50 protein-coding genes and 1 other annotated feature (1 of these 51 running past the window's edge) are annotated in these 57,671 nt (G+C 38.2%); of the genes, 7 read left to right on the top strand and 43 right to left on the bottom strand.

The window, feature by feature from the left end:
• The 16 genes from IGL37_RS00250 to IGL37_RS00175 all read right to left on the bottom strand — a co-directional run.
• Positions 1-602: the 5' portion of a metal ABC transporter permease gene (locus IGL37_RS00250; RefSeq protein ID WP_002383493.1), read on the bottom strand. 238 nt of this gene lie to the left of the window's left edge; the window shows 602 of its 840 coding nt (coding positions 1-602); its start codon is at positions 600-602; the stop codon falls past the left edge of the window.
• Between the two features lie 161 nt (positions 603-763).
• A complete protein-coding gene (locus IGL37_RS00245; protein ID WP_002356064.1) occupies positions 764-1,456 on the bottom strand; it encodes a metal ABC transporter ATP-binding protein in 693 nt (230 codons plus the stop codon).
• A 25-nt stretch (positions 1,457-1,481) separates the two neighbouring features.
• Positions 1,482-2,435, bottom strand: coding sequence for a metal ABC transporter substrate-binding protein (locus IGL37_RS00240; RefSeq protein ID WP_002367576.1), 954 nt, complete (start codon positions 2,433-2,435; stop codon positions 1,482-1,484).
• A gap of 166 nt (positions 2,436-2,601) precedes the next feature.
• Positions 2,602-3,453 carry a 4-(cytidine 5'-diphospho)-2-C-methyl-D-erythritol kinase gene (ispE, locus tag IGL37_RS00235; RefSeq protein WP_002356061.1) on the bottom strand — a complete coding sequence of 284 codons (852 nt, stop codon included), beginning with the start codon at positions 3,451-3,453 and terminating at the stop codon, positions 2,602-2,604.
• 180 nt (positions 3,454-3,633) lie between these two features.
• Positions 3,634-3,936 carry a Veg family protein gene (locus IGL37_RS00230; protein ID WP_002383497.1) on the bottom strand — a complete coding sequence of 101 codons (303 nt, stop codon included), beginning with the start codon at positions 3,934-3,936 and terminating at the stop codon, positions 3,634-3,636.
• Between the two features lie 57 nt (positions 3,937-3,993).
• Entirely contained in the window at positions 3,994-4,560 is a 567-nt protein-coding gene (locus IGL37_RS00225; protein ID WP_002356059.1) for a sigma-70 family RNA polymerase sigma factor, read from the bottom strand.
• 85 nt (positions 4,561-4,645) lie between these two features.
• The gene (locus IGL37_RS00220) at positions 4,646-5,176 is read right to left on the bottom strand and encodes an NYN domain-containing protein (protein ID WP_002356058.1); all 531 of its coding nucleotides are present in this window, start codon (positions 5,174-5,176) and stop codon (positions 4,646-4,648) included.
• Positions 5,177-5,190: 14 nt separating this feature from the next.
• Positions 5,191-6,048: a 23S rRNA (guanosine(2251)-2'-O)-methyltransferase RlmB gene (gene rlmB / locus IGL37_RS00215; RefSeq protein WP_033918159.1), complete on the bottom strand. Its 858-nt coding sequence runs from the start codon at positions 6,046-6,048 to the stop codon at positions 5,191-5,193.
• Positions 6,038-6,436 carry a Mini-ribonuclease 3 gene (locus IGL37_RS00210; RefSeq protein ID WP_002356056.1) on the bottom strand — a complete coding sequence of 133 codons (399 nt, stop codon included), beginning with the start codon at positions 6,434-6,436 and terminating at the stop codon, positions 6,038-6,040. Before IGL37_RS00210 ends, rlmB begins: the two co-directional genes overlap by 11 nt.
• Positions 6,433-7,845: a cysteine--tRNA ligase gene (gene cysS / locus IGL37_RS00205; RefSeq protein WP_002413970.1), complete on the bottom strand. Its 1,413-nt coding sequence runs from the start codon at positions 7,843-7,845 to the stop codon at positions 6,433-6,435. The genes IGL37_RS00210 and cysS overlap by 4 nt, the downstream gene beginning before the upstream one ends.
• Entirely contained in the window at positions 7,838-8,377 is a 540-nt protein-coding gene (epsC, locus tag IGL37_RS00200) for a serine O-acetyltransferase EpsC (RefSeq protein WP_002356054.1), read from the bottom strand. The genes cysS and epsC overlap by 8 nt, the downstream gene beginning before the upstream one ends.
• 64 nt (positions 8,378-8,441) lie before the next feature.
• Positions 8,442-8,648, bottom strand: a binding site (T-box leader).
• A complete protein-coding gene (gltX, locus tag IGL37_RS00195) occupies positions 8,647-10,104 on the bottom strand; it encodes a glutamate--tRNA ligase (RefSeq protein WP_002381335.1) in 1,458 nt (485 codons plus the stop codon). Its footprint overlaps the feature before it by 2 nt.
• A 52-nt stretch (positions 10,105-10,156) precedes the next feature.
• Positions 10,157-10,630, bottom strand: a complete 474-nt coding sequence (gene ispF, locus IGL37_RS00190) for a 2-C-methyl-D-erythritol 2,4-cyclodiphosphate synthase (protein ID WP_002359233.1) — start codon at positions 10,628-10,630, stop codon at positions 10,157-10,159.
• A gap of 18 nt (positions 10,631-10,648) precedes the next feature.
• Complete coding sequence (locus IGL37_RS00185) at positions 10,649-11,794, bottom strand: PIN/TRAM domain-containing protein (RefSeq protein WP_002368622.1); 1,146 nt, start codon at positions 11,792-11,794, stop codon at positions 10,649-10,651.
• A 100-nt stretch (positions 11,795-11,894) separates the two neighbouring features.
• Positions 11,895-13,265: a DNA repair protein RadA gene (gene radA, locus IGL37_RS00180; protein ID WP_002356050.1), complete on the bottom strand. Its 1,371-nt coding sequence runs from the start codon at positions 13,263-13,265 to the stop codon at positions 11,895-11,897.
• 78 nt (positions 13,266-13,343) lie between these two features.
• The gene (locus IGL37_RS00175) at positions 13,344-13,829 is read right to left on the bottom strand and encodes a dUTP diphosphatase (protein WP_002361472.1); all 486 of its coding nucleotides are present in this window, start codon (positions 13,827-13,829) and stop codon (positions 13,344-13,346) included.
• A 319-nt stretch (positions 13,830-14,148) separates the two neighbouring features.
• Here IGL37_RS00175 and proB point away from each other — a divergent pair, with 319 nt between their 5' ends.
• Complete coding sequence (gene proB, locus IGL37_RS00170; RefSeq protein ID WP_002389550.1) at positions 14,149-14,964, top strand: glutamate 5-kinase; 816 nt, start codon at positions 14,149-14,151, stop codon at positions 14,962-14,964.
• The gene (locus IGL37_RS00165) at positions 14,951-16,204 is read left to right on the top strand and encodes a glutamate-5-semialdehyde dehydrogenase (RefSeq protein WP_025186428.1); all 1,254 of its coding nucleotides are present in this window, start codon (positions 14,951-14,953) and stop codon (positions 16,202-16,204) included. The genes proB and IGL37_RS00165 overlap by 14 nt, the downstream gene beginning before the upstream one ends.
• Positions 16,205-16,295: 91 nt before the next feature.
• On the opposite strand, the gene IGL37_RS00160 is transcribed toward IGL37_RS00165, so the two are convergent.
• On the bottom strand, positions 16,296-17,243 hold the full coding sequence (locus IGL37_RS00160) for a helix-turn-helix transcriptional regulator (RefSeq protein WP_033918170.1): 948 nt from the start codon (positions 17,241-17,243) through the stop codon (positions 16,296-16,298).
• A 64-nt stretch (positions 17,244-17,307) separates the two neighbouring features.
• Between IGL37_RS00160 and IGL37_RS00155 the strand changes: the two genes are divergently transcribed.
• The 3 genes from IGL37_RS00155 (at position 17,308) to IGL37_RS00145 (ending at position 21,452) form a co-directional block, all read left to right on the top strand.
• Complete coding sequence (locus tag IGL37_RS00155; protein WP_002364587.1) at positions 17,308-17,775, top strand: VOC family protein; 468 nt, start codon at positions 17,308-17,310, stop codon at positions 17,773-17,775.
• A 7-nt stretch (positions 17,776-17,782) separates the two neighbouring features.
• Positions 17,783-18,292: a ClbS/DfsB family four-helix bundle protein gene (locus IGL37_RS00150; RefSeq protein ID WP_002405038.1), complete on the top strand. Its 510-nt coding sequence runs from the start codon at positions 17,783-17,785 to the stop codon at positions 18,290-18,292.
• A 544-nt stretch (positions 18,293-18,836) separates the two neighbouring features.
• Positions 18,837-21,452 carry a YfhO family protein gene (locus IGL37_RS00145; RefSeq protein ID WP_002370603.1) on the top strand — a complete coding sequence of 872 codons (2,616 nt, stop codon included), beginning with the start codon at positions 18,837-18,839 and terminating at the stop codon, positions 21,450-21,452.
• A gap of 1,325 nt (positions 21,453-22,777) precedes the next feature.
• On the opposite strand, the gene mprF is transcribed toward IGL37_RS00145, so the two are convergent.
• The 5 genes from mprF to IGL37_RS00120 all read right to left on the bottom strand — a co-directional run bounded on the left by mprF (position 22,778) and on the right by IGL37_RS00120 (position 29,757).
• Positions 22,778-25,369: a bifunctional lysylphosphatidylglycerol flippase/synthetase MprF gene (gene mprF / locus IGL37_RS00140; protein ID WP_002414160.1), complete on the bottom strand. Its 2,592-nt coding sequence runs from the start codon at positions 25,367-25,369 to the stop codon at positions 22,778-22,780.
• Positions 25,370-25,560: 191 nt separating this feature from the next.
• Positions 25,561-25,941: a RidA family protein gene (locus IGL37_RS00135; protein WP_033591767.1), complete on the bottom strand. Its 381-nt coding sequence runs from the start codon at positions 25,939-25,941 to the stop codon at positions 25,561-25,563.
• A 99-nt stretch (positions 25,942-26,040) separates the two neighbouring features.
• Positions 26,041-27,255 carry a MalY/PatB family protein gene (locus IGL37_RS00130; protein WP_033918161.1) on the bottom strand — a complete coding sequence of 405 codons (1,215 nt, stop codon included), beginning with the start codon at positions 27,253-27,255 and terminating at the stop codon, positions 26,041-26,043.
• A gap of 14 nt (positions 27,256-27,269) precedes the next feature.
• Complete coding sequence (gene malX, locus IGL37_RS00125) at positions 27,270-28,838, bottom strand: maltose/glucose-specific PTS transporter subunit IIBC (RefSeq protein ID WP_002378674.1); 1,569 nt, start codon at positions 28,836-28,838, stop codon at positions 27,270-27,272.
• A 148-nt stretch (positions 28,839-28,986) separates the two neighbouring features.
• On the bottom strand, positions 28,987-29,757 hold the full coding sequence (locus IGL37_RS00120) for a MurR/RpiR family transcriptional regulator (protein ID WP_033918162.1): 771 nt from the start codon (positions 29,755-29,757) through the stop codon (positions 28,987-28,989).
• Positions 29,758-29,954: 197 nt separating this feature from the next.
• Here IGL37_RS00120 and IGL37_RS00115 point away from each other — a divergent pair, with 197 nt between their 5' ends.
• Positions 29,955-30,158, top strand: coding sequence for a hypothetical protein (locus IGL37_RS00115; RefSeq protein WP_002381332.1), 204 nt, complete (start codon positions 29,955-29,957; stop codon positions 30,156-30,158).
• Between the two features lie 46 nt (positions 30,159-30,204).
• On the opposite strand, the gene IGL37_RS00110 is transcribed toward IGL37_RS00115, so the two are convergent.
• The 7 genes from IGL37_RS00110 to IGL37_RS00080 all read right to left on the bottom strand — a co-directional run bounded on the left by IGL37_RS00110 (position 30,205) and on the right by IGL37_RS00080 (position 38,119).
• Positions 30,205-30,732, bottom strand: coding sequence for an HdeD family acid-resistance protein (locus IGL37_RS00110; RefSeq protein WP_002356034.1), 528 nt, complete (start codon positions 30,730-30,732; stop codon positions 30,205-30,207).
• 247 nt (positions 30,733-30,979) lie between these two features.
• Entirely contained in the window at positions 30,980-31,357 is a 378-nt protein-coding gene (locus tag IGL37_RS00105) for a DUF956 family protein (RefSeq protein ID WP_002356033.1), read from the bottom strand.
• A 161-nt stretch (positions 31,358-31,518) separates the two neighbouring features.
• Positions 31,519-32,430: a PTS system mannose/fructose/sorbose family transporter subunit IID gene (locus tag IGL37_RS00100; protein ID WP_002356032.1), complete on the bottom strand. Its 912-nt coding sequence runs from the start codon at positions 32,428-32,430 to the stop codon at positions 31,519-31,521.
• 22 nt (positions 32,431-32,452) lie between these two features.
• Positions 32,453-33,256: a PTS mannose/fructose/sorbose transporter subunit IIC gene (locus tag IGL37_RS00095; RefSeq protein WP_002356031.1), complete on the bottom strand. Its 804-nt coding sequence runs from the start codon at positions 33,254-33,256 to the stop codon at positions 32,453-32,455.
• Between the two features lie 34 nt (positions 33,257-33,290).
• Positions 33,291-34,283 carry a mannose/fructose/sorbose PTS transporter subunit IIA gene (locus IGL37_RS00090; protein ID WP_002356030.1) on the bottom strand — a complete coding sequence of 331 codons (993 nt, stop codon included), beginning with the start codon at positions 34,281-34,283 and terminating at the stop codon, positions 33,291-33,293.
• A gap of 234 nt (positions 34,284-34,517) precedes the next feature.
• Positions 34,518-35,030 (bottom strand): mannose/fructose/sorbose PTS transporter subunit IIB, encoded by a 513-nt coding sequence (locus tag IGL37_RS00085; protein ID WP_002385473.1) that lies wholly within the window; start codon positions 35,028-35,030, stop codon positions 34,518-34,520.
• A gap of 203 nt (positions 35,031-35,233) precedes the next feature.
• Positions 35,234-38,119 (bottom strand): sigma 54-interacting transcriptional regulator, encoded by a 2,886-nt coding sequence (locus IGL37_RS00080; RefSeq protein WP_033918163.1) that lies wholly within the window; start codon positions 38,117-38,119, stop codon positions 35,234-35,236.
• Between the two features lie 253 nt (positions 38,120-38,372).
• Between IGL37_RS00080 and IGL37_RS00075 the strand changes: the two genes are divergently transcribed.
• Complete coding sequence (locus IGL37_RS00075) at positions 38,373-40,004, top strand: ABC-F family ATP-binding cassette domain-containing protein (protein WP_002359215.1); 1,632 nt, start codon at positions 38,373-38,375, stop codon at positions 40,002-40,004.
• 395 nt (positions 40,005-40,399) lie between these two features.
• Here the strand turns inward: IGL37_RS00075 and IGL37_RS00070 are convergent, their stop codons facing one another.
• The 14 genes from IGL37_RS00070 to dnaA all read right to left on the bottom strand — a co-directional run bounded on the left by IGL37_RS00070 (position 40,400) and on the right by dnaA (position 57,671).
• On the bottom strand, positions 40,400-41,269 hold the full coding sequence (locus IGL37_RS00070; protein ID WP_002359214.1) for a DegV family protein: 870 nt from the start codon (positions 41,267-41,269) through the stop codon (positions 40,400-40,402).
• 124 nt (positions 41,270-41,393) lie between these two features.
• Positions 41,394-42,686, bottom strand: a complete 1,293-nt coding sequence (locus IGL37_RS00065; RefSeq protein WP_002359213.1) for an adenylosuccinate synthase — start codon at positions 42,684-42,686, stop codon at positions 41,394-41,396.
• Positions 42,687-42,922: 236 nt separating this feature from the next.
• Complete coding sequence (gene dnaB / locus IGL37_RS00060; protein WP_002381331.1) at positions 42,923-44,290, bottom strand: replicative DNA helicase; 1,368 nt, start codon at positions 44,288-44,290, stop codon at positions 42,923-42,925.
• Positions 44,291-44,562: 272 nt separating this feature from the next.
• Positions 44,563-45,015 (bottom strand): 50S ribosomal protein L9, encoded by a 453-nt coding sequence (rplI, locus tag IGL37_RS00055; RefSeq protein WP_002356023.1) that lies wholly within the window; start codon positions 45,013-45,015, stop codon positions 44,563-44,565.
• 5 nt (positions 45,016-45,020) lie between these two features.
• Positions 45,021-47,045: a DHH family phosphoesterase gene (locus IGL37_RS00050; RefSeq protein ID WP_002363542.1), complete on the bottom strand. Its 2,025-nt coding sequence runs from the start codon at positions 47,043-47,045 to the stop codon at positions 45,021-45,023.
• Between the two features lie 156 nt (positions 47,046-47,201).
• Positions 47,202-47,441 carry a 30S ribosomal protein S18 gene (rpsR, locus tag IGL37_RS00045; protein WP_002356021.1) on the bottom strand — a complete coding sequence of 80 codons (240 nt, stop codon included), beginning with the start codon at positions 47,439-47,441 and terminating at the stop codon, positions 47,202-47,204.
• 25 nt (positions 47,442-47,466) lie between these two features.
• Positions 47,467-48,033, bottom strand: coding sequence for a single-stranded DNA-binding protein (gene ssb / locus IGL37_RS00040; protein WP_002364599.1), 567 nt, complete (start codon positions 48,031-48,033; stop codon positions 47,467-47,469).
• Between the two features lie 44 nt (positions 48,034-48,077).
• Complete coding sequence (gene rpsF, locus IGL37_RS00035) at positions 48,078-48,380, bottom strand: 30S ribosomal protein S6 (protein WP_002356019.1); 303 nt, start codon at positions 48,378-48,380, stop codon at positions 48,078-48,080.
• Between the two features lie 174 nt (positions 48,381-48,554).
• Positions 48,555-51,056, bottom strand: a complete 2,502-nt coding sequence (gyrA, locus tag IGL37_RS00030) for a DNA gyrase subunit A (RefSeq protein WP_002379833.1) — start codon at positions 51,054-51,056, stop codon at positions 48,555-48,557.
• A 55-nt stretch (positions 51,057-51,111) separates the two neighbouring features.
• On the bottom strand, positions 51,112-53,061 hold the full coding sequence (gene gyrB / locus IGL37_RS00025) for a DNA topoisomerase (ATP-hydrolyzing) subunit B (RefSeq protein WP_002359210.1): 1,950 nt from the start codon (positions 53,059-53,061) through the stop codon (positions 51,112-51,114).
• Positions 53,058-54,185 (bottom strand): DNA replication/repair protein RecF, encoded by a 1,128-nt coding sequence (gene recF / locus IGL37_RS00020; protein WP_002356016.1) that lies wholly within the window; start codon positions 54,183-54,185, stop codon positions 53,058-53,060. The genes gyrB and recF overlap by 4 nt, the downstream gene beginning before the upstream one ends.
• Positions 54,172-54,417, bottom strand: a complete 246-nt coding sequence (gene yaaA / locus IGL37_RS00015; RefSeq protein ID WP_002356015.1) for a S4 domain-containing protein YaaA — start codon at positions 54,415-54,417, stop codon at positions 54,172-54,174. The genes recF and yaaA overlap by 14 nt, the downstream gene beginning before the upstream one ends.
• Positions 54,418-54,995: 578 nt before the next feature.
• Complete coding sequence (dnaN, locus tag IGL37_RS00010; protein ID WP_002414124.1) at positions 54,996-56,126, bottom strand: DNA polymerase III subunit beta; 1,131 nt, start codon at positions 56,124-56,126, stop codon at positions 54,996-54,998.
• Positions 56,127-56,327: 201 nt separating this feature from the next.
• On the bottom strand, positions 56,328-57,671 hold the full coding sequence (dnaA, locus tag IGL37_RS00005; protein WP_002356013.1) for a chromosomal replication initiator protein DnaA: 1,344 nt from the start codon (positions 57,669-57,671) through the stop codon (positions 56,328-56,330).

The following is a 57,671-nucleotide window of genomic DNA, read 5'->3' as shown; positions in this document are numbered from 1 at the left end:
ATTGCTGAAATTAACAAGGCTCCCGCGATCGGAATCATCACAGCAATCGCCACACCAGTAATTACATTAAAAAGCATCGACATCCAATGAATAGGTAGCCCATCAACATGAGCAGTATCTTCATCAAATGTTAAAACATACATTGGACGTTTAAATAACATAAACAATAGAACTAAAACTACGAATAAAATTGCCAACATAACCACTTGATCCCACGTAATCGTGACGATGGAACCAAATAAATACGATTGAATACTAGCAGCTGAATTGCCTCCTGTTAAATTCATTAAAACTAACGCCAAAGCCAAACCGCCTGACATTAAAATAGCAATCGAAATTTCTGAATAGGTGCTATAAATCATTCGTAAATATTCTAGAATGATTGCAGCCACAATCACGACAATTAAGGTCATTAAATTAGGATTCCAATTAAAAAAGAAGCCTAGAGCCACACCGGCTAATGACACATGTGAAAGGGTATCTGCCATTAAAGATTGTCGGCGAATAACTAGAAAGACGCCGAGCATTGGAGCAATCACTGAGATAAACAGTGCTGCTAAAAAGGCCTTTTGCATAAATGCATAAGAAAGCATTTCTGCCATACGATTCACTCCTTACCGCTAAAATGAACACTACCATTGTAGCGACGTTTAAGCGAATTAATTTTTTAATTCCTGCTTATTTTTTAAATTTTTCCAACATTTCTTTAAGCTGTTCCTTGGCTTTCGTTATTATCGAGCCAGATAACGTTTTATTGGAAAATTTACGTATACGATTCTTCACTCATATGGAAACAACGCCATTTCGAATCTTCTTTGCGGACAAGACGAATTTGACGATCCACATAGGTTTTGATATCTTCATGATCATGCGTAATCATCAAAATAGCTTTTCCATGTTCATGCGCACTGTGTTGCAACAATTGATAAAATTCGTTGCGCGATTGTTCATCCATACCTGTTGTTGGCTCATCTAAAATAAACAAATCTGGATCGGTCGCAAACACTCGTGCTAAACTAATTCGTTGCTTTTGCCCTCCAGAAAGCTCGCCAATTCGTTTGTGGCGCATTTCCCACATGTCCACTGATTTCAAAGCTTTTTCCACATGAAGATGATCTTTTTTCGTCAACGGTTTGAACCAACGATTTCTGGGAAAGCGACCTGAACGTACTAATTCAATGACGGTGCTAGGAAAGCCCGCATTGAAAGAAGCGACTTGTTGTGGAATGTAGCCAATGCTGATTTTTTCACCAGCACTATTTTTTTTAGCGACCGTAATTTTGCCACTTGTTGGTTTTAATAACCCTAAGGTACTTTTGATCAGCGTTGACTTGGCAGCGCCATTTTCTCCTGTTAAAATAACGAATTCCCCTGGATCAACATAATAAGAAACATCTTCTAAAACAGGTTCATCATCATAATAGAAGGTTAAATTTTCGACTTCAATATAATGCATAAGTTGGCTCCTTTCTGTTGCCAGATTAATGAATGCTTTTTTGTAAAGCAGCGAGGTTTTCTTTCATGACAGACACGTAGTTCTCGCCTGCTTCTTGTTCTTTTTGAGTTAAACTCTCTAAAGGATTCAATACGGCTAATTCGACGCCTGTCTCGTCTGCCAATGTTTTGGCTACTTTTGTAGAAGCCGATGCTTCAAAATAGATCACAGAAACATTGTTTGTTTTAATATATTTTTTTAATTCGGCTAAACGACTTGGCGAAGGTTCTTGGTCTGGAGAAATCCCAGCAATCGGTTCTTGGGTCAAACCATATTGTTTTGCCAAATAGCCAAATGCAGCATGTTGCGTCACAAAGGTCCGATTTTTAGCTCCTGCAAACGCAGCTTGGTATTCCTTATCTAACGCAGTCAACTTTTCCAAATAAGCAGCGGTATTTTTTTCAAATACGGCTTTTTTCTCAGGATATTTTTTGATAAGCGCATCCCGAATCGCTGTCACTTCTTTTTGCGCTAACACGGGATCTAACCAGACATGCGGATCCAATTCGTGGGAATGGTTATGGCCTTCATGACCTTCTTCGCCAGATTCTTCCTCTTCTGTTCCTTGCATCAATTGAATGGATTGACTGGCTTCCACGATTGAAACTTTTTTCGTGTCCAAGTTTTCAATAACATTCGGAACCCAAGTTTCTAGCTCTTTACTATTATAAACAAAGACATCCGCATCAGTAATTTTCGCTAGGTCTTTTGCGCTTGGTTCATAATCGTGTGGTTCCGTTCCAGCTGGAATCAACAGCTCAACCTCTCCCTCATCACCAACGACTTGTTTTGCGAAGTCGTACATCGGATAAAAAGTAGTCATTACCGTGAGCTCTTTCTTCTCTTTTGGCGATTGTGTGGTTTGCCCACAACTAGCTAAAAGAAAAGCGCTGATTGCTAAAGTAACGCCGATTATCAAACGGCGGTAGATTTTCGTCATGTTCTGTCCTCTTTTCGATTTACCTATTATAAACCGTAATATTTACGATTTGCCAGGAATAATGTACCAAATGGATCACGGGACGTCAAGGAATAAATTTAAAAAAACAACAGAGCGTGGGACAAAAATCACTTTGGGTTTTTGCTCCACGCTCTGTTGTTTTTATTTATTTCAATGTCCGAACCAAATAAACTTCTTCGCAAAAGCCTTTAAGTCCATTATAAATCCGTTGTGCTCGTGTTTTCTTTTCACATAAAGCAAAGACTGTCGGTCCACTGCCGCTCATCAACGCTGCATCAGCGCCGTACTTCAGCATGCGATCCTTGATTTGTTGCACGATCGGATGTCTGGCAATCGTGACACTTTCCAACGCATTGCCGACCGTTTGGGTCATCCCAGTATAATCACCATTTTCAATAGCTATTCTTAGTCCAGCAATATCTGGATGGTGCAATTCATCTACCGCTAAATCATTAAAAACGGTACTAGTGGATACACTAATTCTTGGTTTAACTAACACAATCCAACATTGAGGCATGGTCGGTAATGCTTCAATTTTCTCCCCACGTCCGTTTGCAAAGGCTGTTCCGCCCCTTAAACAATAAGGAACATCCATACCAATTTGGCTGCCAATTTCACAGAGTTCGTCCATCGTCAACCCCAGATTCCACAGCTTGTTCAAGCCTCGTAATGCTGCGGCACAGTCACTGCTACCACCTGCTAAACCAGCTGCCACGGGGATACGTTTTTCAATATATATTTTAATTCCTTTATGAATATTATAGGTACGCTTTAATAAGTCAACTGCTTGATAGACATGATTCCGTCGATCCACGGGTAAAAAAGAGCTGTCCGTTTCAATACGAATGATGTCTTCTTCTAGATTTTCAAAAGTTAAATGATCGGCTAAATCTACACTTGCAAAAATAGATTCAACTTCATGATAGCCATCCACACGTTTATGCAGAACATCTAACCCAAGATTAATTTTCGCAGGAGCTCGTTCGATTATTTCCATCGGTTCCCTGATTCACCTTCCTTAATCTTTTGTCTACCAACATTTTAATCTTTTAGATTCTATCATATGTCCATGAAGAAGTACACCGAAGATTGCTCTTTCTCTGACGACAGATGGCTGAAATTAAAAAGAGCTTAGGAACGAAGGGCTCTTCCTTCACTCCTAAGCGGACTTTCTAAATTATACGGCTTGACCGATGAATTCGATTTCAACGGTGCGTGTTAAAACATCTGAATAGCTATAAGATACACGTTCAAATGAGTTCTCGTCTGGATCCAAGTCAACAACAAAAACAGATGGATAAGTCTCCGTTAAGATTCCTTTACGTTCTGTTTGGCGCTTTCTTCCAGTCTGAGCAACTAACATAATTTCACTGCCGATACGGCCTTCCAAATCTTTCTTAATTGACGATAACGTTGTTGGCATTGCATTCACCTCGAGAAACATTATATCACTTTTTTTAAAAAATTTCAAGTTTATCATACTAGAAGTCTGTTTGCAACTACTTTTGCTCGACAAACCGGCTGTTTTGTCGAATTTTTATTCATTTTCTAATGTATATTTCATTTTTGCTTTGGCACGATCATAGGCACTTCGGACAGCTGAAAAAGTTCCCCCACGTACTTTAGCAATTTCTTCTAACGTGTAGCCTTTTAAGTATGCATTTAAAATTTGTTGTTCCAACGAGGAAAGACGTGTCGGAAAAGCTGCCAATTTTTCTTGAATCATTAATTGACCTAATGGGTCGGTAGCCGCTGTCCCTAAATAGTCCACTAACTCTTCACCAGCGCTTTCTAATCGTTGTTCCAGAGAAATAGACAAGGTATCTGTTCGCCGCTTATAGGCGCATTGATGGCGAATTAAGCTATGTACGTGATTTTCAAAATTTCGTTTAAAAAACTTTCCTAATGATGCTTGTTTTTCTGAATCAAATCGTTCTAACGTCCGAAAGAAGACAATTCGTCCTTCTTGAAGCCAGTCTTCAGTATCATAATCTTTTAAATAGTATTTTTTCATGCACTTATAAATCACTGGCTGATATTGCCCATATAAGGCTTGAAATTGTTCTTGGTCTCCTGCTAATGCTTGTTGAATCTGTTCTAACATAAAAAGCCCTCCTTTTCGATAAACGTATCGAATGATTTAGGAGAGCATAGCATGTTAGAAATTTATGACTTAAGCGAACATTTGTTTAATCTTTTTTTTGAGACAATTCTTCTAGCTTCTCAGAAAGTTTTGATAACTGCTCCACGTTCCATGGAGAATTTCGACGAAATTGCTGGAAATGGATATCCGTTGCATGAATGGCAATCGTCTTTTCTGTTTTCTGGACAGCTTTGTAAAGTTCATTGGCCGAAGTCCGCAATGCACCTTGTGAAAAGACCACCCATTGTTCAGCCAAATCACTCGTTGCGACTGTTACTTGCGTTAAACGATCATTTTTTTCACCAGCTAGACGTTCAATATAACTATCTGCTGTTTCATCTTCTTTGGTGAAAACCACGGTCAAAAGGTACTTTTTGTACGTTTGCTGAATACCTGGGACTAATTGGGCATCAAAGACCACAATGATTTCCAACCCTTCATATTTGGCATAATTGGACAGACGACTAAGAAGCAGTTCACGCGCATCCTCTAAACGCTCTTGCTTTTTCAACTGGACCAATTCTGGCCAAGCACCAATCATATTATAGCCATCAACGATTAACAATTGTTTTTTCATACAATCGCCTTCTTCTATAATGGGTTGCGGCCACGATAGACTTCATACATTAGCAAGCCTGCAGCCACACCAGCGTTTAAGCTTTGAACGTGTCCAGTCATTGGAATCGTTAATAATTCATCCACTTCTTTATGAAGACCTTGACTCATGCCACGACCTTCATTTCCGATGATTAAGGCAATTGCGCCTTGTGTATTCCAGCGACGATAATCCGTCCCAAACATATCTGTACCAAAAATCCAAAATTGATTCTCTTTTAGCGTTGCAATACTTTGCGCTAGATTCGTTACACGAGCCACTGGAATATGTTCCACGGCCCCTGTTGACGCTTTGGTTACGGTTGGTGTAATTCCCACTGCACGATGTTTCGGAATGATAATACCGTCCACGCCTGTCGCATCAGCTGTTCGCAAAATTGAGCCAAAGTTATGTGGGTCCTCTAGACTGTCTAAAATTAGGAAAAATGGTGTTTCTGTCTTTTCTTTTGTTTGTTCCAATAATTCTTCTAAAGTTAAATATTGATACGCCGTGATTGCTAAAACCATGCCTTGATGCACGCCGTGATCACTCATCGTATCTAATTTTGCTTTAGGCACCCATTTAACTGGAACAGCCTGTTCTTTCGCTGCTTGTTTTAATTGCTCAATTTTCTCGCCACGAGCATCTTCTTGTAAAAACAATTTATTCCCGCGTCCTTGCTGCAACGCCTCAACAGTGGCATGGAAACCAAAGACAAAGTTATCTGCTAGCTCTTCTGAGGTTCCATCAGCACCTGCTGTCGCTGGTCGTGGGTTCCGTTCTTTTGAACGCTTATCTGAACGTTCTGGACGTTTCTTACCTTTTTTAAAAGGACGAGATTTTTCATTTTTCATTGGTTTCACCTACTTTCTTGATACACCAGTTAATTAATTCTTCTAAACGTTCTTTTTGTTGTGTTAAATGTAAATAACCCATCAAGGATTCGAAACCGGTCGCTACCCGATAGGTCGTCACATCAGCATTTTTGGCAAAGGTGTGACTTTTAGCATTCCGACCGCGTTTGTACATCACTTCTTCTTCCTCCGTTAGCATTTCTCCCGCTAACATCGCTTGCATTAAGCTTGCTTGGGCTTTTGCTGACACGTAGTGTGTCGCCATGCGATGCAAAACATTCGGTTTCGTTTGTCCTAAGGAAACTAAATAATCACGAATGTAAATTTCATAAATCGCATCGCCAACATAGGCCAAAGCTAAACCGTTTAATTGCTTATAATCTCTCATTCACTTCTTCTCCATCTCGTTCCTTGCGGAGTATCTTCTAAAACAATGCCTTGTTCTTTTAATAAATCGCGGATTTCATCACTTCGGGCAAAATCACGGTCTTTCCGTGCTTGATTCCGTTCTTCAATTAACGCATCGACTTGTGCATCCACTAATTCTTCGTTTTTAAAGAATAAACCAAAAATAGCTAACCAGCCACTGAAAAGCTTATCCATCGCCACTAGAACTGGTTCCGAAACTGTCGCTTGTTCACTGTACTGATTCATCATCTTCGCTAATTCATAAACGACCGTAATCCCGTTAGCTGCATTGAAATCATCGTCCATTTCCGTAATAAAACGTTGTTCTAATTCGTTTAATTGAGCCAAATAGTGTTCATCCTCTGGCAAACTTGCGACCGCATCTGCTTGTCTAAAACGTAAATTTTCAAACGCATTTTTCAATTTTTGATAATTGGCTGCTGCCTCTTTTAGAGTGCTTTCGCTATAACGAATCGGGCGACGGTACTGGGTGGTGGACATAAAGAAACGTAAAATTTGCGGATCCACTTTTTGAATCATTTCATGAACAGTAATGAAGTTACCTAGGGATTTGCTCATTTTTTCATCGTCTTCACCAATTGTGACATAGCCGTTATGCATCCAGTAATTGGCAAAGGTATGGCCTGTTTTGGCTTCGCTCTGTGCAATTTCATTCTCATGATGTGGAAATTCTAAATCTTGTCCACCGCCATGAATATCAATCGTCTCTCCCAAGTGTTTGGTCGCCATGACAGAGCATTCAATATGCCAGCCGGGACGTCCTTTACCCCAAGGAGAATCCCAAGAAATTTCATCTTCTTTGGCACTTTTCCAAAGAGCAAAATCCAATGGGTCTTCTTTTAATTGTTGTTCAACGCCAGTTCGTTGACTTGCCCCCACTTCTAATTCATCAATCGATTGATGGCTTAATTTACCATAATTAGGGAATTTACGGGTGCGATAATACACATCACCTGCGACCTCATAAGCAAAACCTTTTTCAATTAAAACGTCGATAAAAGTTAAGATATCAGGCATGTGATCCATCACCCGGGGATGTAGCGTTGCTGGCTGGACATTCAATGCTTGCGTGTCTTCTTCAAAGGCTTTGATAAAACGCTCCGCCACTTCCGGCGCAGTAATTTTCAATTCTTTAGCTGCCTTGATAATTTTATCATCGACATCTGTAAAGTTCGAGACATAATTCACTTCATACCCACGATATTCAAAATAACGACGAATTGTATCAAAGGCGATCGCACTGCGCGCATTACCGATATGGATATAGTTATACACGGTTGGTCCGCAGACATACATCCGAACTTTATGCGCCTCAATTGGCGTAAATACTTCTTTTTCTCTGGTCAATGTATTATAAATTTTAATCATGTCCTTTTTCCACCTTTCTTCCATTTAGACGAACGACTTTCGCAGGAACACCCACAGCTGTGGCATCTGCTGGGATGTCTGAAATAACAACAGCACCCGCACCAATTTTTGAACGTTCACCAATCACAACTGGCCCTAAAATTTGAGCTCGTGCCGAAATCATCGCTCCTTTTTTCACTGTTGGATGGCGTTTACCCGTATCACGACCGGTCCCACCTAACGTCACTCCGTGAAACAAAACAACATCTTCTTCTATTTCCGCGGTTTCCCCAATCACAATGCCCATGCCGTGATCGATAAAAACTCCCGCTCCAATTGTGGCTCCGGGATGAATTTCTACGCCCGTTATGAAACGCCAAAATTGTGCATGAATCTTCGCCAACAAAAACAACTGATGCCTATATAAGAAATGAGACAAGCGATGCCAAAACAGGGCGTGCAAGCCAGGATACGTTAAAAGAACTTCTAGTGTGGTCCGCGCTGCAGGATCGTTTCTTTTAACAGCTGCGACGCTACGTTTCAACCAACTCATAGGGTGAACTCCTTTCTATTATACAAAAATAAAAAACGTCTTTTAAGCAACAAAAAAACGTTGCTTAAAAGACGCCCATGCGTGGTTCCACTTTTCTTCACAAGAACTAGCTCTTGCCTCGATACAGTTAACGCCTGCCGACGTCTTCGGTTACTTTTTTCACCAAAGCCACTCATAGATGCATTTCGACAAAAGATGCTCGCTGTTCTCACCACCCACAGCGTCTCTGAAATCCATCTGATTGTCTACTTCTTCTATTCTTTGTGTTTTTATAACACTTTATTTAAATGATCTAATGCTTTTTCTTTGCCTAATAATTCGATGGTTTCGCCTAATTCAGGACCATGCATTTGTCCAGAAACAGCAATTCGAATTGGCATAAACAAGTTTTTGCCTTTAACGCCGGTTTCTTTTTGGACGGCTTTAATCGCTGCTTTAATACTTGGGACATCGAAAACGTCCAAGGCTTCTAATTGTTCTTTAAACGCATGTAACACAGTTGGCACTGTTTCTCCTTGCAAGAATTCTTTCGCAGCATCATCTAAAACTGGATGTTCATTAAAGAACAAGTTTGATAGTTCCACAATTTCAGCTGCATAACTCATTTGTGGTTGATACAAGCTAACTAATTGTTTTAACCATTCGATTTTTTCAGGAGATGGATTTTCTTCAACACGACCGTCAGCGACTAAATAAGGAATACACATATCTGTTAGTTCACCTAAGTCCATTTGTTTCATGTATTGATTGTTAATCCATTCTAATTTTTTCGCATCAAAGGCCGCTGGTGACTTGCTTAAGCGTTGTTCATCAAACAATTTAATCAAGTCTTCTTGTGAGAAGATTTCTTCTTCGCCAACAGGAGACCATCCTAGTAAAGCAATAAAGTTGAACATGGCTTCTGGTAAGTAACCTAATTCACGGTATTGTTCAATAAATTGTAAAATTGTTTCATCACGTTTGCTCAATTTTTTGCCAGTTTCTGAATTAATGATTAAGGTCATATGGCCAAAGACAGGTGGTGTCCATTCAAACGCTTCGTAAATCATTAATTGTTTTGGTGTGTTCGCAATGTGATCATCGCCACGTAAAACATGAGAAATTTTCATTAAGTGATCATCTACTGCAACGGCAAAGTTATACGTTGGCATCCCATCGCGTTTTTGGATGACAAAATCGCCACCAATGTTATCTGACTCAAAAGTAATTTCACCTTTCACGATGTCATCAAATTTGTATTCTGTGTTACGTGGCACACGGAAGCGAATCACTGGTTCTAGACCAGCCGCTTCTTTGGCTGCTTGTTCAGAAGGTGTTAAATTCGCACAAGTGCCTGCGTAGTGAGGCATTTCCCCACGAGCTTGTTGTGCTTCACGTTCTGCTTCTAATTCTTCTGGCGTACAATAACACTTATACGCACGATTGCTACTTAATAATTGATCAATCAATGGTTGGTAAATTTCTTTACGTTCTGATTGACGATATGGACCATATTCTCCCGGATGAGCAGGTGATTCATCCCATTCCATCCCTAACCATGCTAAGTTTTCCAACTGACTTTTCTCGCCGTCTTCGATGTTCCGTTTTTGGTCGGTATCCTCGATACGAATGATAAATTCTCCGTCATTGTGGCGGGCAAATAAGTAGTTAAATAATGCTGTTCTTGCATTCCCAATGTGCAAGTGTCCAGTTGGACTTGGTGCGTAACGCACACGAACTTTCGTCATGTTCATTCCTCTTTCCATTTTTTAAAAACAGACGGTTTAACGTCGTTTTCAGTTATTTTTCCAATAAAGCAACGGCAATTGCGCCGATTCCTTCTTTTTTACCAACAAAGCCCATCGTTTCCATGGTCGTTGCCTTAATGTTCACTTGTGTGACCGCTAAGTGGCAACTCGCGGCTAGATTCTTTTTCATCTCTGCCAAGTATGGGCTCATCTTTGGCTCTTCCGCTAAAATTGTACAATCAATATTGCCAATAGTAAAGCCCGACCGCCCAACTTTTTCATTTACTTTTGTTAATAAGTTTACAGAATTCGCATTTTTGAACTGTGGATCGGTTTCGGGAAACAGTTGCCCAATATCACCCAGACCAGCGGCACCAAGGATTGCATCAATAATTGCATGTGTTAAAACATCGGCATCTGAGTGACCTAACAGACCTTTTTCATAAGGAAGAGTAACCCCACCAATAATTAAAGGTCGTTGCGGAACTAATTGATGAACATCAAAACCTTGGCCGATTCGAATCATACTAAGTCCTCACTTTGCTTAATTTTTATCGTTTTTAGGATGGTTGTCCTTGCGATCATTAATCCCGCGACCCGCGTGCGCCGGTTTGGCAAAAATCATACGCCCAGCTGCGGTTTGTAAAGCACTTGTAACAACCACTTCGATTTGCTCATTCATGTAATGCTGGCCATCTTCTACCACAACCATTGTGCCATCATCTAAGTAAGCGACCCCTTGTTGACGCTCTGTTCCGGCTTTTACAACCATCACATTCATCGTTTCACCTGGAATCACCACTGGTTTCACAGCATTAGCTAAGGCATTAATGTTTAAAACAGGCACATTTTGAAATTCAGAGACTTTGTTTAAGTTGTAGTCATTGGTCACAACCACGCCATCTAATAATTTTGCTAATTTGATTAATTTACTGTCTACTTCAGAGATATCCTCGAAATCTCCGTCATACATCTCAACGGAGATACCTTCTTCTTTTTGTAAAGCATTTAAAATATCTAAGCCACGACGACCTCTCACCCGTTTTAAACTGTCTCCAGAATCAGCAATGTATTGTAATTCATATAAAACAAAGTTAGGGATGAGCAAAACACCTTCTAAAAAGCCCGTTTTAGCGATATCGTAGATTCTGCCATCAATGATGACACTGGTGTCTAAAATTTTGTATTTATGGAAGTTGTCTTCCACTTTACGTTCCAACATTTGTCCTTCGGTGTCTTCCGTATTTGCTTTCTTTTGGCGAGGTGTAAAAACTTTTTTCCACTCCTCAATCCGTGTTGTTCCCATTCGGAAACCTAAGTAACCCAGAATAATCATAACTAGAATTGGCAGTAAACTATTCACGACAGGAATTTGTAAGTTGTACATTGGAATGGAAATAATGACACCAATTGTTAAACCAATGATGGCACCAATACTTCCAAATAATAAATAGGTTAAACTCATTTCATTTAAAGCTGCTTCGATTTTTTTGACAGCGGAAACAATATACTTTGCTAACCCTAAAGATAAAATAAAGAAAATAATTGCACCGATTAATCCGTTCGTAAAGTTATTGTTTAACCAACTGTTATTGCCTTGCTTAGCCATTTCCCAAGCCATTGGGAAAAGAGAAATTCCTAAACTTGCACCAGCAATGATCATCAGCAACGTGATGATTCGTTTTTGCATATAGCCATCCTCCTCGTTTATTTAATAAAGACGTCTAGTGTTGTGGGGCGTACAAAAATCATACGCCACCAAAAACCTAAACGGATTATTTCTACTTTCATTATTTAAAAACTTTTCTTAATGTTTCACCAATTGTTGAAACGCCAATAATTTCAATCCCTTCAGGCGCTTCCCAGCCACCAAGGTTATTTTTAGGGACATAGACTTTTGTAAAGCCTAGTTTTTGCGCTTCACGCACTCGTTGTTCAATACTATTCACGCGGCGAATTTCACCAGTTAAACCAATCTCACCAATGAAACATTCCGAAGATGAGGTTCCTTTTTCTTTATAGCTAGAAGCAATACTGATTGCTAACGCTAAATCAATAGCTGGTTCATTAATTTTGACTCCACCAGCCGCTTTTAGATACGCATCCTGGTTTTGTAACAAAAGGCCTGCCCGTTTTTCTAAAACCGCCATGATTAAAGAAACGCGATTAAAGTCCAACCCGGTGGTCGTTCGCTTGGCATTGCCAAACATCGTTGGGGTAACTAACGCTTGGATTTCCACCAAAATAGGGCGTGAACCTTCCATTGCTACCACAATTGAAGATCCGGTGGCTCCTTCTAAACGTTCTTCTAAAAAGACCTGAGAAGGATTCATAACTTCAACCAATCCATGTGTCTGCATTTCAAAAATACCAATCTCATTCGTTGAGCCAAACCGATTTTTGACAGCCCGTAAAATTCTAAAGGTGTGATGCTTATCTCCTTCAAAATAAAGAACCGTATCTACCATATGTTCCAACATCCGTGGCCCTGCGATAGACCCTTCCTTCGTTACGTGTCCGACAATAAAAATGGCAATCCCATTCGTTTTTGCCAGTTTCAATAATTCGGCAGTTGTTTCTCGGACTTGACTGACACTACCAGCAACGCTGGTAACATCTGGCTGCGTCATTGTTTGAATCGAGTCAATAATGACATAGTCTGGTTCTAATTTTTCAATGGCTCGTGATATTTCGTGCATATCTGTTTCTGCGTATAAGTAAAATGTCTCGTTGACGGTGCCTAGACGCTCCGCTCGTAATTTAATTTGCTCAGCACTTTCTTCACCAGAAACATATAAAACCGTGCCACCTGTGGCTGCTAATTGTTGCGATACTTGTAAGAGCAATGTTGACTTACCTATTCCGGGATCGCCACCGATTAAAACTAACGAACCTGGAACAACGCCACCACCCAAAACCCGATTCAGCTCCACTAATTCAGTTTTTACACGCGGCTCTTTTTTAGGTACGACTTCAGATAGCCGTTGTGGTTGTGTCTTTTTACCAGTCAAACTTACTCTAGCACGACGATCAGAAGTATCTTGAATAACCTCTTCCACCATCGAATTCCATTGTCCGCAATTAGGACAGCGGCCGAGATATTTTGGAGACACATACCCACAGCTTTGACATTCAAATTGAACTTTTGCTTTTTTTGCCATGTAGAATCTCCTTATCTGTTGTTTATTTTAACATTTATTAAATGGTTTGAATAACGTTGCCTACTGAAAAAATGGGCTTTATTTTTGTCCAGACGAACCAAAACCGCCCGTTCTTTCTGCCTCGACTTGGTCATCATCCGCTAATAAAAACGGCTTAAAAATCCCTTGGCCAATTCGTTCACCTTTTTCAATGACAACATCTTCATATCCAAAGTTTAAAAATTGGAACATGATATGTCCTTCGTTATTCTCGTTATTATAATAATCACTGTCAATGACTCCGACACCATTCGCTAAAAGTAGGAACCGTTTTAGCGGGTTCGAAGAACGACTCACCAATTCTAAATATTCAGAATCAGGCATATACGCCTTAATTCCTGTTTTAACTAAAATTGGTTTGGGATTTTCTCCAGCTTGTTGTAACTTCCAAAGACTTGGTACAACGACCGTTTCGGCTGCTTGAAAATCATACCCCGCGGCACCTTTTGTTGCTCGTTGTGGGACACTCAAGCCCTCTTCTTGATACTTAGAAATAATCTCAAAACCACGTTGTTTCATATTCATTCTCCCCTACTGTCTAAACTACTCCTATTTTACCATAATCTCTGATACTCTGGTTGTTTTTAGTAAGTTTCTCATTTCTAAAAGCCCAGTTAATCTAGACTACGCAAAAAAGAGGAGAATTTTTGTTTATTTTCCTTCTTTTAGTCTATCATCTTCTCTTAAAATAAACAGACCAAATCCCAAAAAGTCCCAAGATTCCCTCAAAAAGTTCACACTTTCATTAAACTTTCTTTACTATTCATTATTTAGCACTTTCTAGTAGCCGCTGATTTTGTTATAATGAGTGTCAAATTTTACTGTAAAAAGAAACGAGGCACTTATGAGAAACAAACTCCAACAGGCCAAACGAATTGTGATCAAAGTCGGAACCAGTTCTCTGATTTATCCCAATGGCAATATTAACTTAAAAGCAATTGATCAATTAGCCTTTACTTTGAGTGATTTAAGCAACCAAGGCAAAGAAATTATTTTAGTTTCTTCTGGCGCAATTGGTGTCGGACTGAATAAATTAAATCTATCTGTACGCCCAACGACAATTCCCGAACAACAGGCAGTCGCTGCAGTCGGCCAAGCAGAATTAATGAACATTTATAATCAGCGGTTTTCAACCTATAGCCAACAAATGGCACAAGTTTTATTAACTCGTGATGTTATTGAATATCCTGAAAGTCGCAATAATGTTACCAATACTTTTGAACAACTGTTAAAAATGAATATTATTCCTATCGTCAATGAAAATGATACTGTCGCAATTGAAGAATTGGATCACTTAACCAAGTTCGGGGATAACGATCAATTGTCTGCCATTGTCTGCCAAATTGTTCAAGCTGACTTGTTAGTTATGTTATCAGATATTGATGGTTTCTTTTCAGACAACCCTACTGTCAACAAAGAAGCCACGTTATTTTCTGAAATCAATGAAATTAATGAAGACTTGTTCCAATTAGCCGGTGGTAAGGGAAGCCGCTTTGGCACTGGTGGGATGTCTAGTAAATTAAAAGCTGCTGAACGTGTGTTAGCTAATCAACAGGCGATGATTTTAGCAAACGGAAAGCAGCCAAAAATCATTTTTGAAATTTTAGAAGGAAAAGATATCGGTACGTTATTTATTAAAGGAGGGCATGAAAGTGACTGATTTAAAGCAACTAGGGCAACAAGCTAAAGAAGCCTCTTATACGCTAGGCTTGATGGATACTCGTCAAAAAAATACTTTGTTAAACAAAATGGCCGCAGCCATTGAAGCCAATGCGCCCCGCATTTTACAAGCAAACGCATTAGATTTAGAGCAAGCCGCTACCCACGGAATTTCTGAAACAATGCAAGACCGCTTACGTTTAACAGAAGAACGGATCACAGCGATGGCCGAGGGCATACGCCAAGTCGCTACTTTACCCGATCCAATTGGGGAAGTAGATAAAATGTGGCGCAATGAAGCGGGGCTGTTAATTGGGCAACAACGCGTGCCTTTAGGTGTTATTGGAATCATTTATGAATCGCGGCCAAACGTGACAACAGATGCCGCTAGCCTTTGTTTCAAATCAGGAAATGCTGTTATTCTTCGAGGCGGAAAAGAAGCGTTTCACTCCAATCAGATATTGGTGACAATTTTACAAGAAGCGCTAATACAACAAGCCGTTTCTCCCCATCTCATTCAATTTGTTGATGATACTTCTAGAGAAACAGCCCAACAACTTATGCGCTTAAATGACTACTTGGATGTCCTCATTCCGCGTGGCGGCGCCAACTTAATCAAAACTGTTTTGACAACAGCCACTGTTCCTGTTATTGAAACGGGCACAGGCAATTGTCATATTTACGTGGACAAAGACGCCCAGTTAACAATGGCAACTGAAATTATTGTCAATGCTAAATGTCAACGTCCTTCTGTCTGTAACGCCGCCGAAACGTTATTAATTCATCAAGAGGTGGCTGAAGCCTTTTTACCAACAATTGAAAAAGCCTTGAAGGAGTTTCACGTGGAACTTCGGGCAGATGAACGTGCGTTAGCAATTTTTGAAGAAGCCATTCCAGCGACTGAACAAGATTGGGAAACGGAATTTCTCGACTTTATCTTAGCAGTGAAAGTCGTTGATTCTTTAGACGAAGCCATCCAGCATATTAATCGCTATAATACAAAACATTCTGAAAGTATTATTAGTGATAATTACTTTGCCACACAACAATTTTTACAACAAGTGGATGCAGCCGCTGTTTATGCGAATGCTTCAACTCGTTTCACGGACGGTTTTGAATTTGGATTTGGCGCCGAAATCGGTATTAGTACGCAAAAATTACATGCCCGTGGACCTATGGGCTTAGCAGAGCTTACTTCGACAAAATACGTTATTTATGGAAATGGGCAAGCACGTTCTTAGAAAGAAAAACCCTTGATTTTTAAATCAAGGGTTTTTCTTTCTCCTCTCCAATGTGCATTTTTACACATGAGATTGTTCACAGTTCCACAATCTATTCTTGATATTTTTTTTGAATCCTCATTATACTTTCTACATACGCTTGTTTCACTTGGACTGGCTCTAAAATTGTCACTTCTTCACCAAAGCCCATAAAATAGTTGGCTAAAAATTGTGTTTCTGTTGGATGAATCTGTCCAACTAAAAAACACTGCGTGGGCGTTTCTTCCAACTGAATATTGTCAAAGCGATGTTTATAAAAAAATTCTTTGCCTTTTTCTGTAATGATTACTTTAAATGGAATCGTACGTGCCGTCGTTTGTTGATGGCGATACGATTCTTTCAGTTCTTCAGTCGTAAAATCCAGTGTTTGGTTTAACTGCTGAATAGCCTCCATAAAATCACAGCGGTAAGTACGCCAAGCCTTTTTAGTCACATCATAGCCTGAACAATACCAATATCCTTCTAAAATAGTTAACCGGGTTGGTAAGATTTTTTTCGTTGTTGCTTCATATCTGGTATAGTTAAACTGAATTACTTGTTGCGCCAAAATACAATGAAACAGCTGCTCTAAATTGCCTGGTGCTTCTACTTGTTCAATTCCTTCGTAATAGACGACCTTACTCATTTGACTGATTTTAAATTGGGTTGGTTCATCTAAAGAATGCAATAATTTTTGCTGAATTTGCTGATAGGAATGACCAAACGGTGACTCTGCGACTAATTTCAGTAATTGTAACGAAAAAAAGATCGCTAACACTTCATTTTCGTTAAAATAAATCGGCGGCAACAACGGTTTGTTTAAAACTCGATAGCCACCATAACGACCATTCTCCACATATAGCGGCACGCCTAAATTTTCCAAAGCTTCAATATCCCGCAAAGCTGTGCTTTTAGAAATCCCAAAAGTTTTCATTAACTGATTTAAATTAAACTGAGGATGGGTTCTCAAGAAAAAAAGTTCCTGATTTAAACGTTCTGATTTTTTCATTTTCCCCTCCATCGGTGTCACTTTTTGACACCTTTTATTGTTATGCTTATCTTATCAATCTTAGGAGGTTCAAACAATGAAAAACACACAATTTGCCCTTTTTATGGTCTTAAATGGACGAGCAACGGAAGCCTTGACGTTTTACCAAGAAGCCTTTGCTGGTGATATTCTTTTTAAAATTACTAATCAAGAATTTAAAGAGCGCTTAAATCCTTCTTTGACCATTCCCGCTGGCGAAGAACACTGGCTTTCTCACTCGATTTTACAAATGGACACTTTTCAATTACAACTAGCTGATAATCCTTTGTTTGCAGGAATGAATACCACGCCCACAGAACAATTGACCCTCAGCTTAACCGTCAATAGCCGTCACTCTGCCAAAACAATTTTTGAAAAACTCACGCGCCATCCCGAATCCTGTATTATCCAAGAACCAATTGAAAATGAATTTGCAACATTTTATGCGATTGTGAAAGATCCTTTTGGTTTAGTCACTCAAATTACTCAAGAAAAACAAGCAGATCCTACCAAGAAAGGACGTTAGCCGAAGAATGCGAACCTATGAATCAAAAGAAGCCTTGATTGAGGCCATTCAAATAGCTTCACAAAAATATTTAGCTGAATTTGCAGAAATTCCTGAAACACTTAAAGATCACCGAATTGAAACAGTAGCTAAAACACCTTCAGAGAACTTAGCCTATCAATTAGGTTGGCTCAACTTGCTGCTTTCTTGGGAAGAACAAGAACAACGTGGTCTGACCGTTCAAACGCCAGCTGAAGGTTATAAATGGAATCAACTGGGTGCTCTCTATCAATCATTTTATCAAACCTATGGACAAATGAGTTTAGAAAGTCAGCTGATTGCGTTGCAAGACACCTTAGAAAAATTACTTCATTGGATTGACTCGCTTTCCGAAGACGAATTATTTTTACCTCAACAACGGGCTTGGGCGACTACCAAAGCACAATGGCCTCTTTGGAAATGGATTCACATTAATAGCGTTGCCCCTTTTACTAGTTTCCGAACGCAAATTCGCAAATGGAAAAAAGTGTGTCTTTAAAAAGTTATCCACATTTTTTCAAAAAAAGCTTGACAAGCATTTTTAAATTCTCCACAGAAAACTTTGTGGATGAAATTTCTTGTTTTTTCCAAAAAACTTTTCCACAGTGCTTATTTGTTCGACATTAAATCTTTGTAAATTCTAGAAAAAAGAAGATGAAAACGTTGTTTTAATAACGTTTTCATCTTCTTTCAACTTTAGGGATTCCTTTACTTTTAGCAAGCAGGCCTTCTGAACTTGCGTCTATTTTTTTTAGCAACTCGAAAACATATCCTTGTGGATAAACCGAGATAAAAAGCTTTTTTGTGGTTTTCAACAGAGTTATGCACAAAGTTATCCACAGGGTGTTTTCAGCAATTTTTCGGAGAATATTCGTTGTTTTAATCTGGTGATTTAGCATTTGAATGTCAATCCCTTACTCCTAATTCTTCTTCACTCCACCCTTAGGATCCTAATAAAATTTTAAAGTTTTTCTTCTATTGGTACATCAAATAAAGAGTATGATAAACTATAGGTACTTTCGAAAAATCAGGTGAGGTTATTTATGAAAAATAAAAGTAGGCAGTTTTTAAAAAACAACTGGCCTTATATGTTAGCCAGTTTCTTCATTCCATTTTTAATTATGGCAATTATCTATTTGAGTATTGGGATTTATCCAGGAAGTAGTCGCAGTGTTTTAGCCAGCGATGCCTTTTCTCAATTTTCAAATTTTCACGCAAGCTTTAACAATGTTCTTCATGGAAAACAAAGTCTTTTCTATACGTGGAATGCTTCTTTGGGACTAAACTACTTGTCCTTAATTTCCTATTATCTTGGTGGCTTATTTACGCCGCTCGTCTTTTTCTTTAACAATCAAAACATGCCTGATGCGCTCTATTTCCTAACGTTGTTGAAAATTGGGAGTGCCGGCTTGAGTTTTTGGTTCTTGGCAAAACAAACCTTTAAGATTCCTAAATGGTCCCATGTGACTTTAAGTGTGTCTTATGCGCTAATGTCCTTCATTGTGGCCCATTCAGAATTAATTATGTGGCTGGATGCCTTTATTTATCTGCCACTCGTAATTTTAGGAATTCATCGTTTAATGGACCAACGAAAACCGACATTATTGTTTGTCAGTTATTTCTTGCTTTTCATTACAAATTATTATTTTGGCTTTATGATTGGGTTGTTTTCCTTCCTGTACTATTTTGCACGAACGTTTACAGACTGGCAACGATATAAATCTCGAATCGTTGCGTATTTTACTACTTCTCTTTTAGCTGGTGGAGCATCCATGATTATGGTCTTACCTGCTGTCTTAGATTTACGAACCAATGGTGAAACTCTTTCTGAAATTACAACCTTTAAAACAGAAGCGACTGCCTTTTTAGATATTATTATGAAAAATATGATTGGCGTTTACGATACAACCAAATATGGGTCCATTCCTTTTATTTACATTGGGTTGTTGCCTTTGATTTTTTGTCTCTTCTATTTCGTTACGAAAGAAATTCCATTGAAAAACAAACTACTTTTTGGCAGTTTGTTTGTCCTATTGATTGCTAGCTTTTACATCACGCCCTTAAATTTATTCTGGCACGGTATGCATGCGCCGAACATGTTTCTTTTCCGCTATAGTTTCCTCTTTTCATTCCTAGTTATTTTGCTTGCTGGTTATGGTTGGGAAAAATTTGAAAAGGATGATCTCGGCGTCTTAAGCGGCTTGATTTTGATTCTTTTAGCAATTTTTGCTCTTGCAATGGGCACAAAAGGTGCTACTAGTTATACGTATGTGACTTTAACCTCTTTCGTATTAACGGCAACTTTTTTACTATTATACTTTTTCGGGATTGCTTTTTATCAATTGAAAAAAGCGCCTATGCAATACTTAGTGATTTTGTTGTTGCTGCTCGTTTCTGGTGAAGCAATCATTAATACACGAGCGATGGTCACTGGTATTTTAGATGATTGGAACTACGCATCACGCAGCTTGTATTCTGAACCTTATCCTGACTTAAAAAATCTAGTCGATCAAACAAAAAAAGAAAATGATACCTTTTACCGCTTGGAAAATTTAAATGGTGTTTCGGCCAATGACGGCATTAACTATGGCTACAGTGGCATTAGCATGTTTTCTTCCGTACGGAACCGACATTCTTCAACATACCTAAACGCCTTAGGTTTCCGCTCGCGAGGCACGAATTTAAATATTCGTTACCAAAATAATACCTTGTTAATGGATGCTTTGATGGGCATTAAATACAATATTGCTGAAAACAATCCAATGAAATTCGGCTTTGAGCGACAAGCAGCTGCTGGTAAATATCAGCTTTATCGTAACGAAAATGCTTTGCCGTTAGGATTTTTAGCAGACAAAGAGATTTACAATGTCCGGCAACCTCTCAATGATAATTTAGGTAGTCAAACAAATTTACTAAATGCTTTAGCCAATACCAATGAACGGTATTTTACCTTTTATCAACCAACGATGACGCTTCAAAATAACGTGACAATTACGCAAAATACAGCTGGCGTAACTTTTACGGAGAAACAACATAACGTAGCCAAAGAGATTTCTTATACAGTCAATGTGCCCGCCAATACGCAAGCTTATTTGAGTTTATTCCCAACGGATTTTGCTCAATTGGAAAGTTCCACTGCGACGGTCACCGTGAACGGCTCGAGTCAGCAATCACAAATTGGCATTACTGGCCAATATTATAATTTAGGCTACTATCCAAAAGATACAACTGTTAACTTCAAAGTAAGTTTTTATGGAACCAAAGCAGTAAGTTTTGTTCAGCCGCAAGTAGTTGGCTTAAATACCAATGCATTTGAAAAAGCCATTTCCGCCGTGCAAGAAAAAGGCGTTGATTTAACCACTGGCAAACGCTCTGCTTCAGGTACCTTTACCGCCGACAAAGATCAAGTACTCGTCACTACAATTCCTTATGACAAAGGTTGGCGTGTCAAAATTGATGGCAAAAAAGTTACCCCAAAAGCCTTTAAAGATGCCTTTCTAAGCGTTCCTGTCAGCGCTGGAACCCATACTATTCAGTTCTCTTATTTACCAGAAGGATTGATTCCTGGCATCGTGTTATTCGTTCTATGTACTGGTGGTTTCGTTGCCTACGTAACCTTGATTCCTGCTAGACGAAACCGTAAAAAAGAAGACAAATAAAAAATCTTTCACAAAAAACTAAGGGTTATTATTAAAATGACTCTTTATCAATAAGGTCTGATGAGTTGTGAAAAACAAAATCTGAGACAGAATGGGATTCATTCTGTCTCAGATTTTTTTGTTATAAATGATTTAGGCAGTTAAAATAGATATTCGTTTATTCTATGAAATATCTATGCTTCCTCAACCTTTTAATTTCAAATTGCTAATTTTATCCAACAAGACAAACATTAATTTGATTTTTTTATGTAATTCCTATGATTTCCATTTAAACTACTAATGACACTATATTAAATAAAAGCAACCATAATTTACCAAAAAACAACAATTTAGTTGCTTTTACATCTTTGGTATTACTGTAAAATAGCAATAAAAAGATTATCACTTCAATAGAAGAAGTACTAATTGATAACGGTAATCTATCAATTGTTACTATTTCAGATATAAAAAGAACAAGAAGATTAACTACGCTTACTGACAATAGCAGACTTATAAATATATCTTGATTATAATTTTTTTTAAACCCAAAAATAAGTAAAACAATTTTCAAAATTATGAACGTAACAAAAAAGATACACAAATTAGCGATTATAACAATAACTATCATAAAAAAATTAAATTCTCCGTTTGAAATATTTAATAGTTTTGACGACTCTTCAATCATTTTTAATAGCTTATTATCTTTTTCTGTAAGAGTAAAAAATAAAAAAATATTTGAAACAAGGTACGGTATAAAAAATGCAAGTATCGACCAGTTCCACTTCTTCGTTTTCAATTGGCTCACCTACCTCATCTAAGTTTATAGCAAAATAGTTATATTCTGATTCGTTATGTAAAACTAAAATAATTAAATGCACCTACTGCTTCCAATCGCATTCCTAGTGAGGCATTTTCTACCAAAATGGCTAATTATTTATCCTCATTGTAAAACATCTTGATTAATTCTAATTTTGATTTAGTTCACCCTAGTCCATGAATTTGAATAAAACAGCTCGACATTTTTACATTACAGGCCATTATGATAGTGTTCTAAACAATATTCAATTACATACTTAGCCAAATTATTCACTTGAATACTTAACTTCTGGTCTTATAAAATTATGTTCTTTCTGTTTATCGGCCTTACTAATCTCAAAATTTTACGTTAAATATCGACATAACGAGATTCCATATTAAAAGATAAACAACCGCCACTCTAATTAAATTCTAATAAGACGCAAACTTAATGTCAACCATTCTTTAATAAAAAAATATATTCTTTGATTAATAATTTGTGATAAATAAAAAAGTTAGACCAAAGTCTAACTTTTTTATTTATATTAGAGTTAAATTTCAGTCATTGCTTCTTCCACAAGCGAAACACTTTGATGTCTTCCTTTCGTAATCAACAAGGAAAGTTGCACAAAAGCAAAGAGTACACTGGTCCGCTTAGGATAAGCAAAATAACGTGGTTGCCAACTAGTGACATATTGTTCTTTGCGCTTGCGTGTATCTTGAAACGCATAAATTTGATAACTATACTTGTAAAAAATATTAACAAAGCGTTCTTTTAAGAAAGAGTACTTGCTCTCCCCTACGTTAGCCAACGGCGCCATCCCAATATCAATTAATTGATAGCCCTGCTGTTGATAGGTTTCAATAAAATGAGTGAACAAATATTCTCTAGTAAAAGCAGGTGCTTCTGAACGAATACGTAACAAATCATACGAAATACTTTTGCCTTTTTCCATTTCTTTTCCAGTAATGAAACCGATGACCGTTTGTTTCTGTCTCACCAAGCCCACGCTACTGCATTTCAAGTACTCGGGATCCAACCGTCCACCAATAAAGTAGCGCTCTTTTTGATTCCGTGACCAGTCCGCAGAAACTCGTTCTAACTCTTGATATAAGGCATCACTAATCGTTTCGGGATAAAATTCAAACTGAAAATCCGCTGCTTCTGCTGCTATTTTTTCAGTCACTGTTTCCGTCCAGGCTGTTTGATTCACTGTTGACGGCTCATCAAATTGAATCAAGCCTTCTTCCCCAACTTTCATAAATTCAAAGCCGCAATCGTGAAGATTCATAACATATTCTTCCGAAATACGATAAAAAACTAATTGATAGCCTAACAAATCAGCTTGATCCATAAACGCCAGTGTCGCCGCTGTCCATTTCTCTCGTTGCCCAATCGGATCCGCCAAGACAAAGCATTTATTAAACTTCATTTGAAACCCAAAAAGTACTTGATCTTCGTCTTCTTCTTGGTAATAAAAATGACCATAATCCTTTAAATACAAAAATTGACTGCCTTCGTTGCCACCAAATTTTTCCAAAAAGCGTGTCAACCGCGCTTCCTCAAACCCCTCACCTAAAGTAACAGTTGTTTCGGCTAAATATTGATACAAAAAGAATAAACCAATCAAGGAAATACTTAAACCAATCAATCCGTTAAACCAAACATCATCTGACGGAAACAACAAAAAGTGATTGATAACTTGATTGCCACCAGCTGGTCGTGCGGCGTAATAGCCAGCAACCGCATAACCGATAAACAAGCAGCCAAACAAAATACTATCTACCGTTAAAGCGCCCCATGAATAAACAAACTTTTCACGATAAAATTCTTTACGAGCCAAAATAACCGCCAATAAAATAACAGCATAAACAGCAATCAACTGCCACGAAGTCGTTCGTGCCACCGTATTTACAATACAAAATCCTAGTAAAATAATTGTAGGCCAATAAGCTTTTTTCACTTTCATAGAAATGCCTCGAGCTAAACCTAATAACAAGAATCCTACAAATAAATTCAATGTTTGATCTAAAAAATTAAAAGAAAAGGGAAGTAACACTTGGAATAAACGACTGACATTCGACAAATTCGTCACAGTCGACAATAGAACCATCATAATCCCTGCAAAATATAACGCCGCCACCAAAATAAAATGCGCCACTTTTTGTGAAAATAACCGAGGTAAATTATCAAAAAATTGATTGACTTTCATGCCTGCTTGTTGCAAGAACAAAATAACTCCTGTCATAAAAGGCGTCACATAATAAAACAAACGATAATACAACAACCAGACGACCGCTTGTGATCGATCAATCCCTAATTGTGACAAGCCCAAAATCATTAAGACATCAAACGTTCCCATACCACCAGGAACCATGGTTAACATCCCGATTAACGTAGCGATAACAAACATTGGGTAAACAGAAACCATCGAAACTGGCACCTGCATCAAGCGACCTATCATTAAGAAAGCAAACATCCCACCTAGCCATTGACCTAATGAAGCGCCGAATAATAGGAGCACCGCTTTTGGAAAAAATGTTTTAAACAATGTTCGCCGTTTTAAGTACGTGAAAAACCAGAGCGCTGGCGCAATCAGGCTGCCCAATAATAACCAAACCCAATATTCACGAAAAACATTTTGGGTTCGAATAAAAAATAAATCAACAAACGCCACAAAAGATAAAATAGATAACCCTGAAATCAAGAACAGAGCAACTTTTGAGACCGTTGCTACAACCTTGCCCCGCGGTACATCTTTTCCGTAAAAATTAATCCGTAGCGTTGCCCCAACCACGCCGCCAAAACCCGCTAAGTTATTAATGGTATTAGTGACCCAAGCCGAAGTTAACCAATCCATTCGTTTCATTGGTGGCTTACCTTCTTTTTCCAATAATTTAACGACTACATAGTCATAAAGGAGCATCGGAATAACCCCTAATAGTCCTGCCAAGACCATACCAATTAAACGCCCCGTACTTTGTTGTTCCATCGTGGAAAAAATATCCGCCCAGGTCATGCCTTGAGCGATATGTGTCACTTGGTTAGCCACGAAAACTAATACAGAACCAAGAAAAATTAGTTTCAATAATAAACTGTGTTCTTTCAACCACTGCGTTAGTTGGCTAATATTTTTTTTCATCTTATAGCCTCTTTCATATCTCTTTTCTATTCATTTAACTTTCGTTTTATCGATTTTCTTCCATGGTAGCCTATTTGCTGAAAATTTTCCAGCACGGCTAGACATTTTGGCTGAATCGTATTGTTTTATTGAAAAAAAGAGTGAGAAAAAAATCTAAGACGATTTTTTTCTCACTCTTTTATCTGTATTTTTTACGCCACTACTTCTGCGATAATCTCAATCTCCACCAACACATCCATCGGTAATTTAGAGATTTCAATCGTTGTGCGTGCAGGATATTCCGCACTAAAATATTCAGCATAGACTTCATTGAATGCCGTGAAATCCGCCATATTTTGTAAATAGCATGTCGTTTTGACTACATGAGCAAAATCACTACCAGCTTCTGTTAAAATCCCTTGAATATTTTTCAGTACTTGATTGGTTTGTTCTTTAATCGTTGTCCCAACCACCTTACCTGCTTCAGGATCCAGTGGAATCTGACCAGAAGTAATCAATAAACCATTCACAATTTTTGCTTGTGAATATGGCCCAATTGCTTGTGGTGCTTGCTTTGTTTTAATTGTTTTCATTTCTTTTCCCCCAGTAAATGACAAGTTGTTACTTTTTGTTATTTTATTTGTTTCTATTTTTCCATTGTACTGCAACCATTTTCGGAATGCTATCTTTTCTCAATTATTCCTAAGCGCTGATGCTGTGCCATCCTTTTGTAAAACAGCTTCAAAACCTTGGCGCATCCTTTCAAGTCCTTCGTGTAGTTTTGCTTGCGAACAGCCAATATTTAACCGTAAAAATCGTTGCCCATTACCGCCATAAATCGAGCCGTCCATAATAGCGACTTTCCCCACAGAAACTAAAGCCGCTTGTAAGCGGGCCACATCTGGAACTGCCTCTGATACGTCCAACCACATTAAGTAAGTTGCCTCCAGCTCCGTCACTTTAATTTTTGGCAAATAGGTCTGTAAAAAATCTTTCACGTAACGTTGGTTCTCCGCTAAATAATCATTCAACTCGTCCACCCAAGTACCACATTTTTGATAGGCCGTCATGGTTGCTAGCATTCCCAAAATACTTGTTGATGATAGACCATCGGCGTTTTTTAATTTGAGCTGAAAAGCGTCACGCAATTCGTTATCTGGAATTAAGGCGTAAGCAAAAATCAGCCCTGGAAAATTAAAGGTTTTCGTGCCACTGGTAATAATGGCAGATTTTTTATAATCAAATTGCGTAATTGGTCGATGAACATGGCCTTTATTAACGATATCCATATGAATTTCATCAGAAAGTAAAAACACATCATACTGTTGGCACAATGAAACTATTCGCTCTAATTCCCATTGCTCCCAAACACGTCCTGTTGGATTATGCGGGGAACATAAAAGCAAACAGCGATTTTCTGGTTGCGCTAGTTTTTTTTCTAAATCAATAAAATCAATGCTGTAGCGCTTCTCTTGATAAAGCAGTTCATTCGCCACTACTTGCCGCTTATTTTCCTGAATAACTTTAAAAAATGCATCATAGGCAGGTGTTTGTAAAATAATGCCCTCCCCTTCGTTAGTCAATAATTGAATCAAAGCAGAAATACCATAGATAACGGTCGGGGTATACATAATCCAGTGTTCTTCAATCTTCGTCTGGAATCTTGTCTGGTACCACGTTTGAATTGCTTCTTTTAATTGCGGATGGTTCCACCTCGTGTAGCCAAATACTGGATGGTTCAAACGCTCCTGTAATGTTGCCAGAACTGCCTCTGGCACAGCAAAATCCGTATCGGAAATAGTGAAGGGAAGCAAGTCCGCTTCCCCAAATCGGTCTTCTACAAAATCCCACTGTGTACAATACGTTCCTCGTCGATCAATTGCTTTATCAAACGACACACTCTTCACCTTCTGTCTTTTTTCTAACCTAAAATCATCTCTAATTGATTACGGACCGTTGTCACTTTGGTTCCGATAATCACTTGTACATTCTGCGCATCTAAATGTACAACGCCTAAAGCCCCTAATTGCTTTAATTTGTCATCATCTACTTTATTAGCATCTGCTAACACTAAACGTAAACGCGTAATGCAATTATCAATAGCTTGAATATTCTCTTGCCCACCCAAAGCCGCTAAAATCCCAGGCGCATCATAGCCACCCGTTTTCTTATATTGAACTTCTTGATCGGTATATTCAGTCTCATCTAAAACCTTGTCTCGTCCAGGTGTTTTTAAATCAAAGGTTACAATGACTGTTTTAAAGACGAAATAATAAACAACAAACCAGATAGCGCCGACAATGAGAACCCACCACCATTTTGTATAAGTTCCTTGTAACAAGCCAAAAATAACAAAGTCCAGTAGCCCGCCATCAGTGTTCCCAATCACAACACCCAATAAAGCCATTACCATGAAACCTAGACCAGTCATAATGACATGAAACAGCCATAATAATGGACTAATAAATAAGAATAAAAATTCAATTGGTTCTGTAATGCCAGTGATAGCCGTAGCAATTACACCCGAAAGGAGTAAGCCTTTAATCTTATGTCGATTCGCCGGAGCTGCAGTATGATACATCGCAAGTGCCGCCGCTGGTAAGCCAAAAATAAAGGTTGGCATTTTCCCTTGTGACAAGAAAGCTGTTGCGCTTGGTGAAATCGGTAAATTATTTTGCAATTCTGCATAGAAAATATTTAACGCACCAAACACTTCTTTGCCAGCCACCACCGCTGAACCCCCTGCTTCAGTAAAACGAATCATGGAAACCAAAATATGATGCAACCCAAACGGTAACAGTAGACGTTCCCCTGAACCAAACAGAAAAGGCCCAAAAATACCAGAACGTTGGATAAGTTGGCCAATCGCCATAATCATTAGCGCGAAAAGTGGCCAAACTAACGGAATTACTAAGCCCACGAAGGCCATCACTAATGAAGTAATAATTGGCACAAACCGTGCGCCAGAAAAGAAGGCAAAACTATCTGGTAGTTGCACCGTATAAAATCGATTATGCAACTTATAGACAATAAGCCCAGCGATAATTCCACCAAGAACGCCCATTTCAATCGTTTGAATCCCAAAAACCATTCCTTGCCCGGCTTCCCGCAACTGTTCAGGATCCACGAGGCGATTCGTCTGCACTAAATAGAAATTAATCGCTAAATTCATCACCGTATAGCCTACGAAACCTGAAAACGCAGCAATTCCTTTTTCTTTCCGAACTAACCCCAACGGAATGGCCATTGCAAACATGACAGGTAAATAGGCAAACGCAAAACCACCAATTGTCGACATAAATTGGAAAATAATTTTCACTGCGGGCTTTCCTAAAAACGGGATCGTTTCAATCATGGATTCACTGGAAAAAGAACTTCCTAATCCCAACAAAATCCCCATAAAAGCTAATAAAGCCACTGGCAACATAAACGTTTTACCTAATCCTTGGAAAAACTCCCAGAAAGTCGCTTTCTTTTTCTTTACTGCCATTTCTTAACTCCTCCATTCATTCTTTACAAAACTAAAAATGATTGCGTTTACATTCATTGCCCTCATTATAACTAGCCCAAAACAAAGAAAAAAGAGGCTACCCTTTTTCTGTATCCCCTTACATCATTTAGTATGGTGTTGCATAAAATTACCGCGGCTGCTTTGCCTCTGCATACATTAATAAAACCGTATCGAACAAACAAATGACAGCAATTCTTGAACTTAAATCCACGCGCTGATGATAACGTGTCGTCCCTTTGGCAAATAACGTCGTCGTCGACAATTTTTCCAAGGTGCTTCCTTTAGTCGAAATCAAACTAATCATCGGCACTTGCTGTTCCTGCGCTACACGTGCATACGCTAAAATCCCCTTAGTTTCTCCTGTATAACTGACAAAAATGGCTAAATCCTGTCCGTCCAGATTCTTAACTGCTGCCGCTTGTTCATCCCAATCAGATCGTGCATAGGCTTTTTTTCCTAAAAATGTTAGCTTTCGTGCAAAATCAGTACAAATAGGAAAACTGCCACCAACACCGAACACTTCAATCGTATTCGCACGCTCAATCATTTTAAGCATTTCCGCGACTTTGGCTTCATCCATTTGTTGAAAACTATCTTGCACATTGGCAATCAACTGTTGCGTAATAGCTTGAAAACTACGACTATCGCTTTCTGTGCTCTCGCTCTGCACCGATTGGACGATTGCGTATTTTAATTCTTGGAAGCCTCGATAACCTAAGTGTTTTGCTGTCCGAGAAATAGTGGCTGTTGAGACAAACAACGCCTGCGCCACCTCATAAATGGTTTGTGAACTAATTTCCGTCATATGCGTCAAAATATAATCCAGTACTTGATTTTCAATTTTACTTAAATGACTTCGTTTCTTTTCTAACAAAGCGATTAATCCCTCAGTCGACATCCAATCCCTCACTTTAAATCCTTTTTTATAATTATACACCAGAATATTCTGATTATTTCAATAAGAAAGTCCAAAATAACCAACAGCGGCTCCATCATTCGCCAGAGAAAAAAATCAGCCTTCCGATGGAGGTACTTGTTGCGCTTTCTTGCTATACTCTGTATATAGAAAACAGGAAAAATTTGGAGGTAGTACGTATGAATAATCAACGACCAATGTTTATAAATATTCTTTTAGTGGTCCTTTTATTTTTAGTTGTCGGTTCACTCTTTAGTGCCGTTGTCGGTATCGTGGGAAGCTTATTGTGGCTAGCAGTAAAAATTTTAGTTCCCGTAGCGATTATCGTGTGGCTTGTTCGAACAATTTCGGGAAATAATGGCAACTGCCGCCGTCGTTATTAAAAAAAACAGGTTTTCCTTTTCGGAAAACCTGTTTTTTTTACTTCTTTTATCTAAAAGCATATACAATATTGCTAATACCAAACATCATAAAGTAGAAGCCAACTAAGAAGCTTAGAGTTAATGCTGAAGACAATGGATTAAATAATAACATTACACCTAAGATAATCCCTAAAACGTCAACAATTAATGTGAACCAGAAGTAACCTGTGCTTACTCGTTTAGCAAAATCTAAAGTAAATAAGCCGAAAATTGAGTCGAATAAAAACCAAATTGCAAAAACAAATGGTAACACAGCGACACCAATATTTAAGTTAAACAATAAGTAAACACCAATTAGGATATCAATAATCCCTAAGATGATTGGTGCATAAGCTTTGTAGCCTAGCAATTCTTTCATACGATTACGTACAAAAATTTCGAAAATCCCTTTAATAATAGCAAAAATCGCAAAAACCATCACAATGGCAATTAAATTACCGGCAGGATTTTGGAAAGAAATTAATGCAGTCAGAACAAATAGAATTCCTAATACTAATGAACCCCAGTCCATTCCATGATGTTGTCGTTGTTCCATGACACTCACTCCTCTATAAAATAATTTATTACACTTATTATGTTACTACTATTTTACAAGGTGTCAAATATTTTCATCGTGCTTTCTGAAAACCATTTCAATGATAACTCCATTAAAAACAACGTATCACTTGATTGTCTCTTTTTTGGTGCACAATTGTGCCTTTTTTGTATAAATAAGTCCCTCGTTTTCCCACAAAAAAACCGCTACTTTTTCATCTAGTTTATAAAAAAGTAACAGTTATAAATTATTTTTTCTTTTTCCCAATCGAGAGAATCCCTCTTTTTATGACATCAAAGAAACTCAAAGATTGGACCATATGATCTGGGTCAACATATTCACGAATAGCTCGTAACACTCGCTTCGGCTCTTTTGAAGCAAACGTATACGTCCCATTTTTCTTGGTTTGAATCGCATAACGAGGAATCCATTTTCCTTTGAACATTACTGAAGCCAACACGTAATCGACTTCTTCCCACGGAATTTGGATAAACTTACGTGGATCTTTGGCATGGTAAAATTCAAACCCGCGGTCACCTATCATAATTTGTCCATAATCTGTTAATCCTGTAAATGCCGTCGCATCTATAACTAAATCAACTTTTGTGTTTAATGATTGTACCATGTTATCTGCTCCATTTCATTCGACTAATTCCTCTTTATTATACGTTTCTTTCCTGATCGAAACAAACAAAATTACATCTTTGTTTAAAAAAGCGGAAGAAAAGTTTCTCGACTTCTCTTCCGCTTTTTTTGATTAGAAGTAATAAACTTACCTCGTCATTCTTATAATAAGCCGATTAAGTGGCCGACAACGCCGACTACGAATAAACCAAGAATGATAACGATTGGGCTAACTTTTTTCTTCAATAACCACATACATAAGAATGTAAGTAGTAATGGTGCTAGACCTGGAATCAATTGATCTAAGTTATCTTGTAAAGTAGTAACTTTCGTTGGTGAAAGCGCCAAGCCTTGGTTCACTTGTTCAAAGGCTTTATGCATTCCTTCACCGCCAGCAGGAAGTTTATCCCACTCGATATAAGCACCTTTGTCTAACTTAACTTGTGAGACAATTGGTAAGAACTTAATCGATACCCAACGTTGAACTAATGCGGCCAGTACGAACATCCCTAAAATAGAAGCACCTTTTGTAATATCTTGTAGTAAACCACCTGAAAGGTCATCAGTAATTTTAGAACCTGCTTTGTAACCAAACTCTTGTGTATACCACATGAATGACCAACGAATTAAGTTCCAAGCAACGAAGAATAAGATTGGGCCTAAGATGTTACCACCCATTGCTAAGGAAGCACCTAAAGCGCCTAACATTGGACGAACAGTAAACCAGAAAACTGGGTCACCGACACCGGCTAAAGGACCCATCATCCCAACTTTAACCCCTTGAATCGCTACGTCATCAACTGGTGCGCCATTGGCACGTTCTTCTTCCAAAGCTAATGTTACACCAAGGATTGGTGAGGCAATGTATGGGTGTGTATTAAAGAATTCTAAGTGACGTTTTAACGCCGCTGAACGTTCTTCTTTCGTTTTATATAATTTTTTGATTGCTGGAATCATTGAGAATGCCCAGCCGCCGTTTTGCATACGTTCATAGTTCCAAGAACCTTGGATAAATGTTGAACGCCAAGCTACAGCTAAACGATCTTTTTTAGTTAATTGAATTTTTTCTGCCATTTTCTTTGCTCCTCCTTCAGAATTAGTAGTCGTTTAAAATATCGCCTAATGGGTCGCCAGAGTTGCCTCCGCCATTTGAGTTAGAAGAACCGCCCATTTTAGATAAGTTCAAGTAAATAAGAGCTAAAGCGACACCTAAAGCACCTAATGCGATTAATGTTAATTGAGAAATCGCTGCGACTACGAAACCGATAATGAAGAATGGCCATACTTCTTTTGTTGCCATCATGTTGATTACTAATGCATAACCTACGGCAACGACCATACCACCACCGATAGCCATACCATCAGTTAACCAAGCTGGCATTGATTCTAAGAAATTACGAACAGTGTCAGCAGGAATGAATAGTAACGCACCTGCTGGAATCGCAATACGAATACCTTGTAAACATACAGCGAAAATGTGTAACATTTCAACTTGTTTAATGTTGCCTTTTTCAGCAGCCGCATCCATCATGTGAACGATTGGCACCGCAACTGTCCGAACGATCATTGTTAAGAACAAACCTGCAACCGCTAAAGGAACTGCGATGGCAATCGCTGAAGGAACACCTTTAACACCTTGGCCACCTAAAACTAAAATAATTGCTGAGGCAACAGATGCTAAAGCGGCATCCGGTGCAACGGCAGCCCCGATGTTCGCCCAACCTAACGCGATCATTTGTAAAGTACCACCTAAAACAATTCCGGCTTCTAAATTACCAGTAACTAATCCGATTAATGTACATGCTACTAACGGTTGGTGGAATTGGAACTCATCCAAAATCCCTTCCATACCAGCTAGAAAGGCAACGAGTAAAACTAAAATAATTGATATAACAGACATGATAAGCCTCCTATTTTGATTTGTATTTGGCGAGTTACGCGTTTGCTAACTCATTTTTTGCTTTTTTCAAAATTTCGTCCATATTCGCTTTTGAATCATTTGGCACTTTACGCACATCAAATTTGATGCCTTTGGCTTTTAATTCATCAAACGTATCAACGTCTTCTTGACCCATTGATAATACTTTGCTTACAACGACTTTTCCAACAGAGTGAGCCATTGAACCAACGTTTACTTCTGGGATTTCTACGCCGCCTTCAACCACTTTTAAGACGTCTTCAGGATTTTCAAATAATAATAATGCTTTTGTATTGCCAAAACGTGGATCTTTCGCTACTTCAATCATTTTACTGATTGGAATAACATTGGCTTTTACTCCTGGAGGAGCTGCTTGTTCGATTAATTTCTTACGTAAGTCATCTTTTGCAACGGCATCAGAAACAACAATAATTCTGTTTGGTTGTGTTGCTTTTGTCCAAGCTGTTGCTACTTGACCATGTAATAAACGTGAATCAATACGTGCTAGCACAAATTTAATTTTGCCATCGCCAACAACTGTACCTGGTGGTAACGAACCTTTTGGCTGTGCATCTTCTGTCGCAGCAGCTTTTGGTGCTTCTGCTGGTTGTAACTCTTCTGGTTTAACTTTGACACCATCTTTTGCTGTTTCAAGAATGTGTGTCGCAATTTCTTGTGCTGATTCCATAGAGAAACGAGAAGCATATGCTTCAATAACCATTGGTAAGTTCATACCTGCAACGATTGCCCATTTGTCTTTATGATCTTCTAACAATGAGTTCGCTTGGTTAAATGGTGTTCCTCCCCATAGGTCAACTAAAAATAGTACTTCGTCTTGATTGTCAAACGATGCAATGGCTTCTTGCATTTTTGCTTTTACATCATCGGGACCTTCGCTAGGCATTAACGTAACTGCTTTTACATTTTCTTGTTCGCCAAAGATCATTGCACCAGATTGCAAGATCCCTTCAGCAAATTCACCGTGACTTGCTAGGATAATTCCTACCATTTTTATACCTCCTGTATAATTGATGTTTTTTTTCATGGTTGTACTGCTAAACGCTTTCACTTTTTGAAAAAAATCAGATAAATCAGATTCTGACAAAAATAAATGAAAAAATTTCAATAGTTCTTGATTTTTTTCAACATCAGCACTTGCCTTTATCAATACAGTTCATGAAGCAATGATGTTGGTCCTAGGCCACCACATCCTTTCAATGTCTTTCGTCTGTAAAAATTAACGTCAGCTGGCGTTATTTTCTTTGCTACGCTCTTTTTTCAGTAAATCCATCAAATTCACTTGGCTGTCTGCTGCGACTTTTCGAATTTCCAATTCAATACCTTGTTCATTTAAAAACAGAAATGCTTTTAAATCGTTGGCATCCACTGCGACTGCATTCGTAATCATTCGCTTGCCTGTACTGAAACTCATTCCGCCAATATTCACAGAAGTTAGTTGTACACCGCCTTCGACCACTCGTTTCACGTCCAAAGGATTAGTGAATAACAACATGGCTCGAAACGAATCAAAACGAGGATCAGGGTAAACATCAATCATTTTTTGAACAGTGATGACATTTACTTTGACACCAGGTGGAGCAGCTTGAACCAACAAGGCTTTTCTCAAATTGTCATGAGCAACGGAATCACTAACCACTAAAATGCGATTAATGTTCGTCAATTTTGCCCAAACAGTTGCTACTTGGCCATGAATTAATCGATCATCAATTCGAGCTAAACGAATATCCATTACCATCGGGAATGCTCCTTTAAATTCATTTTTAAAGGTTAGGACCTTTGTCTTTTTACCTAAAAATTTTAGGTAAAAAGGGACACCTTATTATAAGCAAGTTTCGTGCCAACTTTAGTGTATCGGTTCGAAACCTAGAAAATTATAGGTTTTTTTAAGAAAATAAAAAAAAACGATACACTAATAAATAGTGTATCGTTTTTTCTGTATTAATCTAGTGTATCAATTTCGGTGATTTTATCTTCGATACACTGAGCATTTTTGACTAACTGTGCGATAAAATAAACTTCTTCTGCTGGAACATCCATATTAAGAGCTTCTTCCATAGTCTCAATTGAGGCCACAATCACTGGATAAATTGGTTCTTGAACCAATCGACCAAGTTCCTTTTCTGAAACCGTCAGTGTATCATTCCGTAAAATACGCTCCAACATGCCCGATGTGTGCATAATCAAATTGATGTAAAATGTGTACTCTTCTGGCATCGCTAATTGGGTTTGGATATTTTTAGCGAATGACCACAACAGATCAATGATTTTTTTTCCATTAATGAAAGTGAAACTTTGCTCCATATATTTTAGACAAATTTCTTTTGCTGCCGCTTCGTCCAACGGCTTATTCATTACTTCTTCTTTCCGCTCTGCTAGTAATTGCTGAATAATTTTTTCTGCTTCACCGGAAAAGAAATTTTCCATGGAAATATAAGGAACACCAATTTTGGGATTGGTAATCCCAGTTGTCGCAATAATTTCATAGTCTTCTTGAATTTTAGGCAAGACTTCTTTCATATTTACAATGGACAAAGGAATCACTTCTAAATGCCAGTCTATTTGTGGCAAGACAGCTTCCTCAATAAGCTCTTTCATTCGGCGCGCAGTTCCTTCTCCAGAAGCGCAGATAGCAATAATTGCTCTTGTTTTCCAATTTTCAATGATTTGTTTCGTTTCACTTTGGCGAATATCGGCATAGCCATGAAAGTTTTTTAAAGACTCGTGAAGTGTTTCCAATTGTGTATCAATTAATGCGGTTTTGCGGGCCGCTTCAAGAACAATTGGCGTGGTCACCATGTCTACTGTCCGCACATCAATGCCTGTCTGGCGTACAATTTCTTCTGAAAACGTACTTAATGAACCCATGTCCACTAATAATAGTACGCCATTTTCTTCATTCACTTCACCAACTGCTTCAACGATTTTACGCAAAGCTTCTTTCGGTGGCATATCTAAAGGCATATCCACAGCCTTCAAATTATCAACATTTAACAATTGAGAAACCACTTGTACCATACTGCTAGCGGTACTATTTCCGTGCGCAGCCACGACAATGCCAATCCGGCCAGCCTCAGGATTTTCTCTTAAAGAAATGAGCAAAACAGCTAAATAGTAACTTTCAGATTCAGGAATCTCCATCTGATAACTACTTTCAATAATATTTTTAATTTCTTTTGCTGTTTCAAACTCTGTTGGATAATCTAAAACCATATTTCGAATACTTTCATTTAAAGGATGCTTAGGATCTTTACCTAATTGGATGCGTTTCAAGAAAGAACTAATGTGTAAACTCATTGCATAAATAAAATTGGGTTGAAACGAATACGATAACCGCTTCGCTGCAAAATTATAAATTTTCTTAGTGACATCAATAATTCGTTGGTCAACAATTTCAGCCAATTTATTTTCTGTATCAAAGGTGAATCCATAATCTTTGTAGAAAGATTTTAAATGAACATTGATATCCGTTGTAATAAAATTATTAATTAGTTCTTGGTCCAAGCCGTCTGCTTTTAAGAGAGCCGCTTTATCTCCAATAATCTCATATAGATTGTAAGGCAATTCATAGGCATCTGACTGAATAGCTACTAAAGATTCATTTGGTGATACCACTAATTGCGGTTCCAGATATTTCGATAACTCCGACAATACTTCTCGATTACTGGCAAGTTGCATAATGCCTTCTTTAATATTGTCCGTTAATTCGTCCATCGTAATCATTAATTCCTCTTGTTCCATCTGATTAAGGAACCCTCGCGCAGTCACAAGTTGCACATTCGATTTTAGCTGACCGACATTTCCATAAGAAACACTTCCAATTAACGCTTTGACCACATCTTCTGACAAAGAGATTCGCCGTTGAATCCGCGCTGCTTCCATTGAAACCATCACTTTTAGGAGGTCAATTTTTTCTTTCGCAGGACGGTCACTAAAGTTCGGTAATTGAATGATAATCGGAATGCGTCGCACAAAAGTATTCAATAAAGAAGAAGTAGGATTCTCCGTCGTAGCACAAATAATCCGAACATCCGCATGATGTGATTTCACTGTTTCACCTAAACGCGCGTACACGCCGTGATCCATAAAATAAAAAATCATTTCTTGTCCTTCGGGTGGTAACCGATGTACTTCATCTAAAAACAGAATGCTGCCATCTGCTTCATCAATAATCCCTTCTTTCGCTTTCGTAGCGCCTGTGAAGGCCCCTTCTACATACCCAAATAAATGCGACATCAAAAGTTCTGGATTATGCGCATAGTCTGCACAGTTAAACACCACAAACTCTTTTTCTTTGGCCACAATTTGGTTCAGCTTCGCAAACTGAAACATGGCATGAGCAAAATAAGTTTTCCCAGAACCTGTTGGTCCAGTAATTAAACAATTCAAGCCTTTTGGCGGATATAAAATCGCTGCTTTGGCTTGTTCCACCGGCGTTTTCATGCTCCCAGCTGAACCGATAATTTTTTTAAAAATATCTTCAACTTCTGGGGTTTTGCTGGTCGTGACTACTGGTTCAACCAATGGTTCGATAAAAGCTTTTGTGGAGTGATCCATTGATTTTTCCCGATAACTTTTAACTGGCTTGGTTAATGGTCGATGCTGAAACGCCACCTGCGCGACATATTTTACTGGTCGACCAGATAATTTTTTCAAGCGCCCTTCACGAACCAGTTGATTCAAATCTTTACTAGCATTGGTCCGCTGAATGTTTAAACGTTCTGAAATTTCTTGTGTCGTGACTCCCGCATCACTTGTTAAGGTCATTGGCGTTAAATTCTTCGTTTGCTCTTTAACATATTGATAGATTTTTTCAATCCGCTTCATTTTTGATGGCTCCTTTAATCGATACACTAATTAATTTACATGATACAGTGTATCATTAAAAAAATACACTAAAAACCCTTTCATGAAAAAAAATTCTGTTTCACATGAAACATTTTAAAAAAACGCCTTTTTTTCTATAAAAAACCCACCTTTTTATTCGTTTCTGTAAAAAGATTGAAACTCCTTGAAAAAAGGTTCTGTAGCCGATATAATGCAGAGAGGTTCAAGAATATATTAAAAGCGAGGAAAACAATTGATTACTGTTAATGATGTAAGTTTACAATTTCCAGATCGTAAACTTTTTGAAGAAGTGAATATTAAATTTACTCCTGGCAACTGTTACGGCTTAATCGGCGCAAACGGTGCAGGAAAATCAACGTTTCTTAAAATTTTATCAGGTGAGATTCAACCGACAACTGGCGTGGTTTCAATGGGTCCTAATGAGCGACTAGCAACGCTGAAACAAAATCACTTTGACTACGAAGACTACACTGTTTTAGAAACTGTAATTATGGGACATAAACGTCTTTACGAAGTAATGAAAGAAAAAGATGCTATCTATATGAAAGAAGATTTTTCAGATGAAGATGGGATTCGTGCCGCAGAACTAGAAGGCGAATTTGCTGAACTTGACGGTTGGGAAGCAGAACCTGAAGCAGCTGTTTTACTCCAAGGGCTAAACATTCCAGAAGAATTACATGATCAAAAAATGAGCGAATTAACAGCTGGTCAAAAAGTCAAAGTATTATTAGCTCAATCTCTTTTTGGCAAACCAGATGTCTTACTATTAGACGAGCCGACAAATGGTTTAGACACCCGCTCAATCAATTGGTTAGAAGAATTTTTAATCAACTTTGAAAATACCGTTATCGTGGTTTCCCATGACCGTCATTTCCTAAACAAAGTCTGCACTCACATGGCAGATTTAGACTTTAGTAAAATCAAACTTTACGTTGGTAACTATGATTTCTGGTTGGAATCAAGCCAACTAGCGACAAAATTGCAAGCACAATCTAATGCCAAAAAAGAAGAACAAATCAAAGAATTACAAGACTTTATCGCTCGTTTTAGCGCCAATGCCTCAAAATCAAAACAAGCAACGTCTCGTAAAAAAATGTTAGATAAAATTACCTTAGATGACATTCAACCTTCCTCTCGTCGTTATCCATTCGTTGGTTTTACACCAGAACGTGAAATCGGCAATGACTTATTACAAGTTGAAAATGTCTCTGTAACGATTGATGGCAAAAAAATCTTAGATAATATCTCGTTCAACTTAACAAAAGATGATAAAGTGGCATTCATCGCTGACTCAGATATTACAACGACTACGTTATTCAAAGTGATTATGGGCGAAATTACTCCCGATACAGGTTCTGTTCGTTGGGGCGTTACAACTAGCCAAGCTTATTTACCAAAAGACAACAGCAAAGACTTTGAAGAGCCATTAACCATTTTAGATTGGTTACGTCAATTTGCTGGTAAAGAAGAAGATGACAATACGTTCTTACGTAGTTTCTTAGGTCGGATGTTATTCTCTGGTGAAGAGGTACTAAAACCAGTCAATGTTCTTTCCGGAGGCGAAAAAGTGCGTGTCATGCTTTCAAAATTGATGCTTTCCAAAGCCAATGTCTTAGTTTTAGATGATCCAACGAACCACTTAGACTTAGAATCAATCACTGCATTAAATGATGGGTTGATGGCTTTCACTGGTTCAATTCTTTTTGCTTCACATGACCACCAATTTATCCAAACATTAGCGAACCGAATTATTGCTGTTTCTGATAAAGGGGTTATTGATCGGGCAGAAACAACCTATGATGAATTCTTGGAAAACCCAGAAATTCAAAAACAAATGGACGTTTTATTCAGTTCAGATTATTAAAAAATGAGGTCGGGACAGAAGCGTTTAACTCCGAGAACCAAGTAGGTACTGTTCAACATCTATTTACTTTGCAAATAGTGTTTCTCAGCAATAAGAAGGAATTTCCGAAAATTGTCATAAAACACAACGAGGAACGAGTTGATGTTGCATGATACCTACCCGGTGTTCTATAATTTTTGGAGACCAAGTAGGTATTGTTCATCATCGAATCACTACGTTCTTCGTGATTCTCAACAATTTCGGCTTATTTCCGAAGGACCTTCAACTCTTAGAGCTTTAGCTCTTAGAAGTTGTTGAGATCGGAGCAACGCGTAGTGTTGCTTCTGTTCCCGCCGTTTATCAATTTTTAAGCCTGGGACAAAAATCCAAAGTGATTTTTGTCCCAGGCTCATTTTTTATTTTCTTTTTTCACCAAAAGAAAACACAGCAATACAACCTATTCCGGTATGACTAGTAATGGTGGGTCCTAGAGGATAAATCAGTATCTCATTAACCTCTATTTCTTTTTCAATTAATTCTTTGACTTTTTCCGCGTCATCTTTCGTTCCCGCATATGCAATCAACAGTGTTTGTTTCATTGGCTCTACAATGCCTTGAATCGTTTCTTGCGCAATCTTTTGCAAGGACTTGTTTCGTCCACGAGTTTTACCAACGGATGCTAGTTTGCCTGCCGCATCCACGCGAATAATTGGTTTAATGTTCATTAAGCCACCAAGTGCAGCCGCTGTTTTAGAAATCCGTCCGCCACGTTCTAAATGTTTTAAATCATCTACCGTTACCCACGAGTGAAGTTTCATTTTTTGCTCTTCAAGATAGGCAACAACTTCTCCTAATGAATGACCATCTGTTTGTAATCGAATGGCTTCTCGGACTAACATCCCTTGACCTAAGCTAGCTGCTTTTGTGTCAATAATATGAATTTCTACATTATCATACTCTTCTTTTAACATCTCTACTGATTGCAACGCACTTTGATAAGAGCCACTTAACCCAGATGAAAAAGCTAAATAAATCACCGGTAACCCTTGCTCCACAAAAGGACGGAAAAATTCATTGTAGCGTCCTACATTAACTTGAGAGGTAGTGGGCATACTTCCATTTTTAATAGCCGTTAAGAAGTTCTGATAATCAAACGTTTCACCTAAATCATCGCGATATTCTTTCCCGTCAATTTGAATATTCATGCTAATAAAAGGTACTTGGTTTTCTTTTAAGTATGTATACGGCAAGTCACAACAAGAATCTGTCACTAATTGATAATTCACGGACAATTGCCCCCTTCATGTTTTCTTTTATTTTACCATAGTTTTTCATTTTTATATAAAATTAAAAAAGAACGTAAAGGCTGAACTGGCATAAGCCATCCTTTACGTTCCCTTAAAAATCTGCTTAAATTTGTGCCCAAACGCTTTCTAAAACGTTCGTTTGGTTACGGTCTGGACCTACAGAGAATGTTGAAATGCGCACACCAACTAATTCTGAAATCCGATGCACATAGTTACGAGCATTAGCTGGTAAATCAGCTAAAGTTTTGCAACCAGTGATATCTTCAGACCAACCTGGTAATTCTTCATAAACTGGTTTACAGCGGCTTAATTCTTTCAAGCTTGCTGGATAATGATAAATTAATTCACCATCAAGTTCATAAGCTGTACAAATTTTCACCGTTTCTAAACCACTTAACACGTCAATCGAGTTTAATGACAAGTTTGTAATCCCTGATACACGTTTTGAATGACGCATAACTACTGAATCAAACCAACCGACACGACGCGGACGTCCTGTTGTTGTTCCGTATTCTTTACCGACACGACGAATGGTTTCTCCTGTTTCATCAAATAATTCTGTTGGGAATGGGCCGTCACCGACACGTGAAGTGTACGCTTTGCAGACACCAACCACTTTATTAATTTTTGATGGACCAACGCCACTACCGATAGTTACGCCACCAGCTACTGGATTAGAGGAAGTAACAAATGGATAGGTTCCTTGATCGATATCCAACATGACACCTTGTGCCCCTTCAAATAAAACCCGTTTTCCAGCATCTAATGCATCGTTTAAAATAACCGAAGTATCTGTAACATATTGTTTAATTTGTTGTCCGTATTCATAGTATTCTTCAAAAATATCATCAAATTCAATGGCTTCGCTATCAAACATTTTAACGAATTGACGATTTTTTTCTTCTAAGTTAATTTGCAAACGTTCCGCAAAAATTTCTTTATCCAATAAATCAGCGATACGGATTCCCACCCGTGCTGCTTTATCCATGTAGGCTGGGCCAATTCCTTTAATCGTTGTCCCAATCTTGTTTTCACCTTTTGCATCTTCTTGCAATTGATCCAATTTAATATGATACGGCAAAATGACATGAGCACGATCTGAAATACGTAAATTATCAGTGGCAACATTATTTTCTTTTAAATAAGCTAATTCTTTTACTAAAGATTTTGGATTCACAACTACGCCGTTACCAATTACACTAATTTTTTCTTTATAGAAAATCCCTGAAGGAATTAAATGTAATTTATACGTTACGCCGTCGAATTTAATGGTATGTCCGGCGTTATCTCCGCCTTGGTAACGAGCGATCACTTCTGCGTTTTCACTTAGAAAGTCTGTAATTTTTCCTTTACCTTCGTCGCCCCATTGCGTTCCAACAACTACTACTGATGACATTCGAACACCTCGTTCATAATTTTTTTGTCCTGAATCATTGTACCAGTAAAACCAGTCCCTTTCAAGGGTAAAAATCGAATATTCTTTCACAATAAAAAGCGTTTCTGTCAAAAATACGAACATTTTTAGCTATGTTTTTGTAAAATAATAAAATATACGAATATTGTTCGTGTTTTACTCTCTGATTTTAATCCCTTAATAAGCAAAAAAACGAACTCAAAAAATGAGTTCGTTTTTTAAAATTCTGTCCTCGGCGAAAGCGAAGAAAATTTATTATATTCTTTAATGAAAAGTAATTCGACCGTTCCACGCGCACCACTACGGTTTTTCTCAATGATGACTTCTACAACATTGTCAACTTCTGGTGGCTCATGATCGCCGTCTTCTCCTTCACCACGATCATAGTAATCATCACGATAAAGAAAGGCAACGATATCGGCATCTTGCTCAATGGAACCTGACTCACGAATATCACTTAACACAGGACGTTTATCTTGACGTTGTTCCACGCCACGAGAAAGCTGTGACAAAGCAATAACCGGGACTTTTAATTCTTTCGCTAATTTTTTTAATTGACGTGAAATATCAGAAACCTCCTGTTGGCGGTTCTCTTTTCCAGTTCCTTCAATCAATTGTAGGTAGTCGATCAAAATTAGACCTAGGTTGCCTTTTTCTTGTGCTAATTTACGACATTTCGCACGAATTTCGGTAATTTTAATCCCTGGTGTGTCATCAATATAGATATTCGCACGGGACAAACTACCCATCGCAATAATTAAGTTTTGCCATTCTTCTTCAGATAATTGCCCTGTTCTTAAATGGCTGGCCTCAATGGATCCTTCTGCACAAAGCATCCGGTTCACTAATGATTCTGCCCCCATTTCTAAACTAAAAATAGCGACAGCTTTATCTGTTTTGGTGCCGACATTTTGGGCAATATTTAATGCAAAAGCGGTTTTCCCTACCGCTGGACGGGCCGCTAAAATAATTAGCTCTTCCGCTTGCAAGCCAGCAGTCATTTTATCCAATGCTTGATAGCCTGTAGGTAAACCAGTAATCTCTTCATCATTTTGGTATAATTGGTCAATATTCGCAATAGTTGTATTTAGAACATCTGAAATTGATAAAAAGCCACTGCGATTCCGCTTTTCAGAGACTTCTAAAATGCTTCGTTCTGCATCATCCAAAATAGATTCAACATCTTCACCTTGCTCAAAGCCTTTAGTTACAATCTCTGTAGCGGTTTGGATTAAGTTGCGCAGCAACGATTTTTGTTCAACAATTTTTGCATAATAAATGACATTGGCAGCTGTCGGCACAGCTAAAGCTAAATCTGACAGATAACTTAGTCCACCAACATCTTCTAACAAATTCTCTTGTTCTAGGCGATCTTTGATTGTTACCACATCAATCGCTTCATTTCGGTCGCTTAAGGTCATCATCGTTTGGAAAATCAACTGATGACTACGACGATAGAAATCTTTAGGTTCCACATATTCCATCGCTTCTATTAGCACATCTGCATCTAAGAAAATAGAACCTAAAACGGCTTGTTCCGCTTCAATATTTTGTGGCGGTACCCTATCTTGCAATAATTCATTCATTTTGTTCTCTCCCACGATGTCTTACTTTCTGGTTCATTTAGTCTATCCATTTTAACACAATTTCATTAAAAAAAGTACATTTTTTCTCTGCTGATTTCTCTATTTTTAGTTCACTTTTCAATTTTAAAAAATATACAACTAATAAAAATATAACACTTTCGTTAATTTAAAGTGTTGTATATTTGATTTTTAAATATTATAAAAATAATTCGAGTAATTTATTTGGTATAAAAAAGAAGCCGGAGAAATCGGCTTCTTTTTTATCGATTGTATTATTCCGCTACGACATGAACCTTAATTTTCGCTGTAACTTCATGATGTAGTTTGACTGGTACGTTAGTGTAACCTAGAGAACGAATTGGGTTGGCTAATTCGATTTTGCGTTTATCCAATTTTACATTGTATTGTTTGTTTAAGGCTTCTGCAATTTGTTTTGAAGGAATTGAGCCAAATAAACGGCTGTCTTCTCCAGCTTTTGCCTTGATCTCTACAACAGTCTTTTCATCTTCTAAAAAGGCTTGCATTTCTTTTGCTTGTGCTAAAACTTCTGCTTCATGTTTTTCTTGGGCTTTCTTTTGACCCGCTAACGCACTCATGCTCCCTTTATTGGCTTCTTTCGCATAACCATTTTTAATTAAAAAGTTTTGGGCGTAACCAGTTGGCACTTCTTTTACGTCCCCTTTTTTTCCTTTTCCTTTAACGTCTTGTAAAAAAATGACTTTCATTTTCTTCACTCCTGTTCATACATTTCATTAATATTTTGACGAATTACATCAAGTAGTTGCTCTTTTACTTCTGCTACTGTTACGTTTGATAATTGTACTGCCGCATTAGTAAAGTGACCGCCACCACCTAAATTTTCCATAATAATTTGGACATTAATTGAACCATTACTCCGAGCACTAATGCCAATCTGTTGATCCGTCCGCTTGGTAATGACAAATGCTGCATTAATCCCTGCCATAGAAAGTAATGTGTCCGCTGTTTTGGCAGCTGTGACACTATCATATTCTTTGTCTTCACTCCCTGCAACAACGACGGTATCTTTTGTGACATATTCGCTTTTAGAGATTAAGTTGTTCATTTCCAGATAGCTTGTAAGATCAGAACTTAATAGATATTGTACTAAAGATGAGTCTGCTCCACAAGTTCGTAAATAACTAGCCACATCAAATGTTCGCGCCGTCGTTCGTGTATTGAAACTTTTCGTATCAACCACAATTCCCGCCAACATCATGGTTGCTTCAAAGGCCTGCAGTTTATTTGCGCTATTACTTTGGTATTCGATCAATTCTGTGACTAATTCTGAAGCAGAAGAGGCAGAAGATTCAATATAAGAAAGCAAGGGTTTTGCTGGAAATTCGTCTCCTCGTCGATGGTGATCAATGATTACTACTTTATCAAAACGCTCATAGAGCTCTTGTGAGATCGATAGAGACGGTTTATGGTAATCTACCATAACTAATAAGCTACTTTCTTTCTTGCGCTTCATGGCCTCTTTAGGACTAATAATGCGCTCTTCTAATTCTGGGTACTCTTTAATCGCCTCTAACACTCTTTTGACATCGGGAATGATTTCATTTTCATCTAAAACAATCCACGCTTTTCGATTATTAAACGAGGCTAAACGAGCAACACCAAATGCTGAACCTAACGCATCCATATCTGGATAACGATGGCCCATAATATAGATGTCAGCAGATTCCGCAATAATTCCCTTAATTGCCATGCTCATTGCGCGAGAACGTACTTGGGAACGTTTCGTCGTTACTGCCGTTTTTCCACCAAAAAATAACGGCTTCGCTTCATCTTTGGCTTCTTTTACAACCACTTGATCGCCGCCACGTACTAAAGCTGTATCTAGGTTTGTTTGAGCCGTGGTCCCGGTTTGATCTAAGGTTGGCCCCCCATAAGCAATCCCCATGCTTAACGTAATGGCTACTTCATGGTTAGCTGATTCCTTACGGATCGTATCCAAAATAGAAAATTTTTCGTCCATCATTTTTTGAATATCTTCCCATTGGGCAATGAAAAAATAACGTTCTGCGTTGATTCGCTTATAAAAAACTTTGTATTGGTCCATCCAATCAGAAACCATCGTCGTAATGAAACTATTCAAATAAGAAATTTCTTTCTCGTCCATTGTATCGGTGACATCATCATAATTATCGACAGACACAATGCCAATAGCCGTTTGCATTTCGACTTTTTCTTGATACAAATTACTTTCTTTAGTGATATCTTCAAAAGTAATTGTATGTTGTTCTTTATTGACGCTAAAGCGATAGGTATTTTCGTCAATCGTAAAAATATCTTGGTTTCGTTCTGCTAATTCTAAATAAGACGTAACTTGGCTAGCGGTTAACGTTAGCTGATTGTCTTTATTAAAAATAGAAGCAGCATAAGGATTAAGCCATTCTACCGCGCGTGTTTCCCCGTTATACGTAATAATTCCCACAGGTACTTCATTTACAACATAATCCAACGATTGTTCAGCAATGGAACTTGCTTCTTGAATCTTTTCTACGTTTGTAATTTCTACATCTCTAATCAACAGCCGAATAACCACTAAGAGAAAGATATCTAATGCGATAATTACCGCCAATAGCAGCCATTTATTTGTTAGTAAGAAATAGAGGAGAAATTCTACTAAGAGAAGACCCACAACAATTAAGAAACCGTTTTTTTGAATTCTCTTCTTTTGCATTTTTTTGCCTCCAATCTTTCTGCAGACCTTTGAGGCGACTTGTTCCAACGAGCATATTGCTCTGGTGATTCACTAGTTATTTCATCCCTTATTTTATCACAAAACACTTCATTCTGCGAACCTTGTTATGTTTCACGTGAAACACTAGTCAAGATAAAAAAGAACCAAAGAGCAAGCTCTTTGGTTCTGGAAATTGTCATAAAATTATTGTTCGTCACTAACGAATGGTAATAATCCCATGATACGTGCGCGTTTAATAGCAATCGTTAATTTACGTTGGTTTTTAGCGCCAGTACCTGTAACACGACGTGGTAAAATTTTGCCACGTTCTGAAATGAATCGTTTTAACAATTCAGTATCTTTATAGTCGATGTATTCGATGTGGTTTGCTGCGATATAGTCGACTTTCCGACGTTTACGTCCGCCTCTTCTTTGTTGTGCCATTCTTGTTCCCTCCTATCAAATTCGTTTAGAATGGTAAATCATCATCTGAAATGTCGATAGATGAACCTGAGCCACCAAATGGATCAGAATCTTTATCGAAATCAGGCATACCGTTATTGTTTTGCGACTGAGAAGATGATGGATTGAAACTATTGTTGTTGTTATTAAATCCAGAACCGGCATTGTTATTACCAAAGCTACGATTTTGTGATTGATAACCATTTTCGTTGTTATTAAAGCTACCGCCGCCAGTTCCTCTTTGTTCTGAAGCAGAACGAGATTCTAACAATTGGAAGTTTTCACAAACCACTTCAGTTACGTAGACACGTTGACCTTGTTGGTTCTCGTAGTTACGAGTTTGAATTCTTCCGACAACACCTAATAATGTACCTTTACGGGCATAATTAGCCATTGTTTCTGCGGGTTTACGCCAAATCACACAGTTGATAAAGTCTGCTTCACGGTCACCATTTTGATTCGTAAAGTTACGGTTTACAGCAAGTGTAAAGGTCGCAACAGCTGAACCACTAGCGGTGTAACGTAAGTCAGGATCTTTTGTCAATCTTCCGACTAATACAACGTTATTAATCATTCAAAACATCTCCTTTCGTCAATAAATGTTTCATGTGAAACAAATTATGCTTCTACCTTCACGATCATATGACGGATAATATCGTCATTGATTTTTGCTAAACGATCAAACTCGTTGATTGCGCCAGCTGTTGATGGAGAAGTAACATTAACGATATGATAGATGCCTTCACGGAATCCGTTCATTTCATATGCTAAGCGGCGTTTTTCCCAATCTTTAGATTCGATAACTTCTGCTCCGTTATCTTTTAAGATTGTGTCGAAACGTTCTACTAAAGCAGTTTTTGCTTCTTCATCAATGTTCGGACGAATAATGTACATGATTTCGTACTTCGTATCTTGACTCATTGATTTTCACCTCCCTATGGACTTCAAGGCTCTTAGTTGGCTAAGAGCAAGGAGAACATACCTAAAAAGGTAGTTCACAATCTCTAATTATATGCTAATTGATGGACAAAAGCAAGAAATAGTTTTGAAAAGCCCCAATAAAAAAGTTTCGCCAACTGGCGAAACTTTTTTATGTTATTCTTCTGTTTCTGATGTTGTTTCGTTTTCTGTTGTTTCTACAACTTCAACGATTTCTTCTTCCACTTCTTCTGGTTCTACAACGGCCATTGTTACCACTTTGGCACCATCTTCCATTCTCATTAAACGAACCCCTAATGTTGCGCGTCCTGTTTGAGAAACAGAATCAACGTTAAAGCGGATAATGACGCCTTTGTTCGTAATCAATAAGATATCTTCATTCCCATTGACCGTGGTTAAACCAGCTAATGGACCATTTTTCTCAGTGATATTTGCTGTCTTAATCCCTTTACCGCCACGTCCTTTAACTGGATATTCAGAAGCTTTTGTACGCTTACCATAACCATTTTCAGTAATGACTAGGACTTCTTTATTTTCATCCAGAATCGCTGCGCCGACCACATAATCATTTTCGCGGAGACGGATTCCCCGAACGCCTGATGCTGTCCGGCCCATATCACGTACAGTATTTTCATCAAATGTGACAGAGTATCCTGCATGTGTTCCGATAATCATCTTCTGATTGCCATTAGTCGTTACTACGTTAACTAACTCATCATCTTCTTTTAAGCTAATGGCGATTAATCCATTACTACGGATATTAGAAAAGGCTGTTACGGCTGTCCGTTTGACAGTTCCTTTTAAGGTTGTGAAGAACAAGTATTTACCTGCTTCCGCTTTGCCCTCAACAGAAATAATCGCTTGAATTTTTTCTGCAGAATCAATTCCCAGTAAGTTAATTACTGGAATTCCTTTTGCTGTTCTACCGTATTCAGGGATTTCGTAACCTTTTGCTCGGTAAACTTTCCCAGTGTTCGTAAAGAATAATAACGTGTCGTGTGTTGAACAAGAAACTAGGTTTTTCACGAAATCATCATCGTGAACGCCCATCCCTTGGACACCACGTCCGCCGCGGCGTTGCGCCCGGAATTCGGAGTTTGCCATCCGCTTAATGTAGCCGTTATTGGTTAACGTAATCACGACTTCTTCTTCTTCGATTAAATCTTCATCTTCAAGACTTAGGACTTCACCTACTAATAATTCTGTGCGTCGTGCATCACCAAATTTTGTGCGAACGTCATTTAACTCTGTTTTAATGATTTCAATGACACGTTCTGGGCGGGCTAAAATGTCCTCTAAGTCCGCAATGAATTTCAATAGCTCTTGATATTCATTTTCAATTTTGTCGCGTTCTAAGCCTGTTAAACGGCGTAAACGCATATCTAAAATCGCTTGCGCTTGACGATCTGAAAATTCAAAGCGTTCAATTAACGTTGCTTTTGCTTCGTCATCTGATTGTGACCCACGGATAATGGCAATGATTTCATCGATATGATCTAAGGCAATTCGTAGACCTTCTAAAATATGCGCCCGTGCTTCTGCTTTGTTTTTGTCAAAAATCGTCCGGCGAGTAATGACTTCTTTTTGGTGTTCGACGTAGTTTTCTAAAATACGTTTCAAGCTTAAAATTTTCGGTACGCCTTTTTCGATGGCTAACATGTTAAAACCAAAAGATGTTTGTAAGGCAGTCATTTTGTACAAGTTGTTTAACACAACAGAGGCACTCACATCCCGACGAACATCGATGACGATCCGCATGCCTTCACGAGAAGATTCATCCCGCAAATCAGTAATTCCTTCAATTCGTTTATCTCTGTGTAATTCAGAAATTCGTTCGATTAATTTGGCTTTATTCACCATATAAGGCAATTCAGTTACTAAAATACGTTCTTTTCCATTCGGCATTTCAGTCAATTCAACTTTTGCACGAACAGTAATCGAACCTTTCCCTGTTTCATATGCTCGGCGAATCCCTGATTTCCCCATCACTAAACCGCCTGTTGGAAAATCTGGTCCAGGTAACACTTCCATCAATTCATTCGTCGTTACATCAGGATTGTCCATCAATAAACTTGTTGCATCAATCACTTCACTTAAATTGTGTGGTGGAATATTTGTTGCCATCCCCACCGCAATCCCCGTTGTTCCGTTAACTAGTAAGTTTGGAAAACGAGCAGGTAAAACTACTGGTTCTTGTTCTGAATCATCATAGTTTCCTTGGAAATCGACTGTATTTTTGTTAATATCTCGTAGCATTTCTAAAGCAATTTTACTCATACGTGCTTCGGTATAACGCATAGCGGCAGCGCCGTCACCATCGACAGAACCGAAGTTTCCGTGGCCGTCAACTAACATAGCCCGATAACTAAAAGGTTGTGCCATCCGCACCATTGATTCGTAAATCGCACTGTCCCCATGGGGGTGATATTTACCCATAACATCCCCAACAATCCGGGCTGATTTTTTGTGTGGTTTATCAGGGGTTACCCCTAATTCGTTCATTCCATATAAGATTCGGCGATGAACAGGTTTTAAACCGTCACGAACGTCAGGTAACGCGCGGGCTACGATAACACTCATTGCGTAGTCAATGAAAGATTCTTTCATTTCGCTGGTCAGATTGACGTCTTGAATGTTTTCTTTAATTTCTTCACTCATGAATTTTTTCCCCTCTAAATATATGTTCTAGCGTCTCTTACAACGTTGCGACACATTAAATATCCAAGTTTTTCACGTAATGGGCATTTTCTTCGATAAACGCACGACGTGGTTCCACACGATCGCCCATTAGCATTTCAAAAATTTGGTCAGCTTCAATGGCATCATCGACACTCACTCGCGCCATTAATCGTTTTTCTGGGTCCATTGTTGTTTCCCAAAGTTGGTGATCATCCATTTCACCCAAACCTTTGTAACGTTGAACACTTGGTTTTGGTGAAGCAGGTAATTCTTCTAACACTTTTGCTAGTTCCTCTTCAGCATGTTTGCCCGGTTGAACGTAGGTGATATTTTTCCCTTGTTTCACACCATATAGTGGTGGTTGAGCAATATACACATAACCAGCTTCAACAATTGGCCGCATGAAGCGATAGAACAAGGTTAATAACAACGTTCGAATATGCGCACCATCGACATCGGCATCGGTCATAATCACTAGTTTGTGATAACGTGCTTTAGAAACATCGAAATCTTCGCCAAAGCCTGTTCCCATAGCTGTAAATAATGACCGAATTTCTTCATTGGCTAAAATTTTATCCATGCTGGCTTTCTCAACATTCAAGATTTTCCCACGAATTGGTAAAATGGCTTGGAATTCACGGCTACGTCCTTGTTTTGCTGAACCGCCGGCCGAGTCTCCTTCGACGATAAATAATTCGCATTTTTCCGGATCTTTACTTGAGCAATCAGCCAGCTTCCCTGGCAAGTTGCTAATTTCTAAAGCGCCTTTACGACGGGTGACTTCACGGGCTCTTTTAGCGGCTAAACGAGCTTTTGAGGCCAACATACCTTTTTCGACAATTTGTTTGCCGACTGTTGGATTTTCCATCAAGAATTTTGTAAAGTATTCTGAGAACAAACGATCCGTAACGGTCCGTACTTCTGAGTTCCCTAATTTCGTTTTCGTTTGTCCTTCAAATTGAGGATCTGGATGTTTGATGGAAACCACTGCGGTTAAACCTTCACGAACATCTTCCCCAGTTAATTTTTCATCGTTTTCTTTCATCAATTTTTGTTTACGTGCATAGTCATTAATCACACGTGTTAAAGAAGTTTTAAAACCAGATTCATGCGTTCCGCCTTCATAAGTATGAATATTGTTGGCAAAACTTAAAATATTTGAGTGGTAGCCATCTGTATACTGCATTGACACTTCCACTGTAATATCTTGTTGCTCTCCTTCAATGAAGATTGGCTCTGGGAAAATAACGTCTTTATTGGCATTTAAATGCTCAACATAACTCTTAATCCCGCCTTCATAGTGATACTCTTTTTTATCTTCTTGTCCTTCACGACGGTCTTCAATTGAAATGTGTAAGCCTCGATTTAAAAAGGCTAATTCACGAACCCGTGTTGCTAATTTATCAAAATCATAAACGGTTGTTTCTGTAAAAATTTCAGGATCTGGAATAAAGTGAACAGTGGTTCCGTGACGATCCGTTTCTTCGATAACTTTTAGGTCATCAACAACCGCACCACGACGATATTCTTGGTAGTACACTTTGCCATCTTTATAAACACGAACATCTAAACTGGTCGATAAAGCATTAACAACAGAGGAACCAACACCGTGCAAGCCACCTGATACTTTATAGCCGCCACCGCCAAATTTCCCGCCGGCATGTAGCACTGTAAACACTGTTTCCACAGCTGGGCGACCTGTTTTGGCTTGAATCCCGACTGGAATTCCACGACCATCATCGATAACAGTAATACTATCGTCTGGTTCGATAATTACTTGAATTGATTTAGCAAATCCTGCTAAGGCTTCGTCGATAGAGTTGTCAACGATTTCCCATACTAAGTGGTGTAACCCTTCGCCACTAGTAGAACCTATGTACATACCAGGACGTTTCCGGACAGCTTCTAAGCCCTCCAAAACTTGAATCTGACTAGCGTCATATTCTTGCGCACGTTCTCTCATGTTTTTTTCTTCTTCTGTCATGTCGCTGAATTCCTTTCTATCTTGCCTTGTTGAACATAAAAAATATCTGGTTCAACTGTTAGCTTGTCTTTTATGTGATCTAAACTAGTTGTCGTTAAGAACGTTTGAACTTTGCCTTCAATCGTTTCTAACAAGTGAATTTGACGTTCATTATCTAATTCACTCATGACATCATCTAGTAATAACACAGGATATTCTCCTGTTTCTGAATGCATCAAATCAATCTCTGCCAATTTAATACTTAAAGCTGTCGTTCGCTGTTGACCTTGTGAGCCATACGTTTGAACATTTTGACCATTGACAATAAATAGCAAATCGTCACGATGAGGGCCTAAAAAAGTATTCGCTTTAAACAATTCACGCTTACGATTGTTCATTAATTGTTGGAGCAATTGATTTTGAAGTGCTTCTAAGGAAAGATCCGTGTTGTCAATTGGGATGCTTGATGCGTAGTCAATGGTGAGCGTTTCGCGTCCATGACTAATTTTTTGATGGAGTAAGTTTGCCCAGTGTTCTAATTTTTTAAGAAAACCTAACCGAGCGTATAGAACTTTCCCGCCAAATTCAGCTAGCTGCTCTGTCAAAATATCCAGATAAACAGTATCTGTTTGTTTCTTTTCAGCTAGTTGTTTTAGGTATTGGTTCCGTTGCTTTAAAACAGACTGATATTGGACAAGATCATAAAGATAAATAGGACTCACTTGTCCGAGTTCCATGTCAATAAATTTCCGGCGGACTTGAGGTGAGCCTTTCACCAAAGATAAATCTTCTGGGGCAAATAAAATAACATTCAGTTGCCCAATGTACGCACTGAGCCTTTTTTGCTCAATGTGGTTAACCTTGGTTTTACGTCCTTTGTTGGAAATTAAAATTTCCAACGGCACGGTGCCTGTCTTTTTTTCAACCACACCGCTAATTTTAGCTGCTGCTTGTTCCCAGCCAATTAATTCTTTTTCATTGCTGGTTCGATGACTTCGTGTCATTGCTAGAACATAAATGCTTTCTAACAAGTTGGTTTTTCCTTGGGCGTTTTCGCCTAAAAAAAGATTTAACGTTTTTGGAAAATCTAAGCTGACTGTTTCATAATTACGATAATGCTGAAGTGTCAGCTCATTCAGCCGCATCGTCGGACTCGTTTCCGTTTTTCACCATAAAAAAAGTACCTTCTTCAGGTATCTCAATCATCATGCCCGCATAAAGTTTCCGTCCGCGACGATTTTCCAACTCGCCATCAACAAACACGCTATTATCTGCCAAATACCATTTGGCTTGGCCGCCACTACCAATGACGTTGATTTCTTTAAGAAACTGACCAAGCGTTATATACTCAGTTGCTAAAACAAACGTTTTTTTCAATGTGCATCCCTCTTTTTTCTAATACGTTCTCATATATATTATACCCTTTTTCATAAGAGAAAACAAATTTATCTGTCTAATTTTCATTCTAAGCAATTTTAATTCTAAATGACCGAAAATATTATTAGGATAAAAAAACTCTTAAAAAGCATTTTAAAACGGAAATTGATATTTTCTTGAGAAAAAAGGGGCCTGATTTGGCAGAAATGACGAGTAGCGTTTAACTAAAAAACAATTAGGGGTAACTCAAAGACAAACGAAGAGGGCGCGCAATGAAGAAAAGTAGCTTGTAGAGGTCTGAGCGTCGTTTTAAGCAACGTAAACTTCTTTCACTAGGAAATATTCATAAAAAAATGAACAGCCCTTAAACGAAAAATTAAAGGGCTTTTTTCTTTATCCACGAAAAAAAGGCAGAATTTATTCGTCAAACGATAGTTCAAACATTCACAATCATATTAGCGTAAAAGCTATTCTAGTTATAAAAAGCTTATCTAGCAGCGTTTATCGGCTTTAAACAGACGACAAAAAAGAACCTTCGGCGATCATATTGATTTTCCGAAGGTCTTTTTTAAACATGATTAATTTGTACGAACCGGTGTAATTAGTTGAATGAAATCTAGTTCTGTTTCGGTTGGCTCCAATGTAAACGGACGAATTGGAGAAAGGAATTTCACGGTAATATTCATATCGCCAAACGCTCGCAACGCATCTTTCATATAATCTGGGTTGAAAGAAATATCCAACGCTTCACCAGAAACATTTTCATAGTTTAACGCTTCTTCGACTTTTCCAATTTCAGGTGAATTTCCATATAAAACAACAGAATCTGGTGAAATTGAAAGGCGAACAATATTGTTACGTCCTTCATGAGAAAGTAAAGAGGCACGTTCGATTGCTGAAAGCAATTCTGGTACATAAAATTCAATTTGCGTGTTATGGCTAGTTGGAATTAAACGGTTGGTATCAGGATAATTTCCTTCTAACAAACGAGAATAGAAGTACATTGTTTCTGTTTTAAATAGCACTTGGTTTTCCATAATGCTGATTTCAACCATTTCTTCTTCATTGGTTAATGAACGAGAAAGTTCAGTTAAACTTTTTCCTGGAATTACAATGTTAAAGTCTTCTACTGCTTGTTCTGTCGGGATCACACGTTGACTTAAACGATGTGAATCTGTCGCAACGGCAAGTAATTTTTGATTTTCTAAAATAAAGTGAACCCCAGTTAAAATTGGACGACTTTCGTGCATCGATACAGCAAAACCTGTTTCACTAATAATTTTTGTCAATAAATGAACAGGTAATTTCATTTGGTTTTGAGTATCAATTACTGGTAAGTGCGGATAATTATCCGCATCTAATCCATTAACCGTAAAATCAGCTTTTCCTGAAGTAATTGCAACTTGATTGTTATCTAGAACTTCCATTGTGAACATATCTTCTGGTAATTTACGAATAATTTCGCCAAAGAAACGAGATTGTAAAACGATGCTACCTGTGTGTTCAATGGTCATTTGAGCTTTTTCATCGTCTTTACTTAAAAAACTTTCAATTGAAATATCCGCGTTACTCCCAGTAAGTGATAAGCCATCTTCTGATAACACAATTTTAACACCTGTTAAGATTGGAATCGTTGTTTTAGAAGAAATTGCTCGTTGAACAGTTTGTAATTCTTGTAAAAAGACACTTCGTTTGACCGTTAATTTCATAATGTAAACTCCTTTTTAAGTATTTTCAATACGTTCTAATTTTGTACGCCACTGTTTTGTATATTATATATAAATAAATAATAAAAGTAATAGGGCATGTTGATTCTGTGGAAAAGTCAAAAGAGCATTGATTTTACTAAGTTATCCACTTGTGCATAAGTTGTGGATAACTTTGTTCTTTTTTGTTTAGTTTTCCACATCCTAAGAGTTCAATAAATTTTTAATTTCACTGACTTCTTTTTGAATCGCTGGATCTTTTTCCAATAATTGCTGAATCTTTTCGTGCGCATGAATCACCGTTGTATGATCTTTGCCGCCAAATTCGGCACCAATTTTTGGCAAGGAATTGTCGGTCATTTCTCTAGCAAGATACATTGAGATTTGACGAGGAACCACAATTGTTTTCACCCGTTTTTTCCCTTTTAAATCTTTAAGAGGCACATGATAATATTTGGATACTTCTTCTTGAATTTGTAAGATGGACAATTGATTTTTACTACCAACTGATTTTAGAGATTTCAAGGCGTCCGCCGCTAAACTAGTGGTAATATCTTCTCCATTAATAGTTGCAAAGGCTTGAACGCGGACCAAAGCACCCTCTAATTCACGGATGTTGGAATCAATTTGACCAGCGATATAACTTAGTGTATCATCCGGAATTTCTAAACGCTCGGCATCTGCTTTTTTGCGCAAAATTGCAATCCGTGTTTCTAAATCAGGCGGGGTGATATCGACAGACAAACCCCAAGCAAAGCGAGAAACTAATCGTTCAGGTAATTTTGGAATATCATTCGGCGGGCGATCACTTGTTAAAACAATTTGTTTATTTTCATTGTAAAGATCGTTGAAGGTATGGAAAAATTCTTCCAATGTTGCTTCTTTTTCCGCCAAAAATTGAATATCATCGACTAATAATAAGTCAACATTGCGATATTCTTTCCGAAATTGTTCGGATGTCTTTGTTTGAATTGAGTTGATAAATTCATTCGTAAACGTTTCGCTACTAACATATTTGACTTTGGCATCTGGTTGATTCACTAACATTTGATGACCAATAGCATGCATCAAATGGGTTTTCCCTAACCCTACACCACCATAGAAGAAAAGGGGATTGTAAATCGAACCTGGATCCTCGGCAACAACAAGCGCTGCAGCATGAGCCATTTGGTTTCCTTTACCAATAACGAAGGTGTCGAAAGTGTATTTAGGATTAAGCATCGCTTTTTTACTTTGTTCACTAAAAACAACTTCTTCTTCGGCAGGTTCTTCGAGTTCTTGTGCCAGTGCTGCGTCTTTTTCATCGGCAACAACAAAATGGGGCATCACTTCTGCACCGGTCAATTTAAATCCAGTTTCGACAATTTTTGCCGAAAGATTTTTTTCCCAGTAATCACGATGAACTGCAGAAGGGACTTCTAGCCACAATTGATTGTTGTCTAATTTCAAAGGGCGTGTGGTTTTAATCCAAGCATCAAAACTTGGCGCCGACAAAATCGCTTGATAGGCTTCTTCAAGGCTATGCCAAAAACTTTCCACGTCGGGCAT

Source organism: Enterococcus sp. AZ119, assembly GCF_050546175.1.
In the GTDB taxonomy this organism is placed as follows: domain Bacteria; phylum Bacillota; class Bacilli; order Lactobacillales; family Enterococcaceae; genus Enterococcus; species Enterococcus faecalis.
The sequence above is the reverse complement of the archived record's forward strand: the minus strand, read 5'-3'. Positions and strand labels throughout refer to the sequence as shown.

Excerpts from the sequence above, each read along its gene's own strand:
- IGL37_RS00135 (WP_033591767.1), bottom strand. The coding sequence starts at position 25,941 with ATGAAAACAATTAAAACAAAGCAAGCACCACAAGCAATTGGGCCATAT.
- IGL37_RS00155 (WP_002364587.1), top strand. The coding sequence starts at position 17,308 with ATGAAAAACACACAATTTGCCCTTTTTATGGTCTTAAATGGACGAGCA.
- ispF (WP_002359233.1), bottom strand. The coding sequence starts at position 10,630 with ATGATTCGAATCGGCCAAGGTTTTGATGTTCATCAATTAGTTCCGCAA.
- IGL37_RS00150 (WP_002405038.1), top strand. The coding sequence starts at position 17,783 with ATGCGAACCTATGAATCAAAAGAAGCCTTGATTGAGGCCATTCAAATA.
- IGL37_RS00095 (WP_002356031.1), bottom strand. The coding sequence starts at position 33,256 with ATGTCTGTTATATCAATTATTTTAGTTTTACTCGTTGCCTTTCTAGCT.
- IGL37_RS00110 (WP_002356034.1), bottom strand. The coding sequence starts at position 30,732 with ATGGAACAACGACAACATCATGGAATGGACTGGGGTTCATTAGTATTA.
- rlmB (WP_033918159.1), bottom strand. The coding sequence starts at position 6,048 with ATGAAAAATGAAAAATCTCGTCCTTTTAAAAAAGGTAAGAAACGTCCA.
- malX (WP_002378674.1), bottom strand. The coding sequence starts at position 28,838 with ATGGCAGTAAAGAAAAAGAAAGCGACTTTCTGGGAGTTTTTCCAAGGA.
- IGL37_RS00145 (WP_002370603.1), top strand. The coding sequence starts at position 18,837 with ATGAAAAATAAAAGTAGGCAGTTTTTAAAAAACAACTGGCCTTATATG.
- IGL37_RS00160 (WP_033918170.1), bottom strand. The coding sequence starts at position 17,243 with ATGGAGGGGAAAATGAAAAAATCAGAACGTTTAAATCAGGAACTTTTT.
- IGL37_RS00105 (WP_002356033.1), bottom strand. The coding sequence starts at position 31,357 with ATGGTACAATCATTAAACACAAAAGTTGATTTAGTTATAGATGCGACG.
- rplI (WP_002356023.1), bottom strand. The coding sequence starts at position 45,015 with ATGAAAGTCATTTTTTTACAAGACGTTAAAGGAAAAGGAAAAAAAGGG.
- ssb (WP_002364599.1), bottom strand. The coding sequence starts at position 48,033 with ATGATTAATAACGTTGTATTAGTCGGAAGATTGACAAAAGATCCTGAC.
- gyrA (WP_002379833.1), bottom strand. The coding sequence starts at position 51,056 with ATGAGTGAAGAAATTAAAGAAAACATTCAAGACGTCAATCTGACCAGC.
- IGL37_RS00225 (WP_002356059.1), bottom strand. The coding sequence starts at position 4,560 with ATGTTAGAACAGATTCAACAAGCATTAGCAGGAGACCAAGAACAATTT.
- gltX (WP_002381335.1), bottom strand. The coding sequence starts at position 10,104 with ATGACGAAAGTTCGTGTGCGTTACGCACCAAGTCCAACTGGACACTTG.
- IGL37_RS00090 (WP_002356030.1), bottom strand. The coding sequence starts at position 34,283 with ATGGTAGGAATTATCCTAGCAAGTCACGGTGAATTTGCTGAAGGGATC.
- ispE (WP_002356061.1), bottom strand. The coding sequence starts at position 3,453 with ATGGAAATAATCGAACGAGCTCCTGCGAAAATTAATCTTGGGTTAGAT.
- proB (WP_002389550.1), top strand. The coding sequence starts at position 14,149 with ATGAGAAACAAACTCCAACAGGCCAAACGAATTGTGATCAAAGTCGGA.
- dnaA (WP_002356013.1), bottom strand. The coding sequence starts at position 57,671 with ATGCCCGACGTGGAAAGTTTTTGGCATAGCCTTGAAGAAGCCTATCAA.
- IGL37_RS00240 (WP_002367576.1), bottom strand. The coding sequence starts at position 2,435 with ATGACGAAAATCTACCGCCGTTTGATAATCGGCGTTACTTTAGCAATC.
- rpsF (WP_002356019.1), bottom strand. The coding sequence starts at position 48,380 with ATGAGTCAAGATACGAAGTACGAAATCATGTACATTATTCGTCCGAAC.
- IGL37_RS00080 (WP_033918163.1), bottom strand. The coding sequence starts at position 38,119 with ATGAAGCGGATTGAAAAAATCTATCAATATGTTAAAGAGCAAACGAAG.
- dnaB (WP_002381331.1), bottom strand. The coding sequence starts at position 44,290 with ATGAATGAATTATTGCAAGATAGGGTACCGCCACAAAATATTGAAGCG.
- IGL37_RS00185 (WP_002368622.1), bottom strand. The coding sequence starts at position 11,794 with ATGCAAAAACGAATCATCACGTTGCTGATGATCATTGCTGGTGCAAGT.
- IGL37_RS00245 (WP_002356064.1), bottom strand. The coding sequence starts at position 1,456 with ATGCATTATATTGAAGTCGAAAATTTAACCTTCTATTATGATGATGAA.
- IGL37_RS00210 (WP_002356056.1), bottom strand. The coding sequence starts at position 6,436 with ATGAGAGATTATAAGCAATTAAACGGTTTAGCTTTGGCCTATGTTGGC.
- IGL37_RS00220 (WP_002356058.1), bottom strand. The coding sequence starts at position 5,176 with ATGAAAAAACAATTGTTAATCGTTGATGGCTATAATATGATTGGTGCT.
- dnaN (WP_002414124.1), bottom strand. The coding sequence starts at position 56,126 with ATGAAATTAACGGTCAAACGAAGTGTCTTTTTACAAGAATTACAAACT.
- IGL37_RS00100 (WP_002356032.1), bottom strand. The coding sequence starts at position 32,430 with ATGGCAGAAAAAATTCAATTAACTAAAAAAGATCGTTTAGCTGTAGCT.
- IGL37_RS00115 (WP_002381332.1), top strand. The coding sequence starts at position 29,955 with ATGAATAATCAACGACCAATGTTTATAAATATTCTTTTAGTGGTCCTT.
- gyrB (WP_002359210.1), bottom strand. The coding sequence starts at position 53,061 with ATGACAGAAGAAGAAAAAAACATGAGAGAACGTGCGCAAGAATATGAC.
- cysS (WP_002413970.1), bottom strand. The coding sequence starts at position 7,845 with ATGATTAAAATTTATAATACATTGACCAGAGAAAAAGAAGTATTTACG.
- mprF (WP_002414160.1), bottom strand. The coding sequence starts at position 25,369 with ATGAAAAAAAATATTAGCCAACTAACGCAGTGGTTGAAAGAACACAGT.
- IGL37_RS00065 (WP_002359213.1), bottom strand. The coding sequence starts at position 42,686 with ATGTCATCAGTAGTAGTTGTTGGAACGCAATGGGGCGACGAAGGTAAA.
- IGL37_RS00230 (WP_002383497.1), bottom strand. The coding sequence starts at position 3,936 with ATGATAAACTTGAAATTTTTTAAAAAAAGTGATATAATGTTTCTCGAG.
- rpsR (WP_002356021.1), bottom strand. The coding sequence starts at position 47,441 with ATGGCACAACAAAGAAGAGGCGGACGTAAACGTCGGAAAGTCGACTAT.
- recF (WP_002356016.1), bottom strand. The coding sequence starts at position 54,185 with ATGCGGCTGAATGAGCTGACACTTCAGCATTATCGTAATTATGAAACA.
- IGL37_RS00165 (WP_025186428.1), top strand. The coding sequence starts at position 14,951 with ATGAAAGTGACTGATTTAAAGCAACTAGGGCAACAAGCTAAAGAAGCC.
- IGL37_RS00120 (WP_033918162.1), bottom strand. The coding sequence starts at position 29,757 with ATGTCGACTGAGGGATTAATCGCTTTGTTAGAAAAGAAACGAAGTCAT.
- radA (WP_002356050.1), bottom strand. The coding sequence starts at position 13,265 with ATGGCAAAAAAAGCAAAAGTTCAATTTGAATGTCAAAGCTGTGGGTAT.
- epsC (WP_002356054.1), bottom strand. The coding sequence starts at position 8,377 with ATGAGTTGGTTGAAACGTAGCGTCGCAGCTGTTAAAAGAAACGATCCT.
- IGL37_RS00175 (WP_002361472.1), bottom strand. The coding sequence starts at position 13,829 with ATGAATATGAAACAACGTGGTTTTGAGATTATTTCTAAGTATCAAGAA.
- IGL37_RS00085 (WP_002385473.1), bottom strand. The coding sequence starts at position 35,030 with ATGGTAATGGATATTCGTTTAGCTCGAATTGATGATCGATTAATTCAT.